We start from the raw sequence: 57,671 nt of genomic DNA, 5'->3' as shown, positions 1-57,671 counted from the left end.
GTTATTTTCTTCGTCTTGTTATTCACGGTAATCACCATCATAGCATCAGTCCTAGTTGTGCCTAATTTCCGTTCAATTGTATTGTCTAGACCCATGACCAAAAACGATTGACTATCTTTATTTTGCGCTTCATTATAATCATTTTTTATGGGAACATAGCCTTTATCAATTGTTTTCTTTAAATAGCTACCCGCTACAGCAAAGTATGCTGAGCCGACTGTGACAAAAAACAAAATGATGACTAAACTAATTAAGCTGATTTTTCGCTTCCTACTCATTGGCTGTACTTCCTCTCTCTTGAAAAGTCTCCACCATCATTACTACTCCTCTAAGCAGACAAGAGACAAGTCTATCTTACCAGTCCCTTTCAAAACTAAACATAGCAGAATTTATATAGGGGTATAACCTAGAGGAAACAAAAAAGAGGGGCTTGTTTGTTAAAAAGCCTCTCTTTTTTGTTATTTTTTTTCGTGTTCTTTTTTGAACAATTCCACCATTTTTTGCTGTGGTTTTGGAAAAACATAGTCCGAAAATTGTTGTGCTGCCACCCATCGCTGCGACTCTAGTGTGGCTAATTCGCCTGTATTTCGGCCATAAAAGACTAAGATATGCCATTTTAAATGACTGAAAATATGAACGACTTCGCCTAAGGCACGTTTTTGCCAGACAACTGTTTCATAGTCCGTAAAAAAGCTGACAGGTTCTTCAGCGACCAAAGGCTCTGTTACAGGCTCTAACTCTAAAGTTAATTGTTTTTCCGTTTCTGCTGGTTGCGCCATTTTTTGCAATTGTTGAAATTGTTTTTTGCTAATTTCTTCAATCGGAAACAGCCACATATTGGCTAACAAACCGGTTTCAGGGCGTTGTTCTAATAAAAATTCTTGCTTTTTATTTTCAATAATAGTGCCGACATAATACACATCTTTCGGCTTAACTTTTTTTGATTTGACTGGATAAGCGGTCATTTTATCTGCCTGATAGGCCGCACAATATTGCTGAAGCGGACAGCTTTCACACTTAGGGGAAGTTGGGGTGCAGACGGCTGAGCCTAGATCCATTAAGGCTTGATTAAAATCCCCTGGACGCTCACGATCGATGATTTTAAGCATCGCCGCTTCAAATACTTTACGACTACTCGCTTTTGCAATATCTGCATCAATTTCAAATAAACGGCTCACTACCCGCATGACGTTACCGTCAATTGCTGGTTCGGGTAAATTAAAGGCAATACTGCCAATCGCACCAGCCGTATAGGGGCCGATTCCTTTTAAACTCCGAATATCTTCGATTGTGTCAGGCATTTTCCCACCAAATTCTGAAACAATCTGTTGCGCTGCCACTTTTAAATTACGCGCTCGTGAATAGTAACCTAACCCTTCCCAAGCTTTCAACAACTTATCATCTGGCGCTTCCGCTAAATCTTGAATCGTCGGAAACCATTCCATAAATCGATAAAAATAATCAATGACTGTATCTACGCGAGTTTGTTGTAGCATAATTTCAGAAATCCAAATACGATATGCATCTGTATTCGCTCGCCAAGGTAAATTGCGTTTTTCTCGTTCATACCAAGCTAAAAAATCTTCCTGGAATGAACTAACTTTTGCGGGACTCCACGCCTCCCAAGGCTCTTTATTCGTCATGTTCTACTTCCTTTTCGCTAATAAATTGCTGAATCAAATCATAGTCAAACCCTTTTTGGAATAAGCTTTGTTTGACTTTTTGGACTTTTTTAGAAAAATCAAATCGCTGATTGGCACGCCATAAACGTTCGCCTTCCTTGTTTAACGCTTGTTGTTCTTGTTCTTCGTCCTTTTCAAAAGCTAAAGATTCCAAAGCTAGATCAATGATTTCATTTGTAAAGCCCTTTTGCATCAGATGCAGACGCGTTTTCTGTAGTGCATCTTTAAAACTTTTAGTTCGATAGCGTTTCATGGCTTTTTCTGCAGTTGCTGTGGCAACATTAAGCTGTTCATCTAACGTATAAAAGGTCAAGCCATGCTGAATATCTTCTTCACTAATGCCTTTTTGCTTTAATTGTTGTGCCACATTTCGTGGTCCTTTATCACTGGTTCGCATAGCTGTCCGTACGTAACTTTCACTAAAAATTGCATCATCCAACAACCGCAGCTCTTCTAAACGTTGAACGATTTTTACTCGATCTTCAGGTACAATTTCTTTCTCTTTTAAATAAGTAAAAATCTCTTTCTTTGAACGTAATTGATAGCTTAAATAATTCATCGCCATTTGTAACCCGACATCATAAGAACTGGCTTTTTTTATTTCTTCTATTAAAGTATCTGATAACTCTTGGCCTTTTAGCAGACGCTGCCGTACTAAAATATCTTCCGAGACACGCAGTTTTTCGCCTGAAGATAGCCAAAGTAGATAAAATTCACCTTTATCTTTACTAATTCGTGTGATTGTTGTCATCTTATTCTCCTGCCCCTCTAAATCAGAACATATATTCTACTATACCATAGAATCCTTGGAAGCCAAATAAATAAAAATGTGCTAAAATGGGAGGAAGTGAAAAATGTGAGATGACTAAAGGATGAAAGAATATGACCCAACAACTAGTAAAAAAAGGCCAACAAATTTCTTTAAAAATTAAACGATTAGGAATTAATGGCGAAGGTATCGGCTATTATAAAAAATTAATTATTTTCGTTCCTGGGGCGCTACCGAAAGAAGAAGTGACTGCCACGATCACAAATGTTACACCCAAATTTGCTGAAGGAACCCTTCAATCTGTCAAAAAAGCTGCTAAAGATCGCGTGGTCCCTCCTTGTCCTGTCTATGAAACATGTGGCGGCTGCCAACTACAACATTTAGCCTACAAAGCACAATTAGACTTTAAAAAAGATTTATTAAAGCAGGCGCTTAACAAATTTAAACCAGCCAATTATCAAAACTATGAACTACGAAAAACAATTGGAATGGAGAATCCTTGGAATTATCGAAATAAAGCCCAATTCCAATTACGCCAAATCGATGGCCAAGTAGAAGCTGGTCTCTATCAAGCTGATTCACATCAATTAGTACCGATTGATAAGTGTTTGGTCCAACAGCCTGCGACAACCAAGGTGATGAATACATTAGTTGATTTATTGAATGACTTTCAATTACCAATTTATGATGAACGTAAAAATAGTGGTATCTTTCGAACATTAATGGTTCGAGTGGGCATCCAAACTGGCGAAGTCCAAGTAGTGTTCATTACACAATCGCAGAAATTTCCACAAAAAGAAAAAATGGTTCGCGCAATTAATGAACAATTACCAGAAGTTGTTTCTATTATGCAAAATGTCCAAAATAAAAAAACCTCTCTAGTAATGGGTGATGATACCCTTCACTTATGGGGCAAAGAAAGCATTGAAGAACACATTAACGACGTTGTCTTTGATTTATCGCCGCGAGCATTTTTCCAATTGAATCCAGAACAAACGGAAGTTTTATATAATGAAGGAATCAAGGCCTTAGATTTACAACCAAACGAAACTGTTGTTGATGCTTATTGTGGCGTCGGGACCATTGGCTTAAGTTTAGCGAAACAAGCGCATCAAGTTCGTGGTATGGATACCATTCCCGCCGCAATTGACGATGCTAGATTCAATGCAAAACGACTTGGTGTTACGAACACACATTATGCTGTTGGAACAGCTGAAGACTTATTACCTAAATGGTTCAAAGAAGGCTTTAAACCTGATGCTATTGTAGTTGATCCCCCACGGACTGGTTTGGATCGTAAATTATTAACGGCCCTTTTGAAACAACCACCTAAGAAAATGGTGTATATTTCTTGTAATGTATCCACGTTAGCACGTGATTTAGTTCAATTAGCCAAAGTATATCAAGTAGACTATTTACAATCTGTTGATATGTTTCCACAAACCGCTCGTTGTGAAGTTGTCGTAAAATTAACGAGAAAATAAAAAAAGGCACCAAGTTTCACGAAATTCGTGAGACTTGGTGCCTTTAACTAATTAAACAATTATTTACTTAATTAGCTATTTTTTCGTCCGAAGAAGAATGAAACCACAGCAACTAAAATTACTGCCCCAATAATTGATGGCACAATTGCCATACCTGCTACATGAGGACCCCAGCTACCTAAGATTTTTTCTCCGATAAATGAACCAACTAAACCGGCAACGATATTCGCAATCCAACCCATTGATTGACCTTTGCTTGTAAGTGCGCCAGCGATAGCACCGATAACAGCACCAACGATTAAAACCCATAAAGTATGCATAAAATAATTCCTCCTAAATGCTTTATCTAGCGAATAATTCGCTATGTTACTATTATGGACTACTTTTATTAGATAACAAAATAGTTTGCTTGTTTCCATGAAAAAAAAGCAATAATTTCTGATAATTTCATTAAAAAAACTCAGAACAGGAGACCGAAGTGCACTGTTCTGAGCTTTTATTTAAGAAATTGTTGGTCGTTTTACTCGTTCATGTGCGACATCCGCTGCTTGAATCTCTTTATTATTAAAAGGTGTTAAGCGGAATGCCAATTGGAATTCTTCAAACGTAGTCCGGTATTTTTCTAATTGCCACTGGCCACAAGAGTAGCTACCTAGGGCGTTTTGTTTGTAATCGATATTTAAAACAACATACTCACTTTCTTGTAATTCATTGGTATGCTTAGCAATATCTAGCGCTTGTTCTTCAAAATAAGAAACACTAAAATTATATGAATCAGCCGCTGTTACTACTACTCCTTGGCCGCGATCATCCGTGAATGCGGACCATTTAGTCGCCATGTGGTTACCATTGGCTTGTGGAACAACATAATTAGTGAACATTTCCGCCACTGTAGCATCATAAACGCCAAGTAAACCAGCTTCTTGTGAATCTACATAGTTTTCTCTCGGCCCTTTACCGAAATATTTTACTTCTGATAGAGACTTGTCTAAATGGAGAGTCACACCCAAACGTGGTAACATATCTGGCGCATTTTCAATTTTACCAGCAGGACTACCTTTTAAATCGAAGAAAATTTCGCCATTTGGTGCAATTAAATACTGATAGGTACATTGATAATGCCAAGCACTGTTAGTCGTTCCGTTAATTGTTTTTACGATGACTTGGATAAAATCATCAACTTTTTTCCACTCAAAAGAACGGACAATTTCATGCTCTAAATGTAAGAAATATTTCTTCTTCATTTCATCAATAATTTCCATATCATTACTGATCGGTGCCCGCCAAAATGTAAATTTCGGCCCTTTATGCAATAATTTTTTACCATCTCGTGTCACATTCGTTAAGGCGCCCTTCACTTTATCAAAATTAATTGAAAAGTTTGGTCCTTCAATGTATAAATGAGGGCCAATTTCCTTTGCCATCATCGTGCCAACTGGTGTGATCTCAATCCCTGGTATTGCAATTGGCAATTCAAACTGTGCGGTAGCTAATTCATGACCAGCAGATGCATAGGCGGTCGTTTCTTTCAATTGATATGAAAGAGTTAAATAATAGGCGGCTCCTGCCTTTTTAGGAAAATCTAAATGATAAGGCAAGTGCAGTCTTCCTTCTGCTCTAGCAGCAATTGCTGGCACTGCTACTGTCCCTGATTGAATCACTGTTTGATCTTCAGTAATTGTATAAACCAGCTTAAAGATAGCCAAGTTTTCAAAGTCAAACCGACTCAATAATGAGAATTCACCTGACAGAACGTCAATAGCGCTAGTTGTAATGGGTTCAATGACTTTTTTGTATTCATACAAGCTAGGAGATGGCGTACGGTCAGGCATCAACATCCCGTCAATACAAAAATCTTTGTTACTTGGATCATCGCCGAAATCGCCGCCATAACGATAATAAACTTCACCGTTATCTGTTACCGATTCAATACCATGGTCAAACCATTCCCAAATAAAGCCACCTTGTAATTTATCATGAGCATAAAATAGCTCTTGGTATTCTTTTAAATTCCCAGGGCCATTCCCCATCGCATGACAATATTCACATAAAATATGCGGTTTTTTTGAATTTTCAATAATCGTATTCATCAGTAATTCTCTAGTTGGGTGTTCCAACCAAGTATACATTGTAGAATAGACATCAGTGACCTCTGCCTCAAAATCACCTTCATAATGGACCAAACGTGTTGGATCCATTTCTTTGGCAATACGGGCCATTTCAATAAAGTTATGACCAAACGCAGATTCATTTCCTAACGACCAAAAGAGAATTGATGGATGGTTTTTATCCCGTTGAATCATCCGTACCATCCGAGAAACATAAGCCGTTTCCCATTCTGGATCGTTGCTAATCCAATCATATTCTCCGGTTAATTCAAAGCCATGACATTCCAAATCAGTTTCATCAATCACATACATTCCATATTCATCGCATAAATCATAGAAATAAGCAGATGCTGGATAATGACTGGTTCGAATGGCATTAATATTAAATTGTTTCATTAAACGAATATCTTTTTCAATTTCTTCACGACTAACCACTCGACCATTTTTTGGATTATAATCATGACGATTCATTCCTTTTAGTTTAATGGCCACACCATTGACTAAGAAAGTCTCACCAGATACATGAATATTTCTGAAACCAACTTTTTGCGGAATAACTTCGACGACTTCCCCTTCAGAAAAAACAGTGATAAATAGCTGATACAAGTATGGTTTCTCCGCTGACCAAGCAGTGACAGACGGCAAACTTGCTGAAAATTCAACCTTACCTTGATTTCCTGCGACAGTCTCTTTAAGAACCGTTTTTCCCTGCTGATCCATCAACTCCAATTGAACTTGTTGTCCTTTGTCTTGCCAAAATTTACCCGTAATTGCCAAGTGGCCATTTTGATACGAATCATCTAAATCGGAAATAATAAAGAAATCTTCCAGCCCATTTTCTGGTACACCGAGTAATTCAACATCACGAAAAATACCACTTAACCACCACATATCTTGATCCTCTAAATACGTACCATCTGACCATTGATAGACTCGCACCGTTAAATCATTTTTTTCACCAATTTTAGCGTAAGGCGTAATGTCAAATTCTGCTTCATTTCGTGCACCTTTACTGTAGCCAACTTCATGGCCGTTCACCCAAACATGATAAGCTGAATCTACGCCACAAAAACGTAAAATGATTTTTTTATCGTGAAATGTTTCATCTATAGCAAATGTCCGTTTGTAAATACCTGTTGGGTTTTCCGTTGGTACATACGGCGGATTAATGGGAAAATTGTACCATAAATCAGAGTAATGCATTTTTCCATATCCTTGGACTTGCCAATTTCCAGGAACAGTGATTTGATCCATTTGGCTTGTATCAAAGTCCGTCGCAAAAAAGTTTTCTGGGCTGTATTCTGGCGCTTCTAAAAAAAGAAAATGCCAGCGTCCATTTAAATTTTTGTATGCTTGTGTATATTTATTTTCATTTAGTAAGGCTGTTTCTTTCGAGGGAAAGCTCGAAAAGTGTGCTCGTCCAGGCAACCGATTAATACTATCTACTTTATAATTTTCCCAAGTCTTCATAATCCATTTCTCCTTTACCAACTTCATTTTTTTCTTTTGTTTCATATCGTTTCCAACAAATCCAAGCAAAGCCCATAAAGACAATTAACCCAATGATGTTATACGCCAACATGCCCAGTGGACTAGCGGTTCCTTTCGGTAACGTGCCATTGATTTCTTCCATGATTAATTTTGGATCTGGCACAGTTGACATAAAGAATACAAAGATAAAAATGGCTAATAAGAAAATCCCCGCAATTAAGCCAAAGGTTCGATTACCAAAGCGGAAACTTCTCGGCATTGTTTCTTTTTTCCAACGAAGCCCAATATAGGCGATTAACAAGAACAAGACAGGCACTAATGACGTAGAAGCTGTCATATTAATTAACGTTTCTAAAAAGCTATCCATATTTCCAATTCCTAGTGCTGGAATGGCAACTAAAATCGTCACAATAATTCCTTGAACTAACAAAGCATTGGTTGGATTTCCCTCTTCGTTCGTTTTCACTAGCCACTTACCGAAGACCCCATCAGGAATTTCTGAGAAAAATACTTTAACTGGTGCTGCCGTCCACAGAGCCAAAGAACCAAGACTTCCGACAAATAAGATAATTCCTACTAAGCGCACCATCATTGCTGCGGGAATATGGAAATACGTACCTAAAATTTTAAAGATATCAAAAATACCATTTGAAAAGTTTCCTTTTAAGACGTCCGTTGGCACTACCAAACCTACAGCAACGGCACCAAGAATATACATGATGCCGACCGCAATCGTCGCACCAATCATCGTGCGGACAAACGTTTTATTGCCGCCTTTAACATCCTTAATGTATACGCCGATACTTTCACCACCGCCAACAGCTTGTAAAATCCACGCCATCGTCATGAAAAAAGTCCAATTAAAAGTTGGCATAATTGACGTCGTGGTAAACTCTTGTGCTGGTTCATTGCCAAAACCAAACACGACGACAAAGGCTAAAACCACAAAAGCCACGCCCATAAATAAACGAGCACCACCCGCTAAGCTAGTCACTTTCGAAATCCACGAAACCCCTTTAATACAAACCCATGTCATTAACCAAAATAACAGAATAGAAATCACTGCAATTATTTTAGTACTATGGTTTCCTTGAAAAACGTTTTGACCTAAAAAAGCGTATGAACCATAAATCAATGTATTCGGTAGTAATGAACAGAAGAAAAACAAGTTGACAAAGAAATACGACCAAGCACCTAAAAATGCCCATTTAGGTCCTAACACAGATTCCAACCAACTGTGAACACCTGATTCATTTTCAGAATTAGCAGAAGCAAATTCTGCAATCATTAGAATAAATGGTAAAAAGTAAAAAATAGAGCCGAATAAATAGCCTGGAATAGTTGCTAGGCCAATCTGAATACTGTTGTTAACAATGCTGGGAAAGGCAAAAACCGCTGAAAAAGTCATGAGCATCAATGCGACAGAACCTAATCGTTCCCGTGAATGTGTTGCCATTTTACTACATCCTCTCTTTATCAAATTAATTAGTACTCACATATTGTAAAACGCTTACAGTTTTTTAAAAATAAAAAATGTTGCCTATTTCTTGTAAAGATGTTGACTTTTAGAAAGCCTTTACATACTCTTATAAAGAGGTGATAGCATGCAAAATGTTTTTACAAATAATGTCAGCATCCTGATTAATGATCAACCTATTAGCCAAGAATTTCATCTTTATGAAGCTGGCTATGAAAAATGCCGCCCGACAAAACCAACTGAGTTTGCCCCCATTAATTATTGGGTTTTGCATTATTGTAGCGATGGTGAAGGTTATTTTTCAACACCCTTTATGGAAAAACAACACATTACCGCTGGCGATTTGTTTATGATTCCAGCCAATTGTCGCAATATTTATTATCCTAATCGGCAAAATCCTTGGACCTATCATTGGGTCGGTTTTGTTGGAGATCTTTCGTCTCAGTATTTAGAAAAAATAGGCCTGACTACCGAAAATTGTATTTTAAAAGGAACTGTTGATAAGAAATTAGAAAGTTTATTTAAAAATATTTACCAAGAAGCGAAGAAACATAATCATTTTGGCAGTTTAAGTGAAAGCTTTCAATTGTTGAATTATCTAGAGCATCATTCCGTTACACAGCACGAAAACCAAAGCCAACAATTATTTAACCAAATTAAAATGGCTATTCACGAAAATTTTTCAAACAATCTTTCAATTAGTCAATTAGCTTCTGAGTATAACATTGATCGTAGCTATTTATTTAAGCTATTTCAGCGTTATGAACAAACAAATCCTAGTATTTATGTACAAAACTTAAAATTGCAAAAAGCCTGTTCTCTGTTAAGAAAAAGTTCCTTAACCATCACGGAAATCAGTTTTGAAGCAGGTTTTTCTTCACCTTCTTATTTTTCAAAATTTTTCTTCCAGAAAAAAGAGATGACACCTCGACAATATCGTCAACAGTTTTTGACTTAAAATAAATTGTCATTATTCTTAAATCTGTATTTTTATCCTTTTAAAAGATTGACGAAGTTTTCGCTATGCAGCATACTTGTCAATCTTTTATATAATGACTAATTTACTCGAAACTACCATTAAGCGAATACAGTACTTCTTTAACCAACACCTTTGAAATATTTTGAAACTAATGTAATAGTCTCTACGGATCGTATTTTTGATAGATTAATAGTTTAAAATTTATATTTTTTATCACCTAGTATATATTCTTAAGCTTTTCTTAATATTTAATTGTTACAAAAATATTTCAAAAATGTTACAATAGGTAACGAAAGGAATGATTAAAATGAAAAAAATGTTTTTAGGACTCTTTTGTTTTGTTTCGATTACCACACTATCAGTTTCTAATGTATGGGCAGAAGATTCGGCTAATGAAGCTTCTGTGGAAAAGTCAACAGTTACTTCTTTAACGCAAGAAACTTCAGCAACAACAATTAATGCTTCAACTGATTCAACAGCACTTACAGCTGAAAGCGAGGAACTTCCATCGCTTCGTCAAACACTTCTTAATTACGTAGGTATGTATGGTTTAACAGAAACCTTGATAAATCGTTTATCTGATGACGAACTGGACTACGCAAAAAAAGTTTCGTTTCATTTTGTAAACCAAGACATCAGTGGAACAGCGAGAATGATTACTAAATTATATGGTGAGAAACCTATCCCGGAGGACTCCTACTCTACAGATTACTCAACATTAACGATTGATGACTTAAAAAATTATTTACCTCAAATTCGACTTTCGTTAATTTATGTATATGATTTAAATAGTGATGTTGTAAATAATTTAAGCGATCAAACACTCGTCGATTTAATTAATCAAGTCAAGGTAGACTACGCTAACCAAAATTACCCATCTGATGTCCGTGGTGATTATGGTTTAGCATCAATGGCAGATAAAATAAAAGCAAACGATTATACGTCAATTAATCAAAGTGCTGAAAGTGTTTCTTCGGATACTACTAATACAGAATCTACATTACAAACAACTACGAGCAGTTCTAAGAAAGCTACTACATCAAGTTCAACCGAGCACAAAAAGGGGATATTTCCCAGTACTGGCGAAAAAAAATCAGTTTTATTTACTATCATTGGAATCATCTTACTATCTTTAGTTAGTATATTCATTATAAAAAATAAAAAGAAGTAGAACTACTATTCAGTCATTATTTAAATAATTTGCTTTTTATCAAATAATATTGGTAACGAGAACTTATAGAAAATTATCAAATCCAGAGGTTAAGATCCTCTGGATTTTCTCTTTGGCTAGGAATGCTTATCTTTATTAAACAAAAAGATTATTTTGACAATCAATTCACTAACTTTACCACCATTTAAAAGCTTAATAAAAAAAGAACCCTTGAAACACAAGGGTTCTCGAACATTCAAAAGTTGAATGAATTATTTTACTGTTACTGAAGCGCCAACTTCTTCTAAAGCAGCTTTTAAAGCTTCTGCTTCTTCTTTAGAAACAGCTTCTTTAACTGGTGCAGGAGCGCCATCAACTACAGCTTTAGCTTCTTTCAAGCCTAAGCCAGTTGCTTCACGAACTGCTTTGATAACTTTAACTTTTTGATCGCCAGCTGCTGTTAATTCAACAGTGAATTCAGTTTGTTCTTCTGCTGCTCCACCTGCTGCTGGTCCAGCTACTGCTACAGGAGCTGCTGCTGATACGTCAAATTTTTCTTCGATAGCTTTAACTAATTCGCTTAGTTCTAAGATAGTTGCTGTTTCTAACTCAGCAACGATGTTTTCAATGTTTAATGCCATTTTGAATTTCCTCCATTTAAATTAAAATTGTTTGTTTTTTATTTGTTTGAATTAGACTGCAATTAAGCAACTTCTTCGTTTTTCTCTGCCACTGCTTTGACAGCGTAAGCCACGTTGCGGACTGGCGCTTGTAATACAGATAATAGCATAGATAGTAAACCTTCGCGGTTTGGTAGTTTTGCCAACGCAGTAATTTGTTCCACTGAAGAAACTTTTCCTTCGATGACGCCACCTTTGATTTCTAATGCTTTTGCATCTTTAGCAAATTCGTCGATGATTTTAGCTGGTGCTACTACATCGTCGTTGCTGAATGCGACAGCAGTTGGGCCTGTAAAGACTTCGTCTAAGCCGTCTAAACCAACTTTTTTAGCTGCACGAGAAAGGATTGAGTTTTTGATGACTTTCATTTCTACGCCTGCATCACGTAATTGTTTACGTAAGTTAGTGACTTCTTCAACTGTTAAACCACGGTAGTCCACGATTACAACTGATGCTGCTGATTCAAATTTCTCAGCGGCTGCTTGAACTAGGGTTTCTTTTTTAGCGATTGCTGCTTCACTCATTTATTTCACCTCCTGATTTTGATGGTGGAGTTGGACTTGGTTTACGATATGTAAAGTAGAAGAATCAAATGAAACTTCGCTCACTTCGTTCGTCAAGTATTGTTTTACATCGGCTTTTTTTCAAAAAGTCGTGTAAAACAACAAAACTCCATGCCACCGTAGACATAGAGGGACCGAATTGTATATAACTCAACAATTGTCCTCGGTAGGAAATTAAGACTTGCGTCACCTACTGTCTTCGGTACAGTTAATTATTAACCTCACTCACTTTACCATAGGGTAAGTGAGTGAGTCAAGAATTTTTTAATTATTTTCTTTCAAATTAGAAAGAAGCTTGGTCAACGTGGATTCCAGGTCCAAATGTTGTTGTTACTGAAATGTTTTTGATGTATTGACCTTTAGCAGTTGATGGTTTAGCTTTCAATAATACGTCGTTAATTGTGTTGAAGTTTTCAACCAATTTTTCGTTATCAAATGAAACTTTACCGATTGGTACGTGGATGTTACCAGCTTTGTCAACGCGGTAAGTTACTTTACCAGCTTTAACTTCTTCAACAGCTTTTGTAACGTCCATTGTTACAGTACCAGTTTTAGGGTTTGGCATTAAACCTTTTGGTCCTAAGACACGGCCTAATTTACCAACTGTAGCCATCATGTCAGGAGTCGCAACAACTACGTCAAAGTCGAACCATCCACCTTGGATTTTTGCAACCATGTCGTCGTCGCCTACGAAATCTGCACCAGCAGCTTCAGCTTCTTTAGCTTTTTCGCCTTTAGCGAATACTAAAACAGTTTGTGTTTTACCAGTTCCGTTTGGAAGCACAACTGCTCCACGGATTTGTTGGTCTGCTTTTTTAGGGTCAACGTTCAATTTGTAAGCAACTTCAACTGTTGCGTCAAATTTCGCGATGTTTGTATCTTTTGCTAAAGCTACTGCTTCTTCAACTGAGTAAGCTTTTGTAGCATCAACTTTTTTCAATGCTTCTTGCATTTTTTTGCTCTTTTTAGCCATTTTGTTTCCTCCTTGATTGTGGTTATAACGGTTGTACCTCCCACGTCTTTCATATCTTTAAATATGAAACGAACTGAGAAGCTACTTCTTTGAGTAAGTGTGGAATAAAAATTATTCTACGATGATACCCATGCTTCGTGCAGTTCCTGCAACCATGCGCATTGCTGCTTCAACGTCAGCGGCGTTTAGGTCTGCCATTTTAAGTTCAGCGATTTCTTTCACTTGATCGCTTGAAACTGTTGCAACTTTAGTTTTGTTTGGTTCACCTGAACCTTTTTCGATTTTTGCAGCTTTTTTCAATAAGACTGCAGCAGGTGGTGTTTTAGTAATGAATGTAAATGAACGATCTTCATATACAGAGATTACTACTGGAATAATTAAGCCTGCTTGGTCAGCTGTACGAGCATTGAATTCTTTAGTGAATCCCATGATGTTGATACCTGCTTGACCTAACGCTGGACCTACTGGTGGAGCTGGTGTTGCTTTCCCCGCAGGAATTTGTAATTTAACGATTTTTTCTACTTTTTTAGCCACGAAAATACCTCCTTAAGTTCTCGTGCGTGGTTAATGGGGTTGAGATTTCCCCTCCCACTCAACGTACATTTAAAACATACCCTATTACTATACAGGATTCCCTTTACTTTTTCAAGATGTTTTTATGATTTCAAGGCAATTTTTTTATCCGTTATTTTCTTCATGAAATGCGCATCATGCTCAATCACTAGCATTGCAGGCTTCACAGATAAGATTAGCGCTTCTAATTGTTGATGATTAAACACATCCAAGTAATTAAGGGGTTCATCCCAAATATAAAGCTCAGCTGATTGAGACAATGATTTGGCTACTTCGACTTTTTTCCGTTGCCCTATACTCATTTGTTCAATTCGATTAGTGAAAACGGCGCGCTCCATCCCAAGTTTTCGTAAGTTATTTAAAAATTGGGTGTAATCTAACTGATTTTTCTCTGCAAATTCGGATAAAGTTCCTTGATTGTCTTCATAATCTTGGCGCACATAAGAAATGGTTAATTGGTGAGCCAAAGTGGCTTCGCCTTCTGAATCCCCAGAAAAATTATCCAATAAATACTGAATCAAGCTCGATTTTCCTGAGCCATTTTTCCCTGTTATTCCAACAATTTCTCCTGCGTTTATTGAAAAAGAAATTGGCGCAAATAGCCAATTTTTCTCGTAGCCTAGACGAAGCTCTTCCACCGTCAATAATGTTTTGTGATGCGTTGGCTGATAATCCATTGACAAAGGATCAATATACTCAAGATCTTTTAATAGTTTTTCTTTTTCTGCTAATTGTGTTTCGGCACGTTGTTGAATGTGTTTCGAACGCTTCATTACGCGCGCTGCCCGGGCACCAATGGCTCCTGTATCAAAAATCGCCCCGCTTCCTTTTTCTTTAGCATTGCCGTACTTATCACCTTCACGGTTCATCGACCATTCCGCTTTTTTACGAGCGGTTTCTTTCAAGCGATTGACTTCTTTTTTGATTTTTTCATTTTCTGCTAGTTCAAAAGCATCTCTTAATTTTTTTTGCTCTTCATAAATAGAAAAATTCCCTTGATACAGCGTCAATTGACTTTTTTCAATCGCCAAAATATGATCAACCACTTCATCAACAAATGCCCGATCGTGGCTGACTAAAATAAACCCGTGTTTCTTTTTCTTCAAATATTCAGCCACTTGTTGTCTGCCAGCTAGATCTAAGTGATTTGTTGGCTCGTCAATTAAAGGAAAGGCATTTTCTTCAATAAAAAGAAGACCTAATAAAACTTTCGTCTTTTCGCCGCCTGATAAAGAAGAAAAGGGCCGCCATAAAACTTCAGGATCAACGTTTAAAAGCGTTAATTCTCGTTCTAATTTCCACTGTTCAAAAGAAGTCACCTCTTGTAAGACATAATAAGTGAGCTGTTGTTCTTCTGCAACTGTTTGTGGAAAATAGACGAAATCGACTTGATGAAGAATCTCTCCTTGGTAATCCAACTGCTTTTGTAACAATCTTAATAAGGTTGTTTTCCCACGGCCATTGCGGCCAATCAATCCTAATTTCCAATTGGTATCCATCGTGATATTTGCCTGATCAAAAAGCAATACTTCTTGATTATCATAGGCAAAAGATAGTTGTTTTAGTTCAATTTTCGACATAAATATACCTCCATAAAGCAAAATTGATGCAGCTTTACGGAAATCAGCGGCATCAATCCAAGGTATACAAAAAGACCCGTGGTTGAATTCTTTAAGCTAATTTCCGAAAATCCGCACACTCCACCCGTTATATTCAGGCAAAGTTATACAGTTTCTCTAAAAAATTAACTTAAATTTTCAACGCACGAATCCCTCTTTTCGTCTTTTATTATCTAGAATTTAGCATCTCTTCACTGATTTGTCAACGAAGGCCCCTTGCTTTCATTCTGATAAAAATTTAAATTATTCGCTAAAACACAAGCGATTGCCTAGTTCCCCGCCATTTTTTGTGTTAGACTTCCAATGAAAACATATTCTAATGAAGAAGGTGCTGAAATGGAAGAGTTACGCTTTAATAGTGTTTTTGATATTATCGGACCTGTTATGATTGGTCCAAGCAGTTCTCATACAGCTGGAGCGGCAAGAATTGGAAAAGTGGTTCGCAGTATTTTTGGACAGCAACCTGATAGCGTTGACATTTATTTATATGAGTCTTTTGCTAAAACTTATCGTGGTCACGGAACAGATATCGCCTTAGTTGGCGGCCTTTTAGGTATGGAACCAGATGATGAGCAACTAGCCAATTCTTTGGAAATTGCTTATGAACAAGGAATGGAAGTTTGTTTTATTCCTAAAAGTGAAAAAGCAGACCACCCTAATTCCGTTAAAATTGTGGTTTCTTCTGGCGACCGAAAACTATCTGTGACAGGAATTTCAATTGGTGGTGGAAACATTCAAATTTCTGAATTAAATGGCTTCAAATTGTCTTTAAGTATGGGCACGCCAACATTTATCGTTGTTCATCAAGATGTTCCTGGCATGATTGCTAAGGTGACCAACATCCTTTCAGCTAGCGATATCAATATTAGTACAATGACCGTTACCCGAGAATCTAAAGGGGAAAAAGCGATTATGATTATTGAAGTTGATCAAGCCGAAGTCGGTGACATTGTCATGCAATTAGCTGAAATCCCTCATATATATAGCGTTAACTATTTTGACTAAATGAACGTAAAGGAGTAATACGATGTTTTATTCAATTGAAGATTTGGTAGCTCAAGCGAAAGATTACCCTTCTGTGAGCGAATTAATGATTGCAACAGAAATGGCTCATGGCGGGTATTCTCGTGAACGAATTATTGAAACAATGGAAAAAAATCTAGCCGTTATGAAACAATCCGTCGCTGAAGGAATCGCTGGTGTTACCTCAGTAACAGGGCTAACTGGTGGCGATGCAACCCGCTTAAATGATTACATACATTCAGGCAACTTTTTAAGCGGTGAGACCATTTTACAAGCCGTGCGAAATGCGATTGCTGTTAATGAGGTTAATGCAAAAATGGGCTTGATTTGTGCTACACCAACCGCAGGCAGTGCCGGAGTAGTTTCTGGCGTCTTGTTGGCAGTTATTGATCGCTTAAAGTTAACGCATCAGCAACAATTGGATTTTCTATTTACAGCTGGGGCTTTTGGCTTAGTGATTGCCAATAATGCCTCAATCAGTGGTGCCGAAGGTGGTTGTCAAGCTGAAGTCGGTTCTGCTAGTGCAATGGCAAGTGCCGCTTTAGTTGCGGCTTCTGGCGGTACGCCTGATCAATCTGCTCAAGCTGTGGCCATTACGATAAAAAATATGATGGGCCTCATTTGTGATCCTGTTGCGGGACTTGTTGAAGTCCCTTGCGTGAAGCGAAATGCATTAGGTTCTTCTCAAGCCTTCATCTCAGCTGACATGGCTTTAGCGGGGATTCGAAGTGTCATTCCACCAGATGAAGTCATCCACGCAATGTACCAAGTGGGTCGCCAAATGCCACAAATTTTCAAGGAAACCGCTGAAGGCGGTCTTGCGGTGACACCAACTGCACAACGTTTAAGCAAAGAAATTCTAGAGAAACAAAAATAGAAATAACTATAGCAAGAAGCTTACAGAAAAAAACGTCCATTCGTTTTTTTCCGTAAGCTTCTTACTTTAATAACTTGTTCCGCCTAAACCAACCACAGCGACAATTCCATTCATGACATCTTTCATCGTTTCACCCACAAATGAAACGGTTCTACCATCAATGCGTTTAATCATTGGTAACATTTCAATACGATCTGCTTGTGCTGTCGTCACGCATTGCAATTTTACAGTTGCTGGTGTTTGCAAGGTATATCGGGGTAATTCAGACAACGCAAAGGAAGTTAACACCTGACTTGTAGTCGCTACGATAGCTTCCCGAACTTGTTGCATGGGTTTATTTTTGATTGCATAACGTCCCAGAGATTCTTTGGTGGAAACAAAGGGAACTTCGGGCATCATTTTTTCTTGAAAAAGTTGTTCCTCTAAGCCTGATTCACCGATAATTAAACCAACAGGGACACCTAATTCGCTAGCGTAAGCTGCATTAATTGTCGTTTCATTCATCGCTAAGTCGTTTATTTTTAAATCATAAGCAACACTAGCGCTATACCCATGATCCATATTCCCTTTTTGTTTACCAATACCGGCATGATAACCTAAGAAAAAGACTACATCATAGCTACTATCCAAGCCACTCATCATATAATCCATGCGAGGAAAGCCGCTCACTAAGGAAATTCGTTCATCCATTTCTGCCAAGCGCGCATAAGCTAAATTCAATCCACGGCTATGCGAATCGGCAATAGTAATTTCTGTAATTTGTTCATTTTTAGCACTCTTTTGAATCCCTTCAATCAACCAAGCCACATGTTGGTGATATAATTCTCGGAATAAAACGGTGTCTTCTTTTTCCATATCAAATGTCGCAATACCTGCTAATCCTTCAATATCGCATGACACATAAATCTTCATTTGTTCCACTCCTTTGACAATGGCTGAACCAGTGCTTGAATTTTGTCAGCATCTAAATTTTTGATTAATTGAATGACTAATTCTTTCGCCGCTTGGTAATCTTGAAAGTCCACATAGCAATGGGGTGTGTGAGCGTAACGGACAGGAATTCCTACAACAATCGTCGGGGCTCCTTGAACTTGTGTAATCGCCATGCCATTGGTTCCACCACCACTTCGAACAGAAACTTGAACAGGAATTTTGTGTATTTTAGCAATCTCTAGTGCATACTCTTGAAATTCCGGATTCGTAATCATAGAAACATCAAAATAGCGTAACATCGGTCCTTTTCCCATTGCTGATTGAATCATCTCTGGCGTTTCTGCCGTATCATCAGCCGGGCAGCCTTCGAAAACAATAGCTAAATCAGGATTGACTTGCTTTGCGGCAATAAGTGCTCCTCTTTCGCCAACTTCTTCTTGTGCAGTTACTGTCGCAACTAACTTGAATGGAAGTGTCTCTTCTTTCAACTCCTCCATGACGTCCACTAAGCAAGCACAGCCAATGCGACAATCAAAAGCTTTTCCTAAAAAAAGATCTGTCTGTTCGTTGTAACAACACGTCACATCTGGAATGACCGGTGCACCAAGATCGATTTTGTACGTTTCAATTACTTCTTCTTTTGAGGTAGCACCAATGTCGATCGTCAAATCAGCAATGGTTAATGGCCGCTGACGTTCCTCTGGTGTCATAAAATGAGGGGGCCGACTAGTAACTACGCCTGGCAGATAGGTGCCTTCCCGGTTACGAATCCGAACTTTTTGTGCAGAAATCGTATTAGGGACCCAGCCACCTAACGGAAGAAAACGCAACAAGCCGTTTTCTTTAATTGCTTGAATCATAAAACCCACTTCGTCACTATGGGCATCAAAAAGCACAACTGGACCTTCACTTAGATTATTTTTCTTCTCAAGATATAAATTTTTAATGGAATCTAGCCGTTGAATAGTAAAATCCGCAGTTGCGTGTTGAAGGATTCTAACGACTTCTGTTTCAAAGCCTGAAACACCATTAGCATTTGAAAGTTCCTGAATTAATTGAACAGCTTGACTTTTTTTCATTTTTTCCCAACCTTTACTTGTCGCTGATAGAGACTGATTTGTAATAGCCTGAACCTAATGGACCATAGACTAAATTTTGGACAGAATCGTCCACTAAGCGTGCTTCTGTTAATTGATAAAGAGGAACTAGGGGTGCTTCTTCCGCAACCAATTGATCCGCTTTTTGCAATGTTTTCCAACGTTCTTCATATTTGTTTGCATAAGTTACGTTTGCTTCTTGAAGCAACTGATCAAAGGTCTTATTAGACCATTTACCAAAATTATTGGAATTTTTTGATTGCAATAAGTTTAAGAAATCGATTGGATCAGCATATACCGGCGTCCAGCCACCAACCACAATGTCGAAATCTCCGCTGCGACTTTTTTCTAAACGATTATTAAAAGGAACTGGCGAAACATTGACTGTTAAATTTTCTAAATTATCTGCTAAAGCTCCTTGAACATACTCACTGATTTTTTTTGCATTTTCTGTATCCGAACTTAAAATCGTTAGCTCCGCTTTTTCAATTCCTAATTCTTTTTTAGCCGTTTGCCATAACTCTTTCGCTTTTTCTGGTTCACTAGGATTTAAATCTCCTAATTCCTCTGCAAAATCTTTTTGCGTTTCTTGATTAGTGAAACCTGTTGGCACGAAGCCAAGTGCTTTTTTTGAGCCATCATTTAAAACATTTTTAGCTAAACGCTCAGAATTCAATGATAATGCTATTGCTCGACGTGCATTCTTATTTGCCAAAAGATCTTTTTGCGTATTTAATTGGATATAATACGTTCCAGGAATTTCACGAATTTTCAAAGCTGCATTGCCTTGTTCTTGTGCAACAATTTCTCCAGAAATTTTTACAACATCTAATTCTTTCCCTTCGAAAAGATTTTTCCCAGTATTGACTTCTTTAACTACTTGGACATCCACCTTATCTAGCGAAACATTCGCTTGATCCCAATAATTTTTATTCTTCACATAGGACCAAGTATTATTCGTGCCATCCCAACCTTCTAATGTGAAGGCGCCATTGTAAAGTGTTGACTCAGCTGATGTACCATAGTTTTTGCCCGTTTTTTCGACAAATGCTTCATTTAAAGGATAAAAAGCTGGTACCGCCAATAATTGTTGAAAATAACTCATAGGATAGCTTAGCTCTACTTCCAAGGTATGGTCATCAATGGCTGTTACTCCTAACTCTTCTTTAGATTTGCCACCGTCAACAATAGCACGATAATTTTTTAGCCCTTCAAAGTAATACGCTTGCGGGGAAGCTGTTTTTGGGTCCACTGTGCGCTTCCAAGAGTATTCAAAATCATTGGCTGTGATTGGCTCGCCGTTACTCCATTTTGCATCTTTTCGAATCGTAAAAGTATAGCTTAAACCATCATTGGAGGGCTGTACTTTTTCAGTTGCCAATGCTGGTTTCGCTTCTCCTTTTTCGTCAAAGGAGAAAAGTCCCTCCCCTACTTGGCTCATTACATCTGCTGCTGTATTATCCATTGCCAACGACACGTCTGCCGTTGATAATTCCGAATCAATCCCGACCCGTAATACCTGTTGTTCTTGCTTTTTGGTTTCTTTCCCAACACTTCCACAGCCCGAGAGAAGTAAAACCATGATTGCTGTCAAAGACAGCCTTTGCTTTGTTGCCCTTTTCATAAAAACACCTCATTTTTTTTATTTTTTGATACCTTTTTCCCACAAAATTATTTATAATCTGATAAAGGAGGTTTGCTCATGAACTTAGATTACTTAAAAGAAACGTATCATTTAACAAAAACAGAAAGTCAGATTTTGTATTATTTGGATCAACAAAGTACGAACGCAGCCGATTTGAGTATTCGAGAAGTTGCCAAACACTGCTTTTCTTCGCCTAGTTCCATCATTCGTTTAGCCAAAAAATTAAATTTATCAGGTTATAATGAACTTATTTACAAATTAAAAGAAGCCCATTTTTCACACCCAATCCCTTTTGAAACAGCACCTTCATTTGAAACAACCAACGAGTTTTGTCAACTGCTTGCCAAACACAAGAGTCATTTATTTGTTATTTTAGGTCATGACTTTTCACGACATTTGGCGGCTTACATTAGTGAAGTTTTCAATTTTCATGGCATCCCCAGCATCACAACAGCCCATACTCATTCGATAAATAGTCAAAATAATCAGAATTTTCTTTTTATCATCCTTTCACATTCTGGTGAAGAAAAATACTTAAAAGAAACAGCTCTGCTTGCGAAAGAGAAAAAACATCCTATCATTTCTTTTGTTGGCGCCAAAAATTCAACTCTTGGTCGACTGGCAGATCTCGTTTTTTCAACTGACTCTTACAGCCCGTTTTCAACAAGTGTCGCTCAGCCACAAATGTTTTTTGGCCAAACATTAATCACCTTTGAAGCCTTGATTTGTGCTTATTTAAATCATGAGGATTCCATTCCAATATCTCATAAAAATAAATAATTTTATTTATTATAGCTGAAAAAAGCTATTTCGCTAGCCAAAGTATAGAAAAAGGCACATGTTCCATTTTTTATGGAACATGTGCCTTTTTGCTATTTTTTACTCGGCCATAGAAATTCGATTAGCAATTGATCTACTTCAGGATTTTCATGTAATTGACTATGTTGTGCATTTTCTCCTTTAATAATCTGGCTAGTGACTTGAGTTCCTCGCTGTCTTAGCAAGGCGTTGACTGCTAAGGCACTAGATAACGGCACCGTTCCATCACTTAAATCTGTTGGACTTAATTGACCACCAATTAATAAAATGGGCAGTTTTTCTGGAACAACATTAATCATCTCTTGATAATCCAAATAGCGGCTACTTTTTTCTGTGGGGCCGTTTTCTAGTTCCGTTTCGATGGTTTGCTGTTGACTCGTATCAATAAAATCATTGAAAGGTGCTCCAATGCTGACGAATTTTTCAATTTTAGGTAACGATGCGTCTTGCCCATAGGTTCCTAAATAACGTAAACCACTAACACCACCCATAGAGTGCCCGACAATATTGGCTTTGTTCACTTGATAATTTTTTTGTAAATAGAGTAATGTGTTTTTTATCCATTCTGTTTGATTCCATTCATTGTTTTTATTATCTTCAAATAGAACTTGAACACTGGGATTCGTCGCTTTGCCACTTAAAGCTCCTCGCTCTTTAACCACGGTCCCATCAGGTTTAACGAGTAGCACTAATTCTTGAGTTGTGGCACCTTGTTTCTCCAAGCGATGCAGTAACGAGCCAAACGAATTTTTAGTTCCTGCGTAACCATGAAAAAAAAGTGTTGGTGTTGTTGTGCGGTTTAACTCAACAGTTGCTTCTTTTGTGGCGGCTTGATTGTCATTCTTCGTGGTTGCCCCAATTTGGCAAGCACTTAATAATAGAACAAGACCCATTAGCAAAGAAAAATAACGATATTTTTGGGCATGTTTCATTTTTTTCATTCCTTTCTGCGATGAACTAAAAAAGGGCTTGGAAAAGAAGTCAGTTGACTGCTTTTCCAGACCCTACAATCTGTATCAATCAGCTGAACAATAGTTTGTCAGCTTGTTTATTAATCAATGTTATCGACTTGTTCAAAGTCTAATTCTGTACTTGTTTCACGACCAAACATATCGATGTTTACTTTTAATTTTTGTTTTTCTTCATCGATTTCTGTCACAACACCTTCAAGACCAGAAAAGGCACCTTCGATAATTTTCACTGTATCGCCTAGCGCTACTTCTAAGTCTGATTGACGGGTGCTCATGCCAATTGAACGTAAAATGTGGTTAATTTCTTCTTGTAATAAAGGAGCGGGTTTACTACCGGCACCATGTGAGCCTACAAAACCAGTTACGCCTGGCGTGTTACGAACAATATACCAAGAATCATCGGTCATAATCATTTCCACTAACACATAACCAGGGAAAGTTTTATGAACGATTTCTTTTTCTTTACCATTTTTGACTTCTTTTTCTGTTTCTTCTGGTACAACGACACGAAAAATATAATCGCCCATCCCCATGCTTTGTGCACGTGATTCAATGTTTGCTTTTACTTTATTTTCATAGCCTGAATAGGTGTGCAATACGTACCAATTTCTTTCAAAAGTTTCCATTACTGATTCGGCTCCTTTAAATGTTTTAGTTTATTTTTTTCGAGCAAATAAAAAAAGCTCAGTTTCCCGAAGCTTTTTCTCGAATACTATTATAGCACCCCTCGTCGGGAAATACTAGAATTAATTATTTTAAAATCCAGCCAAATGCCGTTTGGATAACAGTATCCATGATAAAGAACAATGCTGCAAATAAAATAGATGTTTCAATTACAACTAATGTATCTTTACGCAATTGTTTTTTTGTTGGCCAAGTTACTTGCTTCATCTCATCAGCAACGCTGCGGAAAAATTTCATGTTGATACCCTCCTCTAAATCTATTTCGTTTCTTTATGTAACGTGTATTGATTACAATATTTACAGAATTTATTGATTTCTAAGCGTTCGCCACGTTTACCTTCACTAACGGATTTAGAATAGTTGCGAGAGCCACAAACGGAACAAGCAAGAGCTGCTTTCTTTGTTGCCATGTTCTTCGACCTCCTCTATTCACAAATTTACTTCTTAACAGTACCATTATTCGAAAAAGTTGTCAAAGTTTAATTTACTTTTTAAAGAAGCGCTGTGCCGATTCTTACGTAATTTTTTACCATTATCGCGAATACGTGCTTGATTTCTTTTATAAAATATCTGATTTTTCTTTATTTTCTATTTATTTTAACAAAATTGCTTTTATTCTGAGGTCTCAGCTATTGTTTTCTGCTAAGTTATGATATGATAAATTTATTAAAAATGAACCCTTAGGAGGCCTGTTTATGTTATTAAAATCTGTAGTTATTAAAAAAGATAATTTAACAACCGTCAATGAATCTTGTACTCTAGAAGAAGCTCTTTCTATTTTAGAAGACTCAGGTTACCGTTGTGTCCCAATTTTAGACGAATCTGGAAAAATTTTCCGAGGAAATATCTATAAAATGCATATTTACCGCCATAAAGCAAACGGTGGTGATATGAGTTTACCTGTTACCTATTTGTTAAAAAATGCCACAAAATTTATTTATGTCAACACTTCATTTTTCAAGGTATTTTTTACTATTAAAGAACTACCTTACATTGCTGTTTTAGATGAAAATAATTATTTTTACGGCATTTTAACACACAGCACCTTATTAAATATTTTAGCGCAATCTTGGAATGTAAAACAAGGGAGCTACGTTTTAACAATTGCTTCAGTTGGTCAACAAGGCGACTTAGCAGCCATTTCAAAAATCATTGCCAAATATAGCAGCATCGCCAGCTGTATTACATTGGATGTTGATAGTGAAGAATTTGTTCGTCGCACACTTATTACTTTGCCAGCCGGCACAACTGCCGAAACGTGTACAGCCATTGTAGAACATTTAGAGCGGAAAAACTTTAAAGTTGTAGAATTGGAAAATTTAGAAGACGAGTAAAATTTACGACCTTTATCTTAGGATTTAAAGCTAGGGAGGCAAGTCAAAATGACTTGCCTCCCTAGCTTATTTTTTAGACTTCTTCACCAATAATTCGAACTTCCGTTTGCAATTCAACATCAAATTTTTCTTTAATCACTTCTTGGATATGTGCAATTAATTCCACATAATCTGTTGCGGTTGCATGATCGATGTTAACAATAAATCCCGCATGCTTTTCGGAAATTTGAGCACCGCCCCATTTTAAGCCTTGTAAGCCAGCGTCTTGGATTAATTTCCCTGTAAAATGACCAACAGGGCGTTTAAAGACACTGCCACAAGAGGGATACTCTAGCGGTTGCTTCAGTTCACGAAGTTCCGTTAATTCATCCATTTGGGCTTTAATTTCTGCATGGTTTCCTTTTTCTAAAGCAAACGTTGCTTGCAAGACAATACAATGTAATTCTTGAATTTCACTATGACGATAACGGAAATTCAGGTCTTCTTTCGTCATTGTTTGGATAGTTCCATCTGCCAATAGCACTTCTGCAGATTGGAAAACATCTTTAATTTCCCCGCCGTATGCTCCAGCATTCATATAAACAGCACCACCGACACTTCCCGGAATGCCACAAGCAAATTCAAAACCAGTTAAATCAGCTGCTAAGGCTTCGTAGGTTGTATCAATCAGCTTGGCACCAGCATCCACAATCATGGTGGTACCGGCTACTTTGATTTCTTTCATTTCTGTTAGCATAATCACGACATCGCGAATACCGCCATCACGAACAATCAAGTTGCTAGCATTGCCTAATACTAACCATGAAAGTCCTTGTTCTCGGCAATACGCCACAATCTCTTCAACTTCTTTTTTTGTTTTGGGTAAGGCCAACACATCAGCTGGGCCGCCTGTTTTGGTAAAGGTTACGTTTTTTAATGGTTCATCTACTAATAAAGTAATTTCGTTTAATGTTTCTAACATAGCTTTAGTGTTCACGAAAGTTAGTCCTTTCTTTTCAAAATATCTGTCTTATTCTAGCATGATAGAAAGAAAGTTGCTAGTCCTCTTTAAAGAACATGCCGTTGTTGTTGGCGTAGCATTTCTTCACATAACGCATGACTTTCATAGACTTTTTCTTGTTTTAACTCTTGCTCTTGCGGTTTTTGAATGGCCTGAATGAAAGCAGTAACCATTTGGTAAAAACCTCTTTTTTCCAATGTTGGCGTCCAATCTCCCATCTCTTTTACTTGGTATTCTTCTTCTGTTTGGATGGTCAAATGCGTTAAATTTTCCAAGCGATAAGTACCTGTGGGGCTGGTGACTTCAAAAGTTTCTGTATTGGCCCCAGAGTGTAAATCCATGGAACAAACAATCGTTGTCTGTTCGGTTTCTAATTGTAAAATTGCTCGTTTTAAATGACCGTTTTCTTCCACTAATTTTGACTGCACCACGTGGAGCGGTCCTTCCGCTAAATAAACTGCGGTATCAACGACATGTAAAAATAAATCATACATCATAAAACTTGTTTCTCTCGTTGTATTGATGCGGTTCTTTTTAAGAAAAATTGTTTGTTTTTCAGGAATATTTTTCAATACTTCCGTATAAGGGGCAAAACGACGATTGAAGCCAACCATCAGGCGCAGATTTTTTGCTACTGCCAATGCTTGTAATTCTTTGACTTCAGCAAGCTCTTCACTTAAAGGTTTGTCCACAAAGACGTGAATACCAGCCTGCAATAATTGGCGAACGACTGCACCATGCACTTTTGTGGCTACATGGACAAAACAAGCATCAATCTTCGCTTCAATCAATTCTTCTATGGTCCCAACAGTTTCTGTAAAGCCATACTGATCAGCGATTTCTTGTCGTGTTTCTGGGTTTCTAGTTGCCAATACAAACTCTGCCAAGTGGCGGCATTCACTATAAGTTGGCAAATACGCTTTTTGTGCAATGTTTCCTAAACCAATGACTCCAATTTTCATTCATTTGTCCTCATTTCTGCTCTTTTTACTATTTTATCATAGACTACTTCTTTCCAAAAATCAGTCATTTTCTCTTTTTCTTTTCAAGTATTTAAAACTTCTTTAAAAAGTATTAGAATAGAAGAAAGCACCAAGCGACCTTTTCTTTGGTTCTGGTTTGCACTGAAACGAGCAAAAGCGTTTCTTATTTGAAAGGAGTTTCAACAATGAAATGTATTTCTTGGAATGTCAACGGCTTACGAGCGGTTGTTAAAAAGAATTTTATGGATGTTTTTAATGAATTAGATGCAGATTTTTTCTGTTTACAAGAAACAAAATTACAAGCTGGGCAAATTGATTTAGAACTTCCTGGCTATCATCAGTATTGGAATTATGCCGAAAAAAAAGGCTATTCTGGCACAGCAATTTTCGCTAAAGAAGAAGCGTTAAGTGTTCGCTATGGCTTAGGTATCGAGGCTCACGATCAAGAAGGCCGCGTGATCACTTTAGAATATCCAGAATTTTTCATGGTCACTTGCTACACACCAAACTCACAAGCTGAACTAAAGCGTTTAGCTTATCGAATGACATGGGAAGATGCTTTTCGTGCCTATTTAAACGAATTAAATCAAGAAAAACCCGTAATTCTTTGCGGTGATTTAAACGTAGCTCATCAAAAGATTGATTTAAAAAATTGGAAAACCAATCAAAAAAATGCGGGATTCACGCCTGAAGAACGGCAAAAATTTACTGAGTTATTAGACAGTGGCTTCACTGATACATTCCGTTATTTTTATCCAGAAGCTGAGGGCATCTACTCATGGTGGAGTTATCGCTTTAACGCACGAAAAAATAACGCAGGTTGGCGGATTGACTATTTCGTTGTGTCAGAATCCTTGAATGAACGTTTAGTCAGTGCTAAAATCCATACAGATATTCTTGGTAGTGATCATTGTCCAGTGGAAGTTGTACTTGATTTTTAAGTGTTACTCAACGCGTTGAAAGGAGTTTTTTTAATGAACTTTTACGCTTTTGACTTTGAAACAGCTAGTTATGATAAACATAGTGCCTGTTCCATTGCAATTGTTAAAGTAGAAAATAGTCGGATTGTGGATGAATTTTACACGTTAATCAAACCAGAAACACCTTTTTTCTGGCGGAATACGCAAATTCACGGCATTCATGAATCAGATGTTGTCAATGCGCCCAAATTCCCTGAAGTCTGGCAACAAATTCAGCATTGTTTTCAACCAAATCGGTTAGTGGTCGCTCACAATGTAAGTTTTGATTGTAGTGTTTTGGCTGGCTGTTTAGATTACTATGGCTTAGAACAACCTAATTACCTTTCTTTATGTACAGTCAAAACGAGTCGCAAACTGTTTCCTGAATTTCCTAATCATAAATTAAATACCGTTTGTGAAAACCTCAATATCACTTTAAATAATCATCATGATGCTTTAGAAGATAGCCGTGCTTGTGCCGAAATTCTTTTACAGCAAGAACAACGATTTGGGGTTGAACCTTTAAAAAAATTAGTATTGGTGAAATAATCCAGTTCTTGTTTCCAGCGAAGGCGTTATCTCTTTCAGTGGCTAGTTGGTAGGAGATAACGTCTTTTCTTTTACATAACTTTTCCCCTAAAACAAAAATTTTTCAGAAAGGACGCGATGATGTATTCGATTCTTTACTTATTCACAGACTCTCTCAAAAATGCGTGGCGCTCAAAAAACCAATTTAGTACGTTGATTCTTATCTTTATTATTAGTTTTCTGACTTTTTCTGCTCTATTATTGACTTTGTTGTTTTCTCGATGGCTTTCACAAATGATTCTTCTTGATAATTATGCAGTGGTTCCTCCCTTGAAAATTTTCAGAGGTTTGGCTGGAATCAGCGCTGGAACCCTCTTTTTCTTCCTGATTAGTTATATTTGCCGAGCTTTCTTCCTAACTTTTTTAGAGCAAAAAAACGACTTACTGATCTTAGCTCTTTTAGGTACGACAAAATTACAAATTTTAATTAGCTATGCCTTACAACCCATCTATTATTTGATTTTTATTTTGCCTTTAGCTGCTTTTCTAGCCAATAAGCTCATTCAACAGTTTATCCATGATTTTTTCAGCGAGGTACCTGGTTTAATGCATATCGATAGCTACATGCAAGGTATCTTTTTACCACTAACAGGAAGCCTATTGTTCATTTGCTGTTGTGTCTTTTTAATTCTTTTTAGGAAACTCAATCGCTTAATCAAAAAAGGTACTTGACTAACTATGCGAAAAAAGTGAGAAATACGTCGAGATGACGTATTTCTCACTTTTTTGAATGACTTAGGTTCTTTAGGTTAATTACTTTTTTCCGCCTCTTTTAAGCCAAGGCTTCAATAATTTCGGTCATTGTTTTTGAACCAAAAATCATTTGTTCTCCATCAATCAGCATTGCTGGAACGCTCATAATTTTCTTTTCTTTTTTCAACTCTGGAAATAGACTAATGTCCACCATTTCTGCTTCCACATGAGGATTAATTGATGCAATACGTTGGCAAGCCGCCACGACATCGGGACAGAAATGACATGTTAGTGAAACAAAGATTTCTATTTTTCTTTTTGGCAATGCAAGTATGTTCTTTTGCAGACTTGCTTCTAACGGCTGCCCCTCGCTGCCGACATTATAAACCGCCAAAACCAACGAGTTTACTTCATGGCCACTAGGAATACCACTAAATTTAATTCCTGTATAGTTTCCTGCCGCATCTAAGAGCACAACGCTAGGCATTTTTTCAATCCCATACAGCAATTCTTTGGCTGGCTCAGTATCTTTCAAAATCGTTTCTAAAGTAATCTTCTGATCCAGACTTGCAAATTCTGTTAAGAATGACTGAAGTTCCAATGATTTTTCATCACTTGCATCCAAAAACTGAAGTAATGTCACTTTTTTGGTTAGTTTAGCGAAAATACCGTTTAATTGTTGGCGCATACTTTCTGGGAACCACTGATGCTTACCAGTAACTTTCGCTGGCTGTTTTTCTTTTGGTTGCTGACTGTTTGTTTCAGGGGCAGATTGATTAGCTAATCGTTCAGTCATTCGCTTCGTTACAATCGGTTGGCCCGCCTGTGTTTTTTGTTCTGTCACGTAACGTTGCGCATGAGTGGCGGCAATTGCACCGTCTGCAACCGCCGTCACAATTTGACGTAATTCTTTTATTCGTAAATCTCCTGCTGCATAAACTCCGGGAATATTGGTTTCCATATTCTCAGTTGTTAGCACATACCCACGGTCTAAGGCAATTTTCCCTTCAAAAATTTCTGTACTTGGTTTATTTCCAGCAAAAACAAACAGGCCAAATGTACTGTCTTTTGGAGCTTCATAAACCGTTTCTTCTCCCGTCTGGTTATTGACAAACACAGCTTTTCGGACAAAATCATCTCCCGTAATTTCTTTCACTTCTGTGTTATAAACAATCTTAATTTTCGGGTGATTTTTGGCCGCCTCCGCAGTTAATTTTGCACATGTAAAATCGGGTTCTCGGATAATCATCGTTACTGATTTACCGTAACGTGTCAAATAAACGGCCTCTTCCGCTGCTGCATAACCGCCACCAATCACAAAAATATCTAGGCCTTGGAAAAACTCCCCATCACAAGTAGAACAATAGGCCACGCCGCGTCCTGTAAATTCACTTTCACCAGGGAAACCAATTTTACGAGCAGAGGCCCCTGTCGCAATCAATACTGCATATGCTTGATAGGTTTGACTCGCTGATTGAACAGTTTTTATCGTTTGACTAAAATCAACATCAATAATCTCGTCTTTTGTAAAAGCTACACCGAAGTCTTGTGCTTGAATGCGCATTTCTTCCATTAGTTCTGGACCTGTTGTGTGACGAATCGCTGGATAGTTCACAATTTCAGAAGTCGTCGTTACCTGTCCGCCAATTTTGTCTTTTTCAATAATTAAGGTATCCATCATTGCGCGACCTGCATAGATACCTGCAGATAAAGCAGCTGAGCCGCCACCAATAATAATCAAATCGTAGATTTCTTCTGTCACTTGCTTCTCCTCTTTCTTCTGTGTTTCAGAAAAAGAGCTGAACAAAACATTTTCTCTGTTTTATCCAACTCTTTGACCTCTATTTACAAAGCGAATTTAAATTTTACCAACTAAATCTAAGCTTGGCGCAATTGTTTCTTCTCCTGGTTGCCAATTGGCTGGACAAACTTTATCACCATGTTCTGCTACAAATTGAGAAGCTTCTAATTTACGAACAAGTTCTTCAGCATTACGACCAATACCCATGTCGTTGATTTCATAAGATTTGATCTCACCTTCTGGACTCACAATAAATGAAGCACGGTAAGCCATTCCAGAAGCTTCATCTAAAACGCCAAAGAAACGAGCAAGTTGACCGTTGGGATCGGCTAACATTGGATATTTAATTTTTCCAATCGTTTCTGTAGCGTCAGCCCATGCTTTATGCACATAATGACTATCTTCTGAAACAGAGTAAACCTCACAATTTAATTCCTGTAAATGCGCATAATGCTCTTGCATATCCCCTAATTCCGTAGGACACACGAAAGAAAAATCAGCTGGATAAAAGAAGAAAATACTCCATTTTCCTAAAATATCTTCTGTTGATACTCGTGTAAATTCACCATCGTGATAGGCATCACATTCAAAGTCAAAAAGTTTTTGATTAATTAAATTCATTGTCGTTCCTCCTCTGTTTTTTTACTCTTTAAGGATAACAGTTTATAATTATTCCGTCAATAGAATAATTATAAACAAAAGAGGTTTTATTAACACATAATACTGTCATATTGAGAATTTTATGATTATCATTCTCAATTAGAAATAGCGAGATAACTTTTTAAATAACATAAAAAAGAAAGCGAATCATTAAAAGAACTTGCTTTTTAATGATTCGCTTTCTTTTTGTGAAGACATTCTTTAACTATCTAAAATAATCGTTTCTTTCTCTTTGGTAATTAAAATAACTCCATCACCAAGAGGAACTAAAGTAGAAGTTAAATCAGGATGCGCCATGACTACATCTAAAAATTGGTTTAATTTACGATGAATCGCTCGATTTTTTTTCGGTACTTCCTCAGCAGGGTCTAAGATTGTCCCAGCTTGAAATACATCATCCACCATTAAAACGCCGCCAACTGGTAGCAACCGTAAACATTCAGGTAAAAATTCAATGTATTTTGATTTGGCACTATCCATAAAAATAAAGTCATAAGGTCCTTCCAACGTTGGTAGAATCTCAGCTGCTTGTCCTTCTAAAAGAGTGACCTTTTCTTCTAAGTCCAGGCGTTGGTAAGTTTTCTTCGCTTTTTTTATCATTACGTCAAAACGATCAATCGTGGTCACGTGACCATCTTCACCGACAAATTGGGCCATCAAGCTTGAAGAAAAACCAATTGCTGCCCCGATTTCTAAAATATTTTTGGGCTTTAGTTGTCCTAGCAAAAATTGTATAAAAACTACTGTTTCGTGTGGAATAATCGGCACCCCTGCTTCATTGGCTTCCGCCTCCACTGCCCCTAATTCTCCGGGAAGTTTCTTTTGTTTTGTACGCATATACTCAACCAATTCTGGTTTAACGACTGGTCGATGCATCATTTCGTTTCTCATCACTTTCGCTCCTTTTCGTCCCTTTATTATACGAAGTCCTTGTTCCTCTGTAAAGGATTGAAATAGGATTCTTATTATTTGTTTGAAAATAACATGCACATTCTTAACTTCCTAGCTAAGTGCGGATTACTTCTTGTAAGCACATTTTTTCTTTGTTTCTGCTATTTTTTATTAAGTTTTAATTAGAAAACGTCAAAAAGTAGCCCTCAAGAACATACCTATTGATTTTTTCTCGTTATTTCTTATAAAAATACTTCTACATATGTTAATATTTTCCCTTAAATCACTATTAATTCTTGCTATTTCAAGCCCCAAAACAAGCCTATAACCTTGCCAAAATAAGAAACGTCAAATTTTACTACTTTGTCTGTAAAAATTTGATATCACAAAAGAAAGGAAATCTTGTATACTCTTTACAGATAGTGATTTATAGTGAAGCACATAACCAAATTCCCGAACTTGACTTGGTTCAAGTACATATGCAGGCGAGATATTTGATAGTTCCCTGATAAAAATCGTTTCGACGATTTTGCACATAGCACTACCTTTCTAAAAGCTAAATATTATTTTTTAGCTAGAAAAAAGACAACCGTTTGATGAGCCGACCCCCAAAAGTTAGACCTAGAAATCTAACTTTTGGAGGTTTTTTTGTATGGCAAAATACAGTTTTGAATTTAAACTTAAACTTGTTCATGACTACTTATCTGGTCAAGGAGGTCTAAGGTTTCTCGCAAAGAAGTATGGGTTTAAAGATAGTTCTCAAATAAGCAAATGGATAAATGCCTATAAGGAACTTGGTGAAGAAGGCCTACTTCGCAGTCAAAAAAATAAGAATTACTCTGTTCAATTTAAGCTAGATGCGATAGAGTTATATTTAACAACAGAGTTGTCCTATCAAGAAGTAGCTAATCTTCTAAAAATGAACAATCCATCATTGATTGCGAATTGGCTTAGAACGTATCAGAAGTTTGGTATAGAGGGACTCTCTAAACAGAAAGGACGTCCACCTACCATGCCTAAGAAGAAACAAAAGGAAAGCCAACCATTACCAAGTGAACGATCTCAAGTAGAGAAACTAGAAAAAGAAAATAGAATGTTAAAAATTGAGAATGCCTATTTAAAAGAATTGAGGAGACTGCGTTTAGAGGACGAACAAAAAATGAACGAATCGCACGAATCATTCACAGTCTCCGAAGACACTTTCGATTAAAAGATATTTTGGAAACCCTAAGGTTTCCAAAATCTACTTACATGTACTGGCAAAAACGCCTCGACAGAACAGCTTCAACACAAATCATTGAAGAAGAAATTCAAGCGATTCGTAAAAAACATCAACATTATGGCTATAGAAGGATGACCCAAGAATTGAAACGACGTGGATTTCAAGTGAATAAAAAGAAAGTCCAGCGATTAATACAAAAGTTAAAGTTACAAGTCAAAGCTTTTACTAAGAAATCCAGAAAATATAATTCCTATAAAGGAACCGTTGGTAAAATCGCTAAAAATTTGATTCGTCGCCGATTTAAAACCTCTGTTCCTCATCAAAAAATTACAACTGATACAACTGAATTTAAGTACTTTGAAGCAGATAACGTAGGCATCTTTCGTCAGAAAAAACTATACTTAGATCCATTTATGGATATGTATAATAGTGAAATTCTAAGCTATAGCCTTTCTACTCAACCAAATGGTAAAACAGTTATGGAAGGTCTGAAAGAAGCAATTTCTCAAACAAATGATTGTCCCTATCGGCGCACCTTTCACTCTGATCAAGGCTGGGCTTATCAAATGAATGTCTATATACAAGCATTAAAGGACAACAATATCTTTCAAAGTATGTCTCGAAAAGGAACCTGTTTAGATAATTCTCCTATGGAGAATTTCTTCAGTATCCTAAAACAAGAAGTGTACTATGGAAAAATCTATCAAAGTCAAAATGAATTGAGAGAAGCAATTGAGAACTACATTTATTATTACAATCATCACCGAATCAAGGAAAAACTTAACTGGAAAAGCCCAGTAGAATTTCGACAATTCAATCAAAAAACTGCATAAAAATAGAGTGGAAAAATCCACTCTATAAAAAGTCTAACTTTTTGGGGTCACTACATGAAACGGCTGTCTTTTTTTTAATAAATTAACCCAAGCAAATCTTCTTTTTCGATGTTGCCAAAGTATTTTTTAACGTCAATTTGATCAATGGCTTCTTCTAAAGAAGCTTTATCATATTTCACGCCGGTTAAAATATCTTCAACATCTTTAATTTCACCAAGCCCAAAGAAGTCCCCAAAGATTTTAATTTCTTGAATGGCACCATCCGCCACATTCATTTTCATTTCAATTGAACCAATTGGAAAACGATGGCGACGTTCTAAGTTAAATGCTGGTGATTTACCATAATTCCAATCCCAATTGCGATAGTATTGCTCTGAAATTTTGTTAATAGCCGCCCAGTCTTGATCAGTTAATTCATACGTTTTAACTTGGTCGATCGAATCTACGCCGAAAATTTTCAAAAGAATTTCTTGGCGGAATTCTTCCGTTGTCATCTCTTGTTTATCTTCAGATAAAAATGGTTTAATGTTTGTTACCCGTGAACGAACAGACTTGATACCTTTAGATTCGATTTTATCTTTCCGTACTTTTAATGTATTTACAACTTCATCAATATCACTATCAAACATTAAGGTTCCATGTGCAAACATGCGGCCGTTGGTAGCGTACATCGCATTTCCTGAAAACTTCATATCATTAATCACTAGGTCATTGCGCCCTTTTAATTCGGCACCTTCAACGCCTAAGTCGTGCAATGCTTGAATAATTGGTTGGGTAACTTTCGCAAAATCACGGAAAGAGTTGCCGTCATCTGGCATAATAAAACTAAAATTCAAATTACCATGATCATGATAAACGGCGCCGCCGCCACTTAAGCGACGAACAACATGAATGCCGTGCTCATCTACATATTCTTTGTTAATTTCTTCAATTGTATTTTGGTTACGGCCAATAATGATTGACGGCTCGTTAATGTAAAATAAAAGAATGGGCTCATCTAAAGGCATTTCTGTTAACAAATATGTTTCAATTGCTAAGTTCACTCGTGGGTCATTATTTTCATTCGGTACAAAAATCACAATCGGTTCTCTCCCTTGGTATAGTTACTTTTTTAAATCTCAACTGTTAAATCTGGTTGGGCTAATGTCACTGGAATTTCCGTTCCAGCATAGTTTTGCGCTTCTTCACGTAGTTGTTCCAATGACCCATGTTGTGGTAAATGGGTCAACATCAATTGTTTGACTTGTGCTGCTTTGGCAATTTCACCTGCTTCTCTTGACGTAAAATGTGCATGATGTCGTTCATTACCTTCAAATAAGTACGTATCCGCTAAGAATAAATCCGCGTCTTTTGCAAAGTCTTCAAAACTTGCTAAGTAACCAGAGTCTCCTGTAAAGACAAAGACTTTGCCGGTCGCTTTTTCAACAATCCGCATCGCGTAACAAGTGACAGGATGAATCGTTTCCATGAAAGTAATTAAAAATGGTCCTACTGCCAACTCTTCTGCTTCAAAATACTCTTTCCCTTCGGAAACGTTAGGAAGCGTTAGTTCTTTGAAATGCATTTGATCTTGTGTATGGCCATATATTGGCAAAATAGGAGTCGGTTCCAGCGTTGGATAAAGCTGACGATAATATTGTAAAACACCTAAATCTGCGATATGGTCATGATGGTAATGCGACAGAATGACAGCATCTAATTTCAATGGATCTAGATAGTTTTCTAAACGCACTAATGTCGTACTGCCTGCATCAATAAGCAAATGAAAGCCTTCAGATTCTAACAAATAGGAACTCGTTCCTTCTCCTTTGTATGGATAAGCACCTAAACAGCCTAAGACAGTCAATTTCATGTGTGGACAACCTCCTTCAATACGATACTTCCATGTTACCATAAAATAACGGAAAAACGAGATTAAAACGCTTAAATTTTCACAAAAAGACCAAAGAAAAAACCTGAACCCTTTGTCGAGATAACGAAGGATTCAAGCTTCTATTTTATTCTTCCGCTAAGCCTTTTTCTTCTAAGGCAGTTTGATAAAAACTAGCTAACGCTACATAGTTATAAGGAATCACCCATAATAGACCGATACCAATAGCTAAAAAGCCCACAATATACCAACCAATAAAAGAAAATTGTAAACATAAATATTGCCAAAAACGATTTTTCATTAAATATAACGCCTGTTTCAATGCCATCATAATTGGCAGTTCTGGATTATCAAAACGTAGCCACACAGCAAATTGAAAAACGCCACTCACAAATAAACCAATTAAAAAGATCAAGATAGTGGCAACACCAAACGCTAGGAAAAAGGAAAAATCATTTAAGAAAAAGGCTTGGATTTCCTCTGGTGTAACTGTATTAAACATCAATTTGAAATACAAGGTTGTCCCTGCCCCAAATAAAATTGGTAACAAAAATAACAAACCAATTACACGTTCAAGTACTTTTTGAAGTAGGTTGACCACAAATAGCGGACCATAATATTTTCCTTGAAAAACACTCATTAAAATATTGACCCGCACCTTTTCACCACGTAACACCTTCAAGGCTGCGTAATATAGCGCATAACTTAACGCGAATAAAACAAAAATTTGCAGTAATACTGCGGCAAAACTACTTTGAAAAACTTGATTTTCACCAGAAAATAAATTTTGCACAATCGATGTTAAGAAGCTCTGTAAAACCACTCCTAAGAAAGTTAACCAAGCCATGATCCCCCATTGCCCATCAAGGGCTCTGCGAGCATTGGCACGATGTTGCGAATTTGTTACTAAACTTTTCATTCATTCCATCCTTTCTGAAACTAATAACTAGTCAATTTAGCGACTGTTTCTTTATCTAGACGTTTCACCACTTCTGTGACTAATTTGACTGTGTTGAAATAATCATCTTCATGAATAACTGAGGTATGTGAATGCAGATATCTAACAGGCACCGTGATGGCTAATGATGGAATCCCGTTGCGCGTTAAATGCATGCGGCCAGCATCCGTACCTCCCCCTGTAATCACTGTATGTTGGAAGGGAATGTTATTTTCTTCCGCCACTTGAATAACAAAATCACGTAATTTTTTATGCGGAATCATTGATGCATCATAAATCAAAATTTGTGGCCCTTCACCTAAAACAGAGTCGGCTTCTTTAGGTGTCATTCCTGGTGTGTCACCAGCTGTTCCTGTGTCTAAAGCAAACGCTATGTCTGGATTCACAAGATGCGTACTTGTTTGCGCACCGCGTAACCCCACTTCTTCTTGCACATCACTGCCTGCAAATAAAATATTGGGGTGCCCTTCTGTCGCTAAATTTTCTAAAACTTTTAATGAAACGGCCGTACCAATTCGGTTATCCCACGCTTTTGCCAATAAAAATTTTGTATCATTCATGCGACGATAGTCAATATATGGTGTCACCATATCTCCTGGATGAATCCCCCATTCTGCAACTTGTTGATCGCTACTTGCACCAATATCAATAAACATATCTGCAATCTCATAGGGTTTGTTACGAACTTCCGCTGTTAACACATGCGGTGGTTTAGATCCAATGACACCATGGTAAACCTTACCAGTCGTGGTTTTAATCTGAACTTGTTGGGCCAACATCACTTGCCCCCACCAACCGCCAACGGTTTGAAATTTTAAAAAGCCTTTTTCTGTGATTTGGGTAACCATGAAACCGACTTCATCCATATGCCCAGAAATGTAGACTTTTGGTCCTTCTTTATCACCAACATTTTTTGCAATAATACTGCCAAGACCATCATATAAAAATTTATCCGTATACGGTGCTGCATACTTTTTAAATAACGAACGTACTTCGTCTTCATTCCCAGCAATCCCTTTAGCACTTGTTAAATCAATTAACATTTTTTCTTCTTTTGCATCCATAAAAATAACTCCCCTCAAAAACCAATTTTATCCATTATACCACGAACTAAAAAAATACTTACAAAAAATAAATTGAGCAACGTTCTCCACTAAAAGTAAACGAAAAAACAGCCTGCACGCTCGTTATTCAACGGCAGGTACAGGCTATTTTCATTGTTACGAAGCGCTTCTAGTCCGCTTCAAATAATTGGTACTTAATCCATCTTGCCTTCTTAAAATTGAGGTAAGACCAATGGATTTTGTTGTTGCCAATCTGTCTGATAAAAACGATCATCAATTTGATACGCTAACTTTTTAGACGCAGGTTGTTTCATAAATTCATCTACTTGACGATCAACAGCGAGCCAACCACGCCAACCTAAATGAATCGTGTCCGCCATAAAGTAACGTTCATTACTACATGTTGAGAAGTCAGCAATGTTAGTAAAGCCTTGCTCTTGAAGTTGATATTTCAGCTTGCGTGCTACTTGTTGCAACATATCTTGTGACAAGCCCGTATAGTCCGACCAACGTTTGTTAACAGGTGGGATTACAAATAAAACATCGACATTTTTTTCTGCTAACTGTTCTAACGCAGCTTGGAAATCACCATATTCTGGAGAAAAACGATAATCCCATTTCTTTTGTGAATGAGCTAATTTCGGTAAAACTGGTTTAATCCGTTGGCGATAAAAACCGTTACTTATTTCAAATTTATTATTATTAATGGCTTTTGCCGCAATTTTTCCAGCTAGCTGATCTAATTCATTAAAATTATAAGTAGCAGGTAATTGTTTCATATCTTTTTCAACAATTGGTTCTCTGCTAACCATGCCAATTTGGCTAAACAATTCATCTTCACGATTCAAGAAACGGAGATTCATTATAAAATAGTCTCGTTGAGAGCGTTGGGGAAGTTGCCCTGCCTGCAGATTTGCCAAGGTTTCCATTAAGACTTTGTCTTTTTGAACAACTGGAAATTTGATCAAACGTTGTGCTAGATATTGGTCACCGCTGGTTAATTCGGTTAAATTAGCTAACCATTGATAGGTTTGTAATTGTGAATAGTGTGCACCAAAACTATCATTAGGTACACCCTTTTTGACAAACCATTGCGGAGATAAAATAAAGACCGCTTTCTTATTGGCAATCGCATCGCCCATCGAATGAATGACCATTGCTTGGGTTAATGACTGTGTGCCCGCTTCTCCTAGTAAAAACGGTCGATAGTTCCGTTGATACTTTTCAGAGAGCACACTAGGGTGGAAAGCACTAAATCGACTTAATTCAGAAGAGCCAAAAAAAGGAACATATTTACCAGAAGCCACTGCTTTGTTTTTAATCACATTGCCTTTTAAAACGTTCGGTGCCATTGACGTTGATGCTTCCTTCAACGTTTTTTCGGAAGTTAAATTGATTCTGAACGGTGCAAAAAAGAACACTGCAACCAAGACCGCTGAACAAAGCACTGGACCTAAGATTCTGATTAGTCGTTTTTTTCTAGACATTATTGTAAAGCTTCCACTTGTTGAATGATTTGTTTTGGTGTTCCCCATACTTCACGGTCAAAGTCTGATACAGGAACTTGGATTCCTAATTGTCCTTCAATTTCTACTAATAATTGAACCGTTGCTAAAGAGTCCAATAATCCTTCTTCAAATAATTGAATGTCTTGATTGTTCACAACTTCGTCTGTTCCTGTAATATCTTCTAAAATGTTTAATACTGTTTCTTGAATGTTCATTGTAAATTGCCCCTTTATATTTTTATTTTTGTTTATTTAAACCATAGTTTGTCTAAAAATCCTGAGAAAATCAGGAAGCTGACACAAACCGCTTGGAAAGTTAAAAAGACTGCAAATGCATGTGTAAATTTGTTTGATGGTATCTTGTCTTTATGTTTTTTCTTAAAACGTAGCCAAGCATCTGTCACACAAATTAGTGTTGCATGGTAGAGCCCATAAGCGATGTAGAACCACGTTAATCCATGCCAAATGCCCATAATTAAGAACAACGCAAAGTAACCAATATTAGAAGTCACAATCCGACTTTTAAAGACTTTCTTTTTCATTAAGAAAAACATTAAGCGCATGTAAATGTAATCACGGAACCAAAAAGATAAGGTCATGTGCCAACGATTCCAGAATTCTTTAATATTCCAACTTAGGAACGGTTTGTTAAAGTTCATTGGTGTATCATAGCCCATTAAATAACTTGTGCCAACGGCCAGTAAACTATAGCCTGCGAAATCAAAGAATAGATACAAACTGTAATTATACATATAGCCGACTGTCCACCAAGATAAACCACCTTGTGCCAAGGCCATTTTTTCCACATGTGGTAAAAAGACACCACCAAGATAATGACTGATAATAAACTTATATAAAAATCCTAGAAATAAATAAAAAATTCCTTTTTCTAAAAAGTCTAAATATTTCTCCGCACTCGGCGGGTTTTTCAAATCTTTTTCAAAGCGCCGATAACGATCGATGGGTCCTGAAGAAATAGTCGGGAAAAACAAGAGAAACTGAATGTAACGAAACGGATGATATTCTTTCATTACGCCATCCCGTAAATCCATGACCACTTGGACCGCTTTAAAGGTTAAATAAGAAATCCCTAAAAAGCCAAGTAAAGTTGTTTTGCCTGTCATGAAGGGAGAAACTTTCACCCAAACAAGCGGTAATATAGCTAAAAAGACAGCCAGATAAAAGACCCAACCTGCATTTTTATTTTTTCGATAAGCCGCATAGCCCCACGTTAGTAACGTTTGATAAATAACATATACAATCAGAGCGACTCCTTGTTGCCAAAATTCGCCACCAAAACTGATATATAGAAAGACCAGTGTCACGAGTGTTTGGTACCAAGGCCAACGTGTCCCTTTAATGGCTAAAGTTAAAATCATCGGCAACAAGGCCGCAATTAGCAGAACAAAGTAATACGGTGCATTATAGGGAATCATATGAGGAAAATTCATCATGTGGCATTCACCTCATTCATCAACCCTTTCCGATCAATTTTGCCATTACTTGTCAAAGGTAATTGTTCAACATATACAAATTTTTGCGGAATCATATAGTCCATTGTCAACGTGGCTAATTCTTGTTTAATTGCCTTAGTTAATTGAAAATCACTTGAAAATTCATGTGCTTGCGGAACGACATAGGCAATTAATTGTTGGACTTTATTTCCTTGATATTTCGGCACAACGACTGCTTGTTTCACGTAGGAAACATTCGTTAAGTGATGATCTACTTCTTCTAACTCAATGCGGTAGCCATGCAATTTAATTTGAAAATCTAAGCGTCCCTCATACTGCAATAGGTTATCGACTAACTTTCCAGCATCGCCTGTGCGATAAGCTGGTACGCCATCTAATTGGAAAAAAGCTTCAGCTGTTTTCGCAGGATTATTTAGATAGCCTTTGGAAACACTTGGTCCAGCAATGACGATTTCACCAATTTCACCTGCAGGTAATTTTGACATGCCTTCCATAATATAAATTTGCGTATCCTCTTTCACATACCCGATTGGTAAACGTTGGACACTTTTTAAAACTTCTTGAGTGATTTCAATGGCACTAATCGCTACAGTCGCTTCTGTCGGCCCATACGTATTATAAATATGCGCAGTTGGGAAACGAGCGGCTAATTTCTCAGCCGTTGGTTTTGGTAATTCTTCTCCACAGAATAAAAACGTGCGCAGTGCTGGTAGATGTTCACCATCGAAGCTTGGTTCCATTAGACACAATTCAATAAAGGACGGTGTTGAAACCCAGACGTCGATTGTTAATTGTGGCAAACGCGTAAATAATTGTTTAAAATCGTTAATGATTTCATTGGGTAACGGAGTTAATGAGCCGCCTAACGCCAATGCGGGATAAATAGACATCACCGATAAATCAAACGAATAAGGTGCCTGTGCTAAAAAGCGGGCCCCTTCTTCTAAACCAAAATCTTGCAACAACCAATTCGTAAAGCTAACTAAATTATCATGGCTGATTTGCACACCCTTTGGTACACCAGTTGTCCCTGAAGTGAAAATGATATAGTAATTACTTGCTCCTGTGACAGGCGTCAACGCAGGCGCATGTCGGGGTGCATGCATCATCATTTCCGTTAATTCTTCCGCCGTAATTACTGGCACTTCGGTGGCTAACTCAGGCCATTCATGCACAGCAATCACTGCGGTTGGTTTGGCTACGTTTAGAATTAGTTCAATGCGTTCTTTTGGTGTATGTGCATCAATGGGGATATAGCTAAAACCAGCTTTCGATGCGCCTAGAAAACTCACAATCATTTCAAAATCTAATTCTCCGTATACGACAATCGCTGACTTGTCCGTTTTCAGCTCAGCTAAATAAGCGGCTAGATTGTCTGACTTTTCTTTTAACTCTCCATACGTAGAGACTTTTTCTTCGGTTAAATAAACAGGACGTTGGGGTTCTTTACGTGCCCATTCATCAATCGTTTGAATCATATTAATTACTTTTTCCATGTATAGCCGCCTCCTTAAAACTCGTTATAAATGAAGGTTCCTCCATTGATATTCTTGTAATGATAAAGATAAATTAATGCAATGACAATGAAAGAATAAAATAACGTTTTACCGATGAATTTAAGACTTTCGTTATTGAGAATTTTCTGAAAAGTTGTTTTCATTATCATTCACCTCCTAAGGTTAATCGCTATCCATTATTTTATGCTATATTTCAGCAAAGTCCATTGAAATTTCTTACAATTTAATAAAAAAACTAACAATTTCGTCACTTCTTAAATTTTCATGATTTTCATAAACGGAACTCTCATAATTTTTTCGCATAAAGAAACTGTAAAAACCGCTTCACAACGGCTTTTACAGTTTTTTAAAAATGGATGTGTCGAATCATCCGCGCATAAATGGCAGACGTTAAAATATAAAAAATTAGATAAACAATTATTAAGATTCCACAAGAAAGATATACTAACAAATATCCTGGACTCTTAATAAATTGGCTTAGCAAATAAATGGCAAAGGTAGTATGCAAAATCCCAATGACCATCGGCGGAAAGAAAATCAAACTATTCTGTCGATAAATTTGCTTAGTTATCTCTTTACTAGAAACACCCATCCGTTTTAAAGTCACGTAATCTTGACGCTCACTTACAGCTGAAAACAGTTGTCGTAACATCAAAATACTGCCCGTAATAAACAACGCTAAAATCGCCACAAACATGGAGACATATAAAGTCAAGCCGTTAATTTTTCGTTCATAGCGTAAAGAGGCGTAGCGATCATTCATATTTAGTCGCCAAGTTTCGGTGACATCATCTTGCGTATTCTTTGCCTCTTCGTTAGGCATTTGTTTGGCAAAACCACTCAACTGCTGGTTATTTTTTTCATACTTATACAAAATTGGCGCTTGCCATTCTGTGGCAATCTGTTTATTTACGGCTTCATAAAGTTTTTCACGGCTTTTCGTGTCAACATTTACGGCGTTAATCTGATACTGAATGGAATTTTTTGTCACTTTCTGATAAAGGGCATCGGAAACGACAATCGTTGGTAAAGAATATTGCAATAAAAAATTGCCTAGATAGTTAGGCAGCACTTGTTGTAGTTGTGCCTTCTCCCCTTCAACAAATTGCAGTTTCGATTCATAACGAGACATACCACTTAAAATATTGGTAAAGCTATCCATATAGATAACACTTTGGTCATTTTTTAAATGTAAATCGTTTAAATAAGGATTAATTTTTTGATAGTTGCGGTAGTTGGAGAAAGATAAAACATTAACTGCTTCAATCGTTTCTTGTTCCTCTTGCGCTTGACCAATTCGCAAACTGCGTTCAATTCCAGTAATTTTATAAGAAAGTGTCACTTCATTTTTTATTTTGGTGTCCTTCGCTTCATCGAGAACTTTCTTCAATTTAGGATAGCTTTCCTGTGAAACTAAAAAGTCCACGGGGCCATCACTGTTGACCGTGTGCATACTAATCGTATACACAAAAACCATCACGCCAATCCCACTCAAGGCTGTCGCAATTAACAAGGTCAAACCAGTGAGTGTTTTGCTACTTTTAAATAAGTAGCGTTTGGCATTGCCTAAAGTAATCATGCGTAAATCTTGGTAATACCATTTTTTTCTATGATTAAATAAGCGAATGATAAAATACATGGTATAACGGAAAAATAAATAAGTTCCCACCACACATAGACCCAAAATGATAAAAGGCGTCAATGTAATAATCATCGGAATCGAGATATCCAATGAATCATTTAATTGTTTATACACAATACCTGTCGCTAAATTCCGAAAATCAAACGCAATAAAATAACCAGCCAGTAAACAAATAGGTCCTAAAATACCTAGAAACTGCCGCCGTTTCGTTAAACGACTATAATTAATTTGACCAATTTTTTCTTGGTGCATAAGCTGCGACAATGGATAACGATAAATCATCCAAATACTTCTTAAGCAGACAATCAAAATCATAAATGCAAAAGCTACACCGGTTTCAATAACGGAACGCCAAGAAATATAGAAGAAACTGGGGACTTCTAAAAACATAACTTTGGCTAAAATCATTGAAAACAACTTGGTGAAAATCACTCCTAAAATAATCCCATTAATTAGTGAAACAAAGCCTAAAACTAAATTTTCCACTAAAAAAATTAGTGAAACTTGGCTCTTTCTCAAGCCAATTAATCGATACAAGCCAATTTCTTGGCTACGTTTTCCTATAAAAAAACGATTTGCTGCCAACATAAAGCCCAAAATAATAATCGTGACTAAGGTACTACCGAGTCCTAAAGATCGCTTAATTTCGATATCACGGCCTGCACCTGCGACAAGAGGCTGGTTGTAAGCAATCGCACGGAAACAATAATAAACGACCGCTGCAAAAGTCATACTAATGTAATAAACCAGATAATTAGGTACATGAGCTTTTAAATTTTTTAATGATAGTTTAAAAATCATTTGCGCGCCCGCCTCCACCAATCGTTGCTTGCATATCTATCACACGATTAAAAAATTCCTTACGTGATCCTTGACGAACAACTTCTGAGAAAATCGCACCGTCTTTAATGAATAAGATGCGATTGCAAAAACTGGCCGTGTACGGGTCATGTGTCACCATCAAAATTGTGGCATCATCATGCAGATTAATTTCAGCTAAATATTTCAACAATTCTGTTGCTGATTTTGAATCCAGTGAGCCAGTTGGTTCATCTGCAAAAATAATTTTAGGGTTCGTAATCAAAGCACGAGCAGCTGCTACCCGTTGTTTTTGTCCCACAGATATCTCTGGTGGATAAGCAGATAAAAGCTCCTGAATCCCCAAAATCGAAGTCACATGTAACAAACGTTTATCCATTTCTTCTAATGAAACTTTTTCTACAGCTAAAGGCAACAGAATATTGTCCTTCACATTTAACGTATCAATTAGGTTAAACGATTGAAAAATAAACCCCATTTCGTTTCTTCGAAAATCACTTAATTGATTATCTCGCATTTTTAAAATATCTTGTCCGGCGATGCGCACGATCCCTGCGGTCGGCAAAATAATCGAGGATAAGACATTCAACAGTGTCGATTTCCCAGCACCGCTGGGACCCATAATCCCCACAAATTCGCCTTCATCAACGGTAAACGAAATATTATCTAATACTTCTGTTTTATTATTTAAACGACCATATGTCTTGCTGACATGGTTTACTTCTACAATTTTTTTCATTTTTCTCGCTCCAACGTTTTGTTATTACTCTTATTTTACCAAGAAAAAATCTGAATGAACATCGTTTTATCTTACAATATCGTTCGGTAGTCAAAGAATAATTGGCATTTCGTGAATAAATCCGCAAACAATTATTATTTAATAATTGTTATTTTTTAGTGTTGCTTTTAGCAATTTGGCAAAAAACTCTTTGCTGTTTTTTAATTTGGACAAAGAATTTTTTTCACGCAAAAAAATTTGCTCAATCCTTTTCTTCATTTGTTTTCATATTTTTTCAAAACAGCACAAGCACAATATATAGTGTTTGTCTAGTGATATTTTACTAAAAATACGCAATATATCGATTGAATTTAGCCGACCTTTGTATTAGGATAGTTACTAACGAGATATAAGGAGCTGGATAAAATGATGAAGATTACTGATGAAAAAGCCGAGGATGTTAATCTCTCAACAATTAAAGTCGTCAAACGAGATGGTCGTTTAGTGACTTTCGATGATCAAAAAATATACGATGCTTTGATCAAAGCTGAACAAAAAATACATGACCAAGTCACTCCTTTGACACATCAAAAAGTCCAATCGATTGTTGCCGATGTCAATCGAGAAATTGCCGAACGTTTTACCAATAACGTAAAAATTTATGAAATTCAAAATATTGTGGAACATACTCTGCTATCCAACAACGAATATGCCTTAGCCGAAGAATACATTCATTACAGAACCCAACGTGATTTTGAGCGTAGTAAAGCGACTGATATTAATGTATCTATCGGCAAATTAATTAATAAAGATCAGACTGTCGTGAATGAAAATGCCAACAAAGACAGTGACGTTTTTAATACGCAACGTGATCTAACCGCTGGGATTGTTGGAAAATCAATTGGTTTAAAGATGTTGCCTTCACACGTGGCTAATGCCCATCAAAAAGGCGACATTCATTACCACGATTTAGATTATCATCCATATACTCCCATGACAAACTGCTGTTTAATTGATTTTAAAGGCATGCTAAACAATGGCTTTAAAATTGGGAACGCTGATGTCGAATCACCAAAATCAATTCAAACGGCCACTGCACAAATTTCTCAAATTATTGCCAATGTAGCTTCCAGTCAATATGGTGGTTGCTCTGCCGATCGGATTGATGAATTATTAGCGCCTTTTGCGGAACGTAATTATGAAAAACATTTAGCAGATGCGCAAGAATGGATTGAAGGAGAAGAACGCCAAAAAGCATTCGCTCGGAAGAAAACGAAAAAAGATATTTTTGATGCCATGCAAAGTCTTGAGTATGAAATTAATACCTTATTTACTTCCAATGGACAAACCCCTTTTACTTCTCTGGGATTTGGTTTAGGTACCAACTGGTTTGAGCGAGAAATTCAACGGGCGATTTTACAAATCCGAATTAATGGTTTAGGGATTGAAAAACGAACAGCTATTTTCCCAAAACTGATTTTCACAATTAAGCGCGGCGTCAATGCGCAACCTACTGATCCAAACTACGATATTAAACAACTGGCACTGGAATGCGCAACGAAACGCATGTATCCTGATGTTTTAAACTATGATAAAATCGTTGAACTAACAGGTAGTTTTAAGGTACCAATGGGCTGTCGTTCCTTTTTACAAGGCTGGAAAGACGAACAAGGTGAAGAAGTAAATGTTGGCCGAATGAATTTAGGCGTTGTGACCTTGAACTTACCAAGAATCGCTTTAGAAGCGCAAGGAAGCCAAGAAAAGTTCTGGCAAATTTTAAATGAACGTTTGGCGATCGTTAAAGATGCTTTGGTTTATCGGGTTGAACGTGTTAAAGAAGCTAAACCAGCGAATGCGCCGATTTTATACATGTATGGTGCATTTGGAAAACGTTTAGCTACACAGGATGCCGTAGATGAACTGTTTAAAAACAAACGTGCCACGGTTTCACTTGGCTATATTGGCTTGTATGAAGTGGCTTCTGCCTTTTACGGCGGTGCTTGGGAGGACAATCAAGAGGCCAAAAACTTTACACTGGATATTTTAAAAGAACTGAAAAAAAATGCCGACAACTGGGGCAACGAATACGGCTATCATTTTAGTGTCTACTCTACACCGAGCGAAAGCTTGACTGACCGTTTTTGCCGTTTAGATACTGAAAAATTTGGCATCGTCGAAAATATTACAGATAAAGAATATTACACAAATAGTTTCCATTATGATGTACGCAAAAATCCAACGCCTTTTGAAAAACTTGATTTTGAAAAGGATTATCCAAAATACTGTTCTGGTGGTTTTATCCACTACTGTGAATACCCCATGTTACAGCAAAATCCCAAAGCACTTGAAGCTGTCTGGGATTACGCTTATGACAAAGTTGGCTATTTAGGAACCAATACGCCAATTGATCATTGTTATGCCTGTGGTTTTGAAGGGGACTTCCATCCAACTGAACGTGGCTTTGAATGTCCAGAATGTGGCAATCATGATCCTAAGACTTGTGATGTCGTTAAACGGACTTGTGGTTATTTAGGTAACCCGCAAGCTCGTCCAATGGTACATGGTCGTCACAAAGAAATTTCCTCTCGTGTGAAACATTTAAAAAATTAAACTCGATTATTCTATAGAAAGAAGTTTTGCTGATGCGTAATCCGAAACCACAAGAATGGAAAACCGAAGACTACAGCCAAAAAAAGATTGCCGATTACAAAGCGTTCAACTTTGTTGATGGCGAAGGTGTACGCAATAGTTTATATGTGAGCGGCTGTCTCTTTGCTTGTGAAGGTTGTTTTAACAAAGCTGTCCAAAATTTCAATTACGGTACGCCGTTTACAGAATCTTTAATGAATCAAATTATTGAAGATTTGTCCCATGACTATGTCCAAGGTTTGACTCTTTTGGGTGGTGAACCTTTTCTGAATACAGATGTTTGTCTTAGTGTAGTCAAACGTGTGCGGGAAACATTTGGCTCAGCCAAAGATATCTGGTCTTGGTCTGGGTATACCTTTGAAGAACTACTTTTAGAAACGCCTGATAAGCTTGAACTACTCCATTCAATTGACATTTTAGTTGATGGGCGCTTTGAACTGGCAAAACGTAATTTAAATTTACAATTTCGTGGCAGTAGTAATCAACGGATTATTGATGTACCCAAATCACTTGCTGCTGGCAAAGCTGTTATTTGGGAAAAATGTCATGACGCCGAAACGTCTTATGAACAAATCAAAAAATCAATTTAAAAAAGTTAGCCCTTTAGCCATCTCTTGAGGATGTGTCTAAAGGGCTAACTTTTTTCCCATAAAGGTAAAACAATGTTTTCATACGCTAGTGGATCTAAATTCGTTAAAGTAATGCCTAATAAACGGATTCCCTGTTCTAAACCTAAAATATCTTCCCAAATTAAATTCGCTTGATAGAAAAGTTCTTCTTTTTTAGAAATATATTCAGGTAATGTCACACGTTTCGTAATCGTCGTATAGTCAGTATAACGAACTTTTAGGACTACTGTTTTTCCATGCTTTTGCACTCGTTGCAATGCACGCTCAACCCCTGCTGCTAATTGTCTCAATTGAGCCGTAACCTGCTCTTCCGTCGTTAAAGGGGTGCCGTAAGTATGTTCCTTACCTACCGACTTACGATCTCTAGTCACTTGAACTGGCGCATCATGGATACCGCGGACTTTACGATACAATGAATAACCCATTTTACCGAATAACCGAATCAACGTCATCTCATCTTGCTTGTATAAATCTGCTCCAGTAAAAATCCCTAGTTCATGCATTTTGGGCACTGTTTTTTTCCCGATTCCGTGGAAATCTTCAATCGGTAATGCTTTCAAAAAATCTTCGGCCTCTTCTGGTAAGACAACCGTCAGGCCCTTTGGTTTCTGGAAATCTGATGCTAACTTGGCTAAAAACTTATTGTAACTAACACCTGCCGAGCAAGTTAACTGCAATTCATGCCAAATATCATATTGAATCATTTTCGCAATTTTAATAGCCGACTTACTGTTGACCTTATTTTCAGTTACATCTAAATACGCTTCGTCAATAGATACTGGTTCAATCACATCTGTATAGCGGCGAAAAATTTCACGGATTTCTTGAGAAATTTCACTATATTTCTGATAATTACCTGGCTTAAAAATGGCACTTGGACATAGTTCATACGCCTTTTGAGCACTCATAGCCGAGTGAATACCGTACTGTCGAGCAATATAATTCGCTGTGGTCACCACTCCTTTGCCCCCAGTATCACTTGGATGGCGCGCAATAACTAACGGATGTCCTACTAGCTCTGGATGATCTCGTTCTTCAACTGAAGCAAAAAACGCGTCCATATCTATATGTATAATTTTTCTCGACGTATCTTTTTTTAAGGGAAAACGTAATTCGCTCATCATTTTGATTCGCCTCCTCCCTCCATTATATACGAACGTCCGTTCTTTTTCAAATTGAAACTTCTTTATTTCAACCAGAAAAAGCTGAAAATCCGTGAAGTTATAAACACAGATTTCCAGCTTTTTAATTAAACAACCAATTGTTTTTGTTGATTATAGTAGCCTTTATAGGCAAGATAAGTTGCAATCACTGAACCAATACTTGTTGCTGATAGCAACATAAAAGTCACCATAATCTGATATTTTATCGCATGGACAGGATCAACGCCCGCAAAAATTAAGCCTGACATCATCCCAGGTAAACTAACAATTCCGACAGTTTTGGCAGAATCAATCGTCGGCGCCATCCCGGTTTTCACACTTTGTTGGATAATTGGTAAAGAGGCGAGTTTGATAGTTGCACCTAATGCTAGTTTCTCCATTACCGCTTGCCGTTGGTTTTGAAAAAGAGTATCTAAATTGCGATAGCATAAACCAATTGCCACCATCGAATTGCTGGCAATCATCCCACTGATAGGAATGATTTGAGAAGGAATAAATTTAATAGAACCAGAAAAAATCAAAATACCAATGGTAATTCCTGTACTACAACCAATTGCAATGAAAGAAATCAAAAAGCCCTTTTGTAATTGCTGGCTGCGTTTTTTTGCATTAAAGGCTGCGTTAGAAACAATCACCAAAACCATGATGAGCGTTAAAATCAGGTTATTGACTTGAAAAACATATTTTAATAAATAGCCGACTGCGACTAATTGAATGACTGCTCGAATCACACTAATAATAATATCTTTGGTAAAACCTAATTTTTCTTTAGTACTAATAATTAATGCGACCACCACTAGCATGGCTGAAAAAAATAAGGATAAATTATTAACTGCTAAATCCATCTGTCGGCGCCACCTTTCCTGCTACAATACGAATCACTTGCTGTGCTTGCTGAATTTCTTCGGTATCATGCGTGACACGAACCAGCGTGACTCCTTGCTCTTTGTTTAATTGGTTTAACAATTGATTGACAATCTGTTTGCTTTCTTCATCTAATCCCGTTGTAACTTCGTCTAATAATAAAACATCTGGTACAAAAATAATGTTTCGTAGCAAAGCAACCCGTTGTCGCTCACCACCAGAGAGTTCGGCTATTTTCTTTTCAAGATAAGCAGCGGGCAATTTCACTTGTTGGAGTAATGCCACGACTTTTTCCTGATTAAACGCTTCTTGTCTGACGGTAAATGGAAATAACAAATTATCATACACGGTTTCACCAAATAAAGTTGGCTGCTGAAAACAATAAGAAACCTTTTGGCGGTATGTTTCGATTGGCATTGCAGTAATTGGCGCTTCTTGATAAAAAATTTCGCCTTCTGTAGGACTTAATAATGAAGATAAAATTTTTAAAAATGTACTTTTCCCGCTACCTGAAGGACCAACAATTGTTGTATTGCTGCCTGTTTCAAATGACAAATCAATATCAGAAAGAATGCTACGACCATTTACTTGATAAGACACGCCTTCTGCTCGCAATAAATTACTCATGTTTCTCTCCTTTTTTAAATGGAATGATATTCTTTATATACTTCTTGTTTTTTTACATTTCTCAATTTAGCCACTTCTTTGATTGCCTCTTTTGAACTCCGTCCCTCTTCCTCCATTAAAACTTGCACATGTTCCTTGAGGGAAATAGCTGGCATTGCTGCTATTGTCTCTTTCTCACCAGTAAACCCGCTAACTAATAAACAACACTCGCCTTTTAGCGTATTTTCTGCTAAATATTCTGTTAGTTCTCCTAAGGTACCACGCAAATACTCTTCATGAAGTTTCGTTAATTCTCGACAAATCACAGCGGGGCGTTCTTGACCATAGACTTCAGCAAACGTTGCTACCGTTTTAGCAATCCGATAGGGGGACTCATAAAAAATCTGTGTCGGCCGTTCTTCTTTTAATGCTGATAACACGTCTTTCTGTTCTTTTTTCTTTCTTGGTAAAAAACCATAAAACGTAAATGGCTGTGGTAAAAGACCCGAGGCAATCAAAGCGGTCATTCCTGCCGTAGGTCCTGGCAAGGCAATCACTGCCAGTTCTTCTTCAAGACATGCTGTAACCAATTCATGACCAGGATCACTAATTGAAGGCATACCTGCATCGCTAACTTGGGCAATCGTTTCACCATTCAGCAATCGTGTAATCAGTTGAGGAATTCGCTCTTTGTAATTATGTTCGTGTAAACTAATTTGTGGTGTTGTAATCTCAAAATGATTTAGCAATTTTTGTGTGTTTCTTGTGTCCTCACTAGCAATCACCGTTGCTTCTTTCAATATGTTTAAACAACGAATACTCATATCTTCTAAATTGCCGATCGGTGTTGGGACAAGATACAATTTTCCTTTTGTTGTTTGCTTATCAAAACTTTTCTGTTTTTGCATAGCGCATCCCTCATTTTCCTTTTTCGTTCTATAAATAGATAAAGGTTTGATTTGACAATCGATTGACTGTCAAACCAAACCTTTCCTTTTTATTTGCAGTGTCCACTAGACTTAACGCGTACGTTCCCCATAAATAACATCAAGACAAAAGGCACATTCTTCATCATTTTCACGTCTTGAACCATATAAAATATTGCAGACATGGAAGCCCTCTTCATAAAGTTTTTCCAAATTCATACGTGATTTTGATAGCTCTTGTTTTTCAGTTTCAGTTGTATTTCCTGCTAACTTATTCAGTTCTTGGAGATGCTCCCGTAAGCGTTGGTTTTCGATTTCCAACGTGGTATTTTTTTCTACCAACTCATGGAGTGCTGCTTTAATTTCTCTTAATTGTGTCACTGAACTGTCTAAATCAGTTTCCAACGAATTTAATCCATCATAGAGCGAACGTTTATCCATTTTGATCACCTTTTTCAGCAGCAACTTTCGCAGTAGCTTCTTTGATTTCTTCGTAATCATAATCCGCTGCGATTTCACGACCATGCAGACGAACTTTGACAATCCGACTTAATAGATTCAACCCGACGACTTTGCCTTTGCCATCTGGTGTTATTACTTCTTTTCCATAATCTGGTAATTCTTTTTTAGCGGCTTCATATTCGTCGTTTTCGTATTTCAAACAACACATTAAGCGGCCACATAATCCCGAAATTTTGACAGGATTTAAAGATAACCCTTGATCTTTAGCCATTTTGATTGAAACTGGCATAAAATCTCCTAGAAATGTTGAGCAACATAGTTGTCTGCCACAAGGGCCAATGCCACCTAATATTTTCGCTTCATCTCGGACACCAATTTGACGTAACTCAATTCGCGTCCGGAAAATAGCCGCTAAGTCTTTGACTAATTCACGAAAATCAATTCGCCCATCTGCCGTAAAGTAAAAAATCATTTTGCTACGATCGAAGGTATATTCTACTCGCACTAATTTCATTTTTAAGTCATGAGCTCGAATTTTTTCATTGGCAATGCTTTTGGCAGCTTCTGCATCAGCCAAATTTTTTTGTTCTTTTTCTAAATCATTGGCTGTTGCTTTATTTAAAATGGGTTTTAGGTCCTCTGGTAAATCGTCTGAATCGACTGTTTTTTTAGGAATAGCAACAGTAGCTAATTGTTTTGACTGTTGAGATTCAACGAGTACTTTCTCATTATAAATATACTCAGATTTTCCAGGAGCAAAATAATAGATATGACCGGCTTCACGGAAGCGAACTCCTACTACTTCTACCATTTTATTCCTCCTAATCTAGTTCAAGTGAACGTCGCTTCAATCGGTTAAGGAACTTGCTGAAACAACTAAGTTCCTACTATATTATGAAACTGAATGCCACTTGGCACTTTTTTCCTTTATGATTTAGGGTGAATCATTTGGATAACTAATTGTTCACAAACATTTTGCCAACTAACATTGGCAGTCCATTTTTGGCGTGCTTTCAAAATTAGCGCCAACCGTTCCGCCTGCTCTTCCGTTACTTTTTTGGCTTGCTGTGTCGCAACACTTTCTTCCAATAATTGACGGTAATAAACCATGAGCAAGTCAAAGCTAAGCGCTTGTTGTTCTTTTTCCTTAAATACTTTGACCATTTTCTTCTGAACGTAGATAAATGCCTGTAAATCATTACTTTTTAGATAATTAAACCATTGCAAAATGATTTCCCTAGCTTCATTAAACCATTCATCTTGAGAGATTTCAACTGCTTTCTCAAAACTATTTGTCAGCTCAGCTAAAAGGGTTGCAGTCTTTTCACCAATCCCCTGTTTGATTAAGCGATCAATTAATGTTTTTTTGACTAATGGTTGAAAATGTAAGGTTTGGCATCGTGATTGAATCGTTGGTAAAATTCGAGAGAGCGAAGTGGTTTCTAAAATAGCTAAAATTTGTCCTTCTGGTTCTTCTAAAAATTTTAAGAGACTATTAGCTGCGCCGGTACTCATTTTATCTGCTTCTTGAATTAAGAAAACTTTTTTAGCAGTCTCGACCCCACTTTTAGAAAACTCCGCTTTTAATTCACGGATTTGGTTCACTTTGATGGTTTGCCCATCTGGCGCAATTCTTAAAACATCTGGATGTTCATTTTCATTAATCCGCACACAATTATGGCATTCGTTACAAGGCTGTTGATTTACTAAATTCGTACAAAAGACATGTTTCGCCATCCATAAGCCAAATTCTTGTTTTCCAGTTCCTGTATCTCCTTCAAAAAGATAAGCATGGGCAAGACGACCATGCTCAAAACTTTTTTGGAGTTGCTTGTACAGCAAAGGTTGCATTTGCTGTAGCTGTTGTGCTTCATTCATCTTAATATTGATGGAATCCTTCAACTGGTAAGACGAAGCAAGTAGCGCCGCCTACTTCAACTTCCACAGGATAAGGAATTTGGCCATCCATTGTGATATCTAAAGTCACAGGTGTTGAAACATATTGTTTTCTTGATTGACATGTTTCTTTAATTAAAGCTAATGTTTCGTCGACACGTTCATCATCAATCCCAATAATAAATGTGCTGTTTCCCGCTTTTAAGAATCCACCTGTTGAGGATAATTTTGTAGCACGAATATTGGCATCAATAAATTCGTTGGCTAATCGGTTACTATCTTTGTCTTGTACAATGGCTAAAATAATCTTCATGGTCTACACCTTCCTATAATTAAAAGTTTTCTGGATAACGTTCAATAATCGCCTGATACGTTGCTTCTACGACAAGTTCTAAACTCATCCGTGCATCAATCTTTTTGATACGTTGTGGATTTTCTTCTGCTAATTTCAAATATTCATGACGAACACGTTGATGAAATTCTAATCCTTCTGAATCTAAGCGATCAATTTGCTGTGTTCGATTTTCTTGAATCCGCCGTAAGCCAGTATCTGAGTCAACGTCTAAATAAATTGTAAAATCTGGTGAGACACCTTCTGTCGCAAACGCATTAATTGAAGCAATGGGTGCAATCCCAATTCTACGCCCAGCGCCTTGGTAGGCTAATGAGCTGTCAACAAAACGATCACATAGGACTAAATGACCCGCTTCCAAAGCTGGCAAGATTTTTTCCACTAAATGTTGACGACGAGCAGCTGCGTAAAGTAAAGCTTCTGTTCGCTCATCCATTCTGTCATTTCTTGGATCTAAAATAACTGTTCGAATCTTTTCGGCAATCGGTATGCCGCCTGGTTCTCTTGTAGTGACAATTTTTCGTTTTGACTCTTTAGCTAATCTTTCAGAAACTTCCTTCAAAACACTGGTTTTGCCAGCGCCATCTGGACCTTCAAATGTGATAAAAATACCCTGCACGTGCGAAAACTCCAATCAATTTTTACTTGTATCTATTATACTTCATCTTGCTCTATCAGTCTAATTGAAATCCTTACGTCCTATTTAAAGTGATGCATCCGCTGAAAAAAAGAAACTGAAAAAGAAGTACGGAAAAGCTTGAACTGCGACATTTTCTCACAGAAACGACCTACTTCGATTTCAACTTCTTTTTCCAACGATGTTTCTTTTAAATTTCTCGACGCCCTTCGACTGCTTTTAGCAAGGTTATTTCGTCTGCATATTCAATATCGCTGCCGACAGACAAGCCGTGTGCCAAACGAGTAACGGTGATTCCAGCTGGTTTAATGAGCCGTGATAAATACATCGCCGTCGCTTCTCCTTCAGTGGTAGCGTTGGTTGCTATAATGACCTCTTTCACTTCATCATCGTGCAATCGTTTGATCAAAGAGGCAATATTAATATCTTCTGGTCCTGTTCCTTCCATCGGTGAAAGCACCCCGTGGAGTACGTGATACAAGCCTTGATATTCACGCATTTTTTCCATTGCCATAACGTCTTTTGGTTCTTCCACTACTAAAATAATACTACGGTCACGATTTTTATCTTGGCAAATTTCACAAGGATCTTCTTCAGTAATATTTCCGCAAATACTACAGAAATGGAGATCTCTCTTGACACTAATTAGCGCTTTTGCAAAAGCATTAGCATCTTCTTCTTTCATATCAATTGTATAAAAAGCAAGCCGTGTCGCTGTTTTTTGACCAATTCCTGGTAATTTCATATAACTTTCAATCAATTTTGCAATCGGTTCTGGATAATTCATGAGGCTTCTACAGTCCTTTCTTAGCAAGGCGTTTCTGTTATTACTGAGCGAGTTACAACAGATTTTGCGTCACTGAATATCTTATCACGACCTGTCAAAAAAGCAACTGACAATTACTGCTTTCTAATACAAAAACAAGTCGTTAGTTACGAGCACTAAACGACTTGCTTTTGTATTAACCAATCCAGGTTTCGTGTGTATAGGCCATTTCCCAAAAAGCGTATTCCATCTCACTGCTGATAACAAAAGCGGTGATCATAGCTGCTTGTTCTTGTGGTGAACTTTCTTCATATAATTGGTCTAACAGTTGGCGTTCCTCTTGGACGTGTTGGTACGCTTCCTCCCCAGCATAGGTTTCAATCCAACGTTGGTACAGTGGCTCTGGTGAGTGTTGTTTGACTAACTGTGCACCAATTTCTTGATAGAGCCAAGAACAAGGCAACATACTTGCTGCGGCCGTCTTAGGCGTTCCTTCAATAAGTTGGCGATACATATGAGAAACATAGTGATAAGCGGTTGGTGCAATCGGTGTCGCTGCAACTTCTTCTTCCGTAATTGCTAGTTCTTCA

General features: G+C 37.3%; 57 protein-coding genes, 1 pseudogene and 1 other annotated feature (2 of these 59 running past the window's edge). Of the genes and pseudogenes, 13 read left to right on the top strand and 45 right to left on the bottom strand.

Annotated elements, in window-relative coordinates; genetic code table 11:
- From IGI97_RS03655 to recX, 3 genes are all read right to left on the bottom strand, one after another.
- Nucleotides 1-278, bottom strand: partial view of an LCP family protein gene (locus IGI97_RS03655; protein ID WP_002376535.1) — the 5' end (the start) only. Its footprint begins 847 nt before the window's first position; 278 of the gene's 1,125 nt are visible here — the first part of the coding sequence; the start codon lies at nt 276-278; its stop codon lies off the left edge, out of view.
- Between the two features lie 180 nt (nt 279-458).
- Nucleotides 459-1,643, bottom strand: a complete 1,185-nt coding sequence (gene mutY / locus IGI97_RS03650; protein ID WP_010823117.1) for an A/G-specific adenine glycosylase — start codon at nt 1,641-1,643, stop codon at nt 459-461.
- Complete coding sequence (gene recX, locus IGI97_RS03645; RefSeq protein ID WP_002356439.1) at nt 1,633-2,433, bottom strand: recombination regulator RecX; 801 nt, start codon at nt 2,431-2,433, stop codon at nt 1,633-1,635. Before recX ends, mutY begins: the two co-directional genes overlap by 11 nt.
- A gap of 131 nt (nt 2,434-2,564) precedes the next feature.
- Here recX and rlmD point away from each other — a divergent pair, with 131 nt between their 5' ends.
- A complete protein-coding gene (gene rlmD / locus IGI97_RS03640; protein ID WP_129193757.1) occupies nt 2,565-3,935 on the top strand; it encodes a 23S rRNA (uracil(1939)-C(5))-methyltransferase RlmD in 1,371 nt (456 codons plus the stop codon).
- A 71-nt stretch (nt 3,936-4,006) separates the two neighbouring features.
- On the opposite strand, the gene IGI97_RS03635 is transcribed toward rlmD, so the two are convergent.
- From IGI97_RS03635 to IGI97_RS03625, 3 genes are all read right to left on the bottom strand, one after another.
- Nucleotides 4,007-4,255, bottom strand: coding sequence for a GlsB/YeaQ/YmgE family stress response membrane protein (locus tag IGI97_RS03635; protein ID WP_002356434.1), 249 nt, complete (start codon nt 4,253-4,255; stop codon nt 4,007-4,009).
- A 180-nt stretch (nt 4,256-4,435) separates the two neighbouring features.
- On the bottom strand, nt 4,436-7,558 hold the full coding sequence (gene ebgA, locus IGI97_RS03630; protein WP_438738001.1) for a beta-galactosidase subunit alpha: 3,123 nt from the start codon (nt 7,556-7,558) through the stop codon (nt 4,436-4,438).
- Nucleotides 7,491-8,990, bottom strand: a complete 1,500-nt coding sequence (locus tag IGI97_RS03625) for an amino acid permease (protein ID WP_002359464.1) — start codon at nt 8,988-8,990, stop codon at nt 7,491-7,493. Before IGI97_RS03625 ends, ebgA begins: the two co-directional genes overlap by 68 nt.
- 148 nt (nt 8,991-9,138) lie before the next feature.
- On the opposite strand from IGI97_RS03625, the gene IGI97_RS03620 reads away from it, so the two are divergent.
- Both IGI97_RS03620 and IGI97_RS03615 read left to right on the top strand, forming a co-directional pair.
- Nucleotides 9,139-9,969, top strand: coding sequence for an AraC family transcriptional regulator (locus IGI97_RS03620; protein WP_002356429.1), 831 nt, complete (start codon nt 9,139-9,141; stop codon nt 9,967-9,969).
- A gap of 319 nt (nt 9,970-10,288) precedes the next feature.
- Nucleotides 10,289-11,161: an LPXTG cell wall anchor domain-containing protein gene (locus IGI97_RS03615; RefSeq protein WP_002367197.1), complete on the top strand. Its 873-nt coding sequence runs from the start codon at nt 10,289-10,291 to the stop codon at nt 11,159-11,161.
- 251 nt (nt 11,162-11,412) lie between these two features.
- On the opposite strand, the gene rplL is transcribed toward IGI97_RS03615, so the two are convergent.
- From rplL to lsa(A), 5 genes are all read right to left on the bottom strand, one after another.
- Nucleotides 11,413-11,781: a 50S ribosomal protein L7/L12 gene (rplL, locus tag IGI97_RS03610; RefSeq protein WP_002356427.1), complete on the bottom strand. Its 369-nt coding sequence runs from the start codon at nt 11,779-11,781 to the stop codon at nt 11,413-11,415.
- A 62-nt stretch (nt 11,782-11,843) separates the two neighbouring features.
- On the bottom strand, nt 11,844-12,344 hold the full coding sequence (rplJ, locus tag IGI97_RS03605; RefSeq protein ID WP_002356426.1) for a 50S ribosomal protein L10: 501 nt from the start codon (nt 12,342-12,344) through the stop codon (nt 11,844-11,846).
- Between the two features lie 130 nt (nt 12,345-12,474).
- Nucleotides 12,475-12,604 (bottom strand) — a sequence feature (ribosomal protein L10 leader region).
- Between the two features lie 62 nt (nt 12,605-12,666).
- Nucleotides 12,667-13,356 carry a 50S ribosomal protein L1 gene (rplA, locus tag IGI97_RS03600; protein WP_002356425.1) on the bottom strand — a complete coding sequence of 230 codons (690 nt, stop codon included), beginning with the start codon at nt 13,354-13,356 and terminating at the stop codon, nt 12,667-12,669.
- A 111-nt stretch (nt 13,357-13,467) separates the two neighbouring features.
- A complete protein-coding gene (gene rplK / locus IGI97_RS03595) occupies nt 13,468-13,890 on the bottom strand; it encodes a 50S ribosomal protein L11 (RefSeq protein WP_002356424.1) in 423 nt (140 codons plus the stop codon).
- 122 nt (nt 13,891-14,012) lie between these two features.
- Nucleotides 14,013-15,509: an ABC-F type ribosomal protection protein Lsa(A) gene (gene lsa(A), locus IGI97_RS03590; RefSeq protein ID WP_438737999.1), complete on the bottom strand. Its 1,497-nt coding sequence runs from the start codon at nt 15,507-15,509 to the stop codon at nt 14,013-14,015.
- 375 nt (nt 15,510-15,884) lie between these two features.
- Here lsa(A) and sdaAB point away from each other — a divergent pair, with 375 nt between their 5' ends.
- Both sdaAB and sdaAA read left to right on the top strand, forming a co-directional pair.
- A complete protein-coding gene (gene sdaAB, locus IGI97_RS03585; RefSeq protein ID WP_002414070.1) occupies nt 15,885-16,553 on the top strand; it encodes an L-serine ammonia-lyase, iron-sulfur-dependent subunit beta in 669 nt (222 codons plus the stop codon).
- Between the two features lie 22 nt (nt 16,554-16,575).
- Entirely contained in the window at nt 16,576-17,448 is an 873-nt protein-coding gene (gene sdaAA, locus IGI97_RS03580) for an L-serine ammonia-lyase, iron-sulfur-dependent, subunit alpha (RefSeq protein WP_002362308.1), read from the top strand.
- 66 nt (nt 17,449-17,514) lie between these two features.
- Here the strand turns inward: sdaAA and IGI97_RS03575 are convergent, their stop codons facing one another.
- Genes IGI97_RS03575 through IGI97_RS03565 form a run of 3 tightly spaced genes read right to left on the bottom strand, consistent with a single transcriptional unit; the run spans nt 17,515 to nt 21,102 of the window.
- The gene (locus tag IGI97_RS03575; protein WP_438737997.1) at nt 17,515-18,360 is read right to left on the bottom strand and encodes a M55 family metallopeptidase; all 846 of its coding nucleotides are present in this window, start codon (nt 18,358-18,360) and stop codon (nt 17,515-17,517) included.
- Nucleotides 18,357-19,460, bottom strand: a complete 1,104-nt coding sequence (locus IGI97_RS03570; RefSeq protein ID WP_002397881.1) for a M42 family metallopeptidase — start codon at nt 19,458-19,460, stop codon at nt 18,357-18,359. Before IGI97_RS03570 ends, IGI97_RS03575 begins: the two co-directional genes overlap by 4 nt.
- Before the next feature lie 13 nt (nt 19,461-19,473).
- A complete protein-coding gene (locus IGI97_RS03565; RefSeq protein ID WP_002362312.1) occupies nt 19,474-21,102 on the bottom strand; it encodes a peptide ABC transporter substrate-binding protein in 1,629 nt (542 codons plus the stop codon).
- A 78-nt stretch (nt 21,103-21,180) separates the two neighbouring features.
- Between IGI97_RS03565 and IGI97_RS03560 the strand changes: the two genes are divergently transcribed.
- Nucleotides 21,181-21,903 (top strand): MurR/RpiR family transcriptional regulator, encoded by a 723-nt coding sequence (locus IGI97_RS03560; RefSeq protein WP_153854345.1) that lies wholly within the window; start codon nt 21,181-21,183, stop codon nt 21,901-21,903.
- A 92-nt stretch (nt 21,904-21,995) separates the two neighbouring features.
- Here the strand turns inward: IGI97_RS03560 and IGI97_RS03555 are convergent, their stop codons facing one another.
- The 4 genes from IGI97_RS03555 to rpmG all read right to left on the bottom strand — a co-directional run bounded on the left by IGI97_RS03555 (nt 21,996) and on the right by rpmG (nt 24,007).
- The gene (locus IGI97_RS03555; protein ID WP_002356414.1) at nt 21,996-22,883 is read right to left on the bottom strand and encodes an alpha/beta hydrolase; all 888 of its coding nucleotides are present in this window, start codon (nt 22,881-22,883) and stop codon (nt 21,996-21,998) included.
- A 110-nt stretch (nt 22,884-22,993) separates the two neighbouring features.
- Nucleotides 22,994-23,539 (bottom strand): transcription termination/antitermination protein NusG, encoded by a 546-nt coding sequence (gene nusG / locus IGI97_RS03550; RefSeq protein WP_002384070.1) that lies wholly within the window; start codon nt 23,537-23,539, stop codon nt 22,994-22,996.
- A 124-nt stretch (nt 23,540-23,663) separates the two neighbouring features.
- Complete coding sequence (secE, locus tag IGI97_RS03545; RefSeq protein WP_002356409.1) at nt 23,664-23,834, bottom strand: preprotein translocase subunit SecE; 171 nt, start codon at nt 23,832-23,834, stop codon at nt 23,664-23,666.
- A gap of 20 nt (nt 23,835-23,854) precedes the next feature.
- Nucleotides 23,855-24,007 carry a 50S ribosomal protein L33 gene (rpmG, locus tag IGI97_RS03540; RefSeq protein ID WP_002356408.1) on the bottom strand — a complete coding sequence of 51 codons (153 nt, stop codon included), beginning with the start codon at nt 24,005-24,007 and terminating at the stop codon, nt 23,855-23,857.
- A 285-nt stretch (nt 24,008-24,292) separates the two neighbouring features.
- Between rpmG and cbpA the strand changes: the two genes are divergently transcribed.
- Nucleotides 24,293-24,931 (top strand): cyclic di-AMP binding protein CbpA, encoded by a 639-nt coding sequence (gene cbpA, locus IGI97_RS03535; RefSeq protein ID WP_002365057.1) that lies wholly within the window; start codon nt 24,293-24,295, stop codon nt 24,929-24,931.
- A 73-nt stretch (nt 24,932-25,004) separates the two neighbouring features.
- On the opposite strand, the gene murB is transcribed toward cbpA, so the two are convergent.
- On the bottom strand, nt 25,005-25,892 hold the full coding sequence (gene murB, locus IGI97_RS03530) for a UDP-N-acetylmuramate dehydrogenase (protein WP_002387193.1): 888 nt from the start codon (nt 25,890-25,892) through the stop codon (nt 25,005-25,007).
- An 86-nt stretch (nt 25,893-25,978) separates the two neighbouring features.
- Nucleotides 25,979-26,893 carry a Gfo/Idh/MocA family protein gene (locus tag IGI97_RS03525; RefSeq protein ID WP_002384066.1) on the bottom strand — a complete coding sequence of 305 codons (915 nt, stop codon included), beginning with the start codon at nt 26,891-26,893 and terminating at the stop codon, nt 25,979-25,981.
- Between the two features lie 206 nt (nt 26,894-27,099).
- Here IGI97_RS03525 and IGI97_RS03520 point away from each other — a divergent pair, with 206 nt between their 5' ends.
- The 3 genes from IGI97_RS03520 (at nt 27,100) to IGI97_RS03510 (ending at nt 29,133) form a co-directional block, all read left to right on the top strand.
- Nucleotides 27,100-27,855 (top strand): exodeoxyribonuclease III, encoded by a 756-nt coding sequence (locus IGI97_RS03520; protein WP_002367205.1) that lies wholly within the window; start codon nt 27,100-27,102, stop codon nt 27,853-27,855.
- 33 nt (nt 27,856-27,888) lie between these two features.
- Nucleotides 27,889-28,422 (top strand): 3'-5' exonuclease, encoded by a 534-nt coding sequence (locus IGI97_RS03515; RefSeq protein WP_438737993.1) that lies wholly within the window; start codon nt 27,889-27,891, stop codon nt 28,420-28,422.
- 120 nt (nt 28,423-28,542) lie between these two features.
- Nucleotides 28,543-29,133 (top strand): hypothetical protein, encoded by a 591-nt coding sequence (locus IGI97_RS03510; RefSeq protein ID WP_438738781.1) that lies wholly within the window; start codon nt 28,543-28,545, stop codon nt 29,131-29,133.
- Nucleotides 29,134-29,233: 100 nt separating this feature from the next.
- Here IGI97_RS03510 and IGI97_RS03505 read toward each other — a convergent pair whose 3' ends face one another.
- From IGI97_RS03505 to IGI97_RS03495, 3 genes are all read right to left on the bottom strand, one after another.
- Nucleotides 29,234-30,916: an FAD-dependent oxidoreductase gene (locus IGI97_RS03505; RefSeq protein ID WP_438737991.1), complete on the bottom strand. Its 1,683-nt coding sequence runs from the start codon at nt 30,914-30,916 to the stop codon at nt 29,234-29,236.
- A 96-nt stretch (nt 30,917-31,012) separates the two neighbouring features.
- A complete protein-coding gene (gene ahpC / locus IGI97_RS03500) occupies nt 31,013-31,576 on the bottom strand; it encodes an alkyl hydroperoxide reductase subunit C (RefSeq protein ID WP_002356396.1) in 564 nt (187 codons plus the stop codon).
- A gap of 240 nt (nt 31,577-31,816) precedes the next feature.
- Nucleotides 31,817-32,506: an O-methyltransferase gene (locus tag IGI97_RS03495; RefSeq protein WP_438737989.1), complete on the bottom strand. Its 690-nt coding sequence runs from the start codon at nt 32,504-32,506 to the stop codon at nt 31,817-31,819.
- A 652-nt stretch (nt 32,507-33,158) separates the two neighbouring features.
- On the opposite strand from IGI97_RS03495, the pseudogene IGI97_RS03490 reads away from it, so the two are divergent.
- A pseudogene (locus IGI97_RS03490) lies at nt 33,159-34,561 on the top strand (IS3 family transposase).
- A 74-nt stretch (nt 34,562-34,635) separates the two neighbouring features.
- On the opposite strand, the gene IGI97_RS03485 reads toward IGI97_RS03490, so the two are convergent.
- The 11 genes from IGI97_RS03485 to IGI97_RS03435 all read right to left on the bottom strand — a co-directional run bounded on the left by IGI97_RS03485 (nt 34,636) and on the right by IGI97_RS03435 (nt 46,152).
- Nucleotides 34,636-35,640 (bottom strand): lipoate--protein ligase, encoded by a 1,005-nt coding sequence (locus IGI97_RS03485; RefSeq protein WP_002356394.1) that lies wholly within the window; start codon nt 35,638-35,640, stop codon nt 34,636-34,638.
- A gap of 32 nt (nt 35,641-35,672) precedes the next feature.
- Nucleotides 35,673-36,413, bottom strand: coding sequence for an MBL fold metallo-hydrolase (locus IGI97_RS03480; protein ID WP_002356393.1), 741 nt, complete (start codon nt 36,411-36,413; stop codon nt 35,673-35,675).
- Nucleotides 36,414-36,558: 145 nt separating this feature from the next.
- Nucleotides 36,559-37,350, bottom strand: a complete 792-nt coding sequence (locus tag IGI97_RS03475) for a DUF975 family protein (protein WP_002365061.1) — start codon at nt 37,348-37,350, stop codon at nt 36,559-36,561.
- A gap of 20 nt (nt 37,351-37,370) precedes the next feature.
- Nucleotides 37,371-38,453, bottom strand: coding sequence for a M42 family metallopeptidase (locus tag IGI97_RS03470; protein WP_438737987.1), 1,083 nt, complete (start codon nt 38,451-38,453; stop codon nt 37,371-37,373).
- A gap of 212 nt (nt 38,454-38,665) precedes the next feature.
- Nucleotides 38,666-39,940 (bottom strand): D-alanyl-lipoteichoic acid biosynthesis protein DltD, encoded by a 1,275-nt coding sequence (gene dltD, locus IGI97_RS03465; RefSeq protein WP_002376500.1) that lies wholly within the window; start codon nt 39,938-39,940, stop codon nt 38,666-38,668.
- Nucleotides 39,940-40,176 carry a D-alanine--poly(phosphoribitol) ligase subunit DltC gene (gene dltC / locus IGI97_RS03460; RefSeq protein WP_002356389.1) on the bottom strand — a complete coding sequence of 79 codons (237 nt, stop codon included), beginning with the start codon at nt 40,174-40,176 and terminating at the stop codon, nt 39,940-39,942. The genes dltD and dltC overlap by 1 nt, the downstream gene beginning before the upstream one ends.
- A 32-nt stretch (nt 40,177-40,208) precedes the next feature.
- The gene (gene dltB, locus IGI97_RS03455; protein WP_002382500.1) at nt 40,209-41,414 is read right to left on the bottom strand and encodes a D-alanyl-lipoteichoic acid biosynthesis protein DltB; all 1,206 of its coding nucleotides are present in this window, start codon (nt 41,412-41,414) and stop codon (nt 40,209-40,211) included.
- Nucleotides 41,411-42,931, bottom strand: coding sequence for a D-alanine--poly(phosphoribitol) ligase subunit DltA (gene dltA / locus IGI97_RS03450; protein WP_002368807.1), 1,521 nt, complete (start codon nt 42,929-42,931; stop codon nt 41,411-41,413). Before dltA ends, dltB begins: the two co-directional genes overlap by 4 nt.
- Nucleotides 42,932-42,945: 14 nt before the next feature.
- Entirely contained in the window at nt 42,946-43,095 is a 150-nt protein-coding gene (locus tag IGI97_RS03445) for a teichoic acid D-Ala incorporation-associated protein DltX (RefSeq protein WP_002356384.1), read from the bottom strand.
- A gap of 203 nt (nt 43,096-43,298) precedes the next feature.
- Complete coding sequence (locus IGI97_RS03440; RefSeq protein WP_113848569.1) at nt 43,299-45,395, bottom strand: ABC transporter permease; 2,097 nt, start codon at nt 45,393-45,395, stop codon at nt 43,299-43,301.
- On the bottom strand, nt 45,385-46,152 hold the full coding sequence (locus tag IGI97_RS03435) for an ABC transporter ATP-binding protein (RefSeq protein ID WP_002356382.1): 768 nt from the start codon (nt 46,150-46,152) through the stop codon (nt 45,385-45,387). The genes IGI97_RS03440 and IGI97_RS03435 overlap by 11 nt, the downstream gene beginning before the upstream one ends.
- Nucleotides 46,153-46,557: 405 nt before the next feature.
- Here IGI97_RS03435 and nrdD point away from each other — a divergent pair, with 405 nt between their 5' ends.
- On the top strand, nt 46,558-48,741 hold the full coding sequence (nrdD, locus tag IGI97_RS03430; protein ID WP_002385686.1) for an anaerobic ribonucleoside-triphosphate reductase: 2,184 nt from the start codon (nt 46,558-46,560) through the stop codon (nt 48,739-48,741).
- Between the two features lie 32 nt (nt 48,742-48,773).
- Nucleotides 48,774-49,370, top strand: a complete 597-nt coding sequence (gene nrdG, locus IGI97_RS03425; RefSeq protein ID WP_002356379.1) for an anaerobic ribonucleoside-triphosphate reductase activating protein — start codon at nt 48,774-48,776, stop codon at nt 49,368-49,370.
- Nucleotides 49,371-49,414: 44 nt separating this feature from the next.
- Here nrdG and dinB read toward each other — a convergent pair whose 3' ends face one another.
- From dinB to tenA, 11 genes are all read right to left on the bottom strand, one after another.
- Nucleotides 49,415-50,530, bottom strand: coding sequence for a DNA polymerase IV (gene dinB / locus IGI97_RS03420; RefSeq protein WP_023894966.1), 1,116 nt, complete (start codon nt 50,528-50,530; stop codon nt 49,415-49,417).
- A gap of 128 nt (nt 50,531-50,658) precedes the next feature.
- Nucleotides 50,659-51,417: an ABC transporter permease gene (locus tag IGI97_RS03415; RefSeq protein WP_002356377.1), complete on the bottom strand. Its 759-nt coding sequence runs from the start codon at nt 51,415-51,417 to the stop codon at nt 50,659-50,661.
- Entirely contained in the window at nt 51,401-52,063 is a 663-nt protein-coding gene (locus IGI97_RS03410; protein ID WP_379896880.1) for an ABC transporter ATP-binding protein, read from the bottom strand. Before IGI97_RS03410 ends, IGI97_RS03415 begins: the two co-directional genes overlap by 17 nt.
- Nucleotides 52,064-52,077: 14 nt before the next feature.
- On the bottom strand, nt 52,078-52,950 hold the full coding sequence (gene rsmI / locus IGI97_RS03405; RefSeq protein WP_002359438.1) for a 16S rRNA (cytidine(1402)-2'-O)-methyltransferase: 873 nt from the start codon (nt 52,948-52,950) through the stop codon (nt 52,078-52,080).
- A gap of 111 nt (nt 52,951-53,061) precedes the next feature.
- Nucleotides 53,062-53,409, bottom strand: a complete 348-nt coding sequence (locus IGI97_RS03400; RefSeq protein WP_002356372.1) for a DNA replication initiation control protein YabA — start codon at nt 53,407-53,409, stop codon at nt 53,062-53,064.
- On the bottom strand, nt 53,402-54,241 hold the full coding sequence (locus IGI97_RS03395; protein ID WP_002356371.1) for a PSP1 domain-containing protein: 840 nt from the start codon (nt 54,239-54,241) through the stop codon (nt 53,402-53,404). Before IGI97_RS03395 ends, IGI97_RS03400 begins: the two co-directional genes overlap by 8 nt.
- A gap of 116 nt (nt 54,242-54,357) precedes the next feature.
- Nucleotides 54,358-55,308 carry a DNA polymerase III subunit delta' gene (holB, locus tag IGI97_RS03390; protein WP_002384059.1) on the bottom strand — a complete coding sequence of 317 codons (951 nt, stop codon included), beginning with the start codon at nt 55,306-55,308 and terminating at the stop codon, nt 54,358-54,360.
- 1 nt (nt 55,309) lies between these two features.
- A complete protein-coding gene (locus IGI97_RS03385) occupies nt 55,310-55,639 on the bottom strand; it encodes a cyclic-di-AMP receptor (protein ID WP_002356367.1) in 330 nt (109 codons plus the stop codon).
- A 19-nt stretch (nt 55,640-55,658) separates the two neighbouring features.
- The gene (gene tmk / locus IGI97_RS03380) at nt 55,659-56,297 is read right to left on the bottom strand and encodes a dTMP kinase (RefSeq protein ID WP_002356366.1); all 639 of its coding nucleotides are present in this window, start codon (nt 56,295-56,297) and stop codon (nt 55,659-55,661) included.
- A gap of 208 nt (nt 56,298-56,505) precedes the next feature.
- Complete coding sequence (recR, locus tag IGI97_RS03375) at nt 56,506-57,102, bottom strand: recombination mediator RecR (RefSeq protein WP_002356363.1); 597 nt, start codon at nt 57,100-57,102, stop codon at nt 56,506-56,508.
- Nucleotides 57,103-57,277: 175 nt separating this feature from the next.
- Nucleotides 57,278-57,671, bottom strand: partial view of a thiaminase II gene (gene tenA / locus IGI97_RS03370; RefSeq protein ID WP_002379778.1) — the 3' portion only. 269 nt of this gene lie beyond the right edge of the window; only the last 394 of its 663 coding nucleotides appear in the window; its start codon lies beyond the right edge, outside the window; it ends in the stop codon at nt 57,278-57,280.

The organism is Enterococcus sp. DIV2419 (assembly GCF_051711865.1).
Classification (GTDB): domain Bacteria; phylum Bacillota; class Bacilli; order Lactobacillales; family Enterococcaceae; genus Enterococcus; species Enterococcus faecalis.
The sequence above is the reverse complement of the archived record's forward strand: the minus strand, read 5'-3'. Positions and strand labels throughout refer to the sequence as shown.

Bases quoted from the DNA above. Each gene is read 5' to 3' on its own strand.
- mutY (WP_010823117.1), bottom strand. From the start codon at position 1,643: ATGACGAATAAAGAGCCTTGGGAGGCGTGGAGTCCCGCAAAAGTTAGT.
- recX (WP_002356439.1), bottom strand. From the start codon at position 2,433: ATGACAACAATCACACGAATTAGTAAAGATAAAGGTGAATTTTATCTA.
- rlmD (WP_129193757.1), top strand. From the start codon at position 2,565: ATGACCCAACAACTAGTAAAAAAAGGCCAACAAATTTCTTTAAAAATT.
- IGI97_RS03635 (WP_002356434.1), bottom strand. From the start codon at position 4,255: ATGCATACTTTATGGGTTTTAATCGTTGGTGCTGTTATCGGTGCTATC.
- ebgA (WP_438738001.1), bottom strand. From the start codon at position 7,558: ATGAAACAAAAGAAAAAAATGAAGTTGGTAAAGGAGAAATGGATTATG.
- IGI97_RS03625 (WP_002359464.1), bottom strand. From the start codon at position 8,990: ATGGCAACACATTCACGGGAACGATTAGGTTCTGTCGCATTGATGCTC.
- IGI97_RS03620 (WP_002356429.1), top strand. From the start codon at position 9,139: ATGCAAAATGTTTTTACAAATAATGTCAGCATCCTGATTAATGATCAA.
- IGI97_RS03615 (WP_002367197.1), top strand. From the start codon at position 10,289: ATGATTAAAATGAAAAAAATGTTTTTAGGACTCTTTTGTTTTGTTTCG.
- rplL (WP_002356427.1), bottom strand. From the start codon at position 11,781: ATGGCATTAAACATTGAAAACATCGTTGCTGAGTTAGAAACAGCAACT.
- rplJ (WP_002356426.1), bottom strand. From the start codon at position 12,344: ATGAGTGAAGCAGCAATCGCTAAAAAAGAAACCCTAGTTCAAGCAGCC.
- rplA (WP_002356425.1), bottom strand. From the start codon at position 13,356: ATGGCTAAAAAGAGCAAAAAAATGCAAGAAGCATTGAAAAAAGTTGAT.
- sdaAB (WP_002414070.1), top strand. From the start codon at position 15,885: ATGGAAGAGTTACGCTTTAATAGTGTTTTTGATATTATCGGACCTGTT.
- sdaAA (WP_002362308.1), top strand. From the start codon at position 16,576: ATGTTTTATTCAATTGAAGATTTGGTAGCTCAAGCGAAAGATTACCCT.
- IGI97_RS03575 (WP_438737997.1), bottom strand. From the start codon at position 18,360: ATGAAGATTTATGTGTCATGCGATATTGAAGGATTAGCAGGTATTGCG.
- IGI97_RS03570 (WP_002397881.1), bottom strand. From the start codon at position 19,460: ATGAAAAAAAGTCAAGCTGTTCAATTAATTCAGGAACTTTCAAATGCT.
- IGI97_RS03565 (WP_002362312.1), bottom strand. From the start codon at position 21,102: ATGAAAAGGGCAACAAAGCAAAGGCTGTCTTTGACAGCAATCATGGTT.
- IGI97_RS03560 (WP_153854345.1), top strand. From the start codon at position 21,181: ATGAACTTAGATTACTTAAAAGAAACGTATCATTTAACAAAAACAGAA.
- IGI97_RS03555 (WP_002356414.1), bottom strand. From the start codon at position 22,883: ATGAAAAAAATGAAACATGCCCAAAAATATCGTTATTTTTCTTTGCTA.
- nusG (WP_002384070.1), bottom strand. From the start codon at position 23,539: ATGGAAACTTTTGAAAGAAATTGGTACGTATTGCACACCTATTCAGGC.
- secE (WP_002356409.1), bottom strand. From the start codon at position 23,834: ATGAAATTTTTCCGCAGCGTTGCTGATGAGATGAAGCAAGTAACTTGG.
- rpmG (WP_002356408.1), bottom strand. From the start codon at position 24,007: ATGGCAACAAAGAAAGCAGCTCTTGCTTGTTCCGTTTGTGGCTCTCGC.
- cbpA (WP_002365057.1), top strand. From the start codon at position 24,293: ATGTTATTAAAATCTGTAGTTATTAAAAAAGATAATTTAACAACCGTC.
- murB (WP_002387193.1), bottom strand. From the start codon at position 25,892: ATGTTAGAAACATTAAACGAAATTACTTTATTAGTAGATGAACCATTA.
- IGI97_RS03525 (WP_002384066.1), bottom strand. From the start codon at position 26,893: ATGAAAATTGGAGTCATTGGTTTAGGAAACATTGCACAAAAAGCGTAT.
- IGI97_RS03520 (WP_002367205.1), top strand. From the start codon at position 27,100: ATGAAATGTATTTCTTGGAATGTCAACGGCTTACGAGCGGTTGTTAAA.
- IGI97_RS03515 (WP_438737993.1), top strand. From the start codon at position 27,889: ATGAACTTTTACGCTTTTGACTTTGAAACAGCTAGTTATGATAAACAT.
- IGI97_RS03510 (WP_438738781.1), top strand. From the start codon at position 28,543: ATGTATTCGATTCTTTACTTATTCACAGACTCTCTCAAAAATGCGTGG.
- ahpC (WP_002356396.1), bottom strand. From the start codon at position 31,576: ATGAATTTAATTAATCAAAAACTTTTTGACTTTGAATGTGATGCCTAT.
- IGI97_RS03495 (WP_438737989.1), bottom strand. From the start codon at position 32,506: ATGAGAAACGAAATGATGCATCGACCAGTCGTTAAACCAGAATTGGTT.
- IGI97_RS03480 (WP_002356393.1), bottom strand. From the start codon at position 36,413: ATGAAATTGACTGTCTTAGGCTGTTTAGGTGCTTATCCATACAAAGGA.
- IGI97_RS03475 (WP_002365061.1), bottom strand. From the start codon at position 37,350: ATGAAAAGTTTAGTAACAAATTCGCAACATCGTGCCAATGCTCGCAGA.
- IGI97_RS03470 (WP_438737987.1), bottom strand. From the start codon at position 38,453: ATGGATGCAAAAGAAGAAAAAATGTTAATTGATTTAACAAGTGCTAAA.
- dltD (WP_002376500.1), bottom strand. From the start codon at position 39,940: ATGTCTAGAAAAAAACGACTAATCAGAATCTTAGGTCCAGTGCTTTGT.
- dltC (WP_002356389.1), bottom strand. From the start codon at position 40,176: ATGAACATTCAAGAAACAGTATTAAACATTTTAGAAGATATTACAGGA.
- dltB (WP_002382500.1), bottom strand. From the start codon at position 41,414: ATGATGAATTTTCCTCATATGATTCCCTATAATGCACCGTATTACTTT.
- dltA (WP_002368807.1), bottom strand. From the start codon at position 42,931: ATGGAAAAAGTAATTAATATGATTCAAACGATTGATGAATGGGCACGT.
- IGI97_RS03445 (WP_002356384.1), bottom strand. From the start codon at position 43,095: ATGAAAACAACTTTTCAGAAAATTCTCAATAACGAAAGTCTTAAATTC.
- IGI97_RS03440 (WP_113848569.1), bottom strand. From the start codon at position 45,395: ATGATTTTTAAACTATCATTAAAAAATTTAAAAGCTCATGTACCTAAT.
- IGI97_RS03435 (WP_002356382.1), bottom strand. From the start codon at position 46,152: ATGAAAAAAATTGTAGAAGTAAACCATGTCAGCAAGACATATGGTCGT.
- nrdD (WP_002385686.1), top strand. From the start codon at position 46,558: ATGATGAAGATTACTGATGAAAAAGCCGAGGATGTTAATCTCTCAACA.
- nrdG (WP_002356379.1), top strand. From the start codon at position 48,774: ATGCGTAATCCGAAACCACAAGAATGGAAAACCGAAGACTACAGCCAA.
- dinB (WP_023894966.1), bottom strand. From the start codon at position 50,530: ATGAGCGAATTACGTTTTCCCTTAAAAAAAGATACGTCGAGAAAAATT.
- IGI97_RS03415 (WP_002356377.1), bottom strand. From the start codon at position 51,417: ATGGATTTAGCAGTTAATAATTTATCCTTATTTTTTTCAGCCATGCTA.
- IGI97_RS03410 (WP_379896880.1), bottom strand. From the start codon at position 52,063: ATGAGTAATTTATTGCGAGCAGAAGGCGTGTCTTATCAAGTAAATGGT.
- rsmI (WP_002359438.1), bottom strand. From the start codon at position 52,950: ATGCAAAAACAGAAAAGTTTTGATAAGCAAACAACAAAAGGAAAATTG.
- IGI97_RS03400 (WP_002356372.1), bottom strand. From the start codon at position 53,409: ATGGATAAACGTTCGCTCTATGATGGATTAAATTCGTTGGAAACTGAT.
- IGI97_RS03395 (WP_002356371.1), bottom strand. From the start codon at position 54,241: ATGGTAGAAGTAGTAGGAGTTCGCTTCCGTGAAGCCGGTCATATCTAT.
- holB (WP_002384059.1), bottom strand. From the start codon at position 55,308: ATGAATGAAGCACAACAGCTACAGCAAATGCAACCTTTGCTGTACAAG.
- IGI97_RS03385 (WP_002356367.1), bottom strand. From the start codon at position 55,639: ATGAAGATTATTTTAGCCATTGTACAAGACAAAGATAGTAACCGATTA.
- recR (WP_002356363.1), bottom strand. From the start codon at position 57,102: ATGAATTATCCAGAACCGATTGCAAAATTGATTGAAAGTTATATGAAA.